This is a genomic window from Streptomyces pallidus (ex Mingjun et al. 2026) (assembly GCF_051550185.1).
In the GTDB taxonomy this organism is placed as follows: Bacteria; Actinomycetota; Actinomycetes; order Streptomycetales; family Streptomycetaceae; genus Streptomyces.
In genome coordinates this window covers 2,663,659-2,719,856 of record NZ_CP196181.1, presented here as the reverse complement: position 1 = coordinate 2,719,856, position 56,198 = coordinate 2,663,659, and the positions used below count along the sequence as shown (strand labels likewise).

Here is a 56,198-nt window from a genome sequence, read left to right as displayed (position 1 = left end):
TCGACCTCCCGGAGGCGGAGGTCGGCCTCGTCCTTCAGCCGCTTCTGGCGGGCCGCCCCGGCCTGCTGGGCGTCGAGGGCCTTGCGGGCGGCCGTGGCGAGGACGTCGGCCCGCCGCTCGCCGCGGGCGAGGCGGGCCAGGATCCCGGCCTGCCGGGCGCTCTCGCGGGCGGCCAGTCGGCGCTGGTCCTGGGCGGCCCGCAGATCGCCGGTGAGCAGCATCCGGGCGTACGGGGAGAGGCCGCGGGCCCCCTGGTACTGCTCGCGGGCGATCCGCCCGGCGGCGGCCCGCTCCACGCCGAGGGCGGCCCGCGCCCGGCCCAGGTCGGTGCCGAGCCGCCGCTCCTCCTCCTGCCGGACCTTGAGCGCGGCCTCGGCGGCGTTGTAAGCCTCGGCGGCCTCTTCGGCCTGCCGGTAGAGCCCCTGGAGCCGCGAGACCAGCCCCCCGACGGAATCAACACCCCCGCTCCGCGAAGCCGAGGCCCCACCGGCACTCCGCCCACCCCCGTCACCCCCGCCGGCGCCGGGGCCGACCCCGGCACCAGGGCTGGCCCCGGAACCCGCAACGGCCCCGGACCCGGTTTTGGACCCGGTCCCGGTGCCGGTCCCGGCCCTGGCCCCGGACCCGGTCCCGGGACCGACTTCGGCACCGGCTGCCGTGCCGGGACTCTCCCCGGCGCTGGCGGTTGGGGTGGCGCTCGGCGCGGCTTCCGCCGTGGGCGTGGGGTCATCGGTGACGACATCGGCGGTGGCTTCGTCCGCCCGCCCTGCGTCACCCGTGCGGGACCTCCGCCCCGTGCCGTCGCCCGCGGAGCCACCGCCGCGCCCGCGGGCGGCTCCGGTGGCGGCCGGGCCCGGTGCGGTGCGGGCGGCACCCGGGGAGGCCGTGGCCCCGGCCGGCGCGGTCGCCGTCGCGCCGGCTGTGCCGCTGGGAGTGGCTTCGCCCGCGGCGCCAGCGCCAGCGCCGGCGCCGCCCCCCGTCCCGGACGAGGCCGTGGGGGCGCTGGGGGTGACCCCGGCGGTGGCTTCGGCAGTGGGGCGCGGCAGCGGCTCTGCGTGGGGGGCGGACAGCGGCCCGGCCGTGAGGAACAGGGCGGCGACACCGGCGGCGTGGAGCAGTCGGCGTGACATGGGATCACCTCCGGCCGCCGATGCTGCCATGCAAGATATGACAAACACCCCATCCGACGCGGCCCTGCCGCACCGCTCACCCTCCCGGTGGCACCCGCGGCGCATCCAGCCCCTCCGGCGTTTGAGGAGCGGGGTCCGGGGCGGAGCCCCGGGAGCTCGGGCGCGCGGCGCCCGGGGGCGCAACCCCGGTTCGGGAAGGGGCGGGCTGGGGGACGTTCCCCGGCGGCCACCGCCGCGGCGGGACGCGAGCGCGGGCCCGCCGGATCCGGACGGGCCCGGCGCGGGGCCGCCGCCCGGGTCGGCCCGCCCCCCGCCGGGGGGCGTGAACCGGTCAGGGGTTCAGGAGGCGGGACTTGGCCGCGGTGAACTCCTCGGGGGTGAGGAGGCCCTCCCTGGCCAGGGCGGCCAGTTGGGTCAGGTGGGCCGTCAGCGCGCCCCCGGCGTTCGCAGCCGCCGGCTCGGGGGACACCCCTGCCCCCGGCCCCGCGCCGACCTCGGCCCCGGCGCGCGCCTCCTCCCCGGTGTCCACCGCCTCCGCGGTCGCCGGCGCCACCGGCGCCTCCGCGTCCCCCGCCGCCCCGGCGAAGGGCGGCGGCCCGGCCGCATCCGCATCGTGCTGCGCCGGCCGGACCGGAAGCTGGGCCGCGTCCCAGACGTAGGCGCCGCGCGCCAGGATGCCCCGGAGCAGCGGCCGCCCGGCGGGGCGTTGCGCCGGGTGGACGACGGGGCCGACGGGTCGGATGAACATCAGGCGACCCCCAGCCGCTCCGCCGGGATCCGGACGGATCCCGCGATCCGCCCGCCCGCCGCCCGTACCGCGATGGCGGCGTCCTCGGCCCAGACGTGCTCCACCACCAGCAGCAGTGCGCAGCTGCCCCGTTCCATCAGGTTCGCGGCCTCCTTCACGTCCTCGGGGCCGATCAGCCGGGCCGCTTCCCGGTGGGCGAGGAGGCCCTGCAGTTCCACGAACTCGTCGAACTCCGCGGCCAGCACCTCGCCCCCGGCGGTCTTGGTGGCGACCAGGCCGTCGATGAGCCGTACGTTCCCGGTCTTCCGCAAGCCCAGCACCGCCTCGACCGCCGGTACCCGCAGCTGTTCTTCCGGGAAGGCGAGGACGATGAACTCCACTGGTCCCATGTGCCGCGGCTCCCACTTCCGACCGTTTCTGATGATTCTTCGGCACCCTATGACATAGCCGGACATGTCACCCGTCCGCTTGCTACGTTTCCCGTATGACCGCTCTGACGGCTGAGGTGGCGGAGCCCTTCCCGCACCCGCCCCCCGGCGTCCGTCCGTCCCGGCGCGGGGGAGCCGAGCTGACGCTCCTCACCGGGGCCGTCCTCATCTGCGTGCTCGGCCACCTCTCCGTCGGTCTCGCCGCCACCGGCCGGCCGCCCGGGACGACCGCGCGCTACGCCGCCGGGCTGGGCTGCGCCGCCCTGCTCGCCCACCTCGCGGTCCGCCTCCGGGCCCCGTACGCCGACCCGGTGCTACTGCCGATCGCCTTCCTGCTCAACGGGCTCGGCCTGGTCCTCATCCAGCGCCTGGACCTGGCCACCCCGGCCGCAGACGCCGCCGCCGGGCACCAGCTGCGCTGGTCCGCCCTCGGCATCGTCCTGTTCGTGCTCGCCGTCGCGGCCGTGCGCGACCACCGGGCGCTCCAGCGCTACGCGTACCTGTCGGTGGCGGCGGCCCTGGTGCTGATGCTGGTCCCGGTCTTCTTCCCGGCGGTGAACGGGGCGCACATCTGGATCAGGTTCGCGGGGTTCTCGTTCCAGCCGGGGGAGTTCGCGAAGATCCTGCTCGCCGTGTTCTTCGCCGCCTACCTCGCCGCGAACCGCACCGCCCTCGCCCTGACCGGCCGCCGCCTGTTCTGGCGGCTGCGGCTGCTCCCGGGCCGGGTCCTCGGCCCCATCCTGGCGGTCTGGCTGCTCAGCGTCGGCGTGCTCGTCCTGGAGCGGGACCTCGGCACCTCCCTCCTCTTCTTCGGCCTCTTCGTGATCATGCTGTTCACGGCCACCGGGCGGATCGGCTGGATCGCCGTCGGGCTGGCCCTGTCCGCCGCGGGCGCGTACGCCGTCGGCAGCCTCGAACCGCACGTCCACGGGCGGGTGGACGACTGGCTGAATCCTTTCGCCTCCATCGACCGCGGCGAGGGCCCCGGACAGCTCGCCCAGTCCCTCTTCGCCTTCGGCGCCGGCGGGCTCCTCGGTGCCGGACTCGGCCACGGCCAGTCCTTCCTGATCGGCTTCGCCGCCAAGTCCGACTTCATCCTCGCCACCGCCGGCGAGGAGCTCGGCCTCGTCGGCCTCACCGCGGTCCTGCTGCTGTACGGGATCCTCGTGGACCGCGGCTTCCGCGCCGGGCTCGCACTGCGCGACCCGTTCGGGCGGCTGCTGGCCACCGGACTCGCCACCATCGTCGCGCTCCAGGTCTTCGGCATCGCCGGGGGAGTGACCGGCCTGATCCCGCTCACCGGGATGGCCATGCCCTTCCTCGCCCAGGGCGGCTCCTCCGTCGTCACCAACTGGATCATCGTCGCGCTCCTGGTCCGGCTCAGCGACAGCGCCCGCAGACCGCGCCCCGCCCCCGCCGGGACGGGTCCCGGAGCGGCCGGCGCGGCGGTGGCCGGCCGGTGATCCGCTACATCCGGTGGTGCGCGTACTTCTGCGCCCTGATGCTCGCCGCCCTGCTGGCCAACCTGGTCCGGGTGCAGGTCTGGGAGGCCGCCGCCTACGGGGCGAACCCGGCCAACAAACGCCCCGCCATCGAGCGGTACGCCCAGCGGCGCGGGGACATCCTGGTCGAGGGGAGGCCGGTCACCGGATCCCGGGACAGCGGCCAACTGCTGCGCTACGAGCGGACGTACGCCCACGGCCCCCTCTACGCGCCCGTCACCGGCTTCTCCTCCCAGACCTACGGCACCAGTCTGCTGGAGCGGGCCGAGGACCCCGTCCTCGCCGGCACCGACCCGGGGCTGTCGTTCTTCCCGCTCTGGTACGACCTGTCCCGCGGCCGCCCCGACGGCGGCGACGCCGAAACCACCGTCCGGGCGGCCGTGCAGCGGGCCGGGTACGGAGCGCTGGCGGGCAAGCGGGGCGCGGTGGCCGCCCTCGACCCCGCCACCGGCAGGATCCTCGCGCTGGTCAGCAGCCCCTCGTACGACCCGGGCGTGCTCTCCGGCACCGGCCCGGGCGTCACCGCGGCCTGGGCCCGGCTGAACGCGGACCCGGCCCGGCCGATGCTCAACCGGGCGCTGCGCGAGACGTACCCGCCCGGCTCCACCTTCAAGATCGTGACGGCGGCCGCGGCCCTGGACGCGGGCGTGGTCACGGACGTGGACGCGCCGACCCGCACCCCCGACCCCTACCCGCTGCCGGGCACCAGCACCCTGCTGCCGAACGCGGGCACCGGGTGCCGGGACGCCTCCATGGCCCAGGCCGTGCGGTACTCCTGCAACACGGTGATGGCGAAGATCGGCGTGCAGGTGGGGCTGCGGCGGATGGTGGAGGCGGCACGCCGGTTCGGCTTCAACGAGGAGGGCCTGCGGGTGCCGGCCTGGGTGTCCCGGTCGAACTTCGACACCGACATGAGCCCCGACCAGCTCGCCCTGTCCTCGATCGGGCAGTTCAACACGAAGGCGACCCCGCTGCAGATGGCGATGGTGGCCGCGGCCGTCGCGTCCGGCGGCGAGCTGAGGGCCCCGTACCTGGTCGAGCGGACCACCCAGGACGACGGGAGCCAGGTCCGGCGCACCGGCCGGCGCAGCCTCGGCCGTGCCATGAACCCGGCGACGGCCCGGCGGCTACAGCGGCTGATGGTGAACGCCGTCGAGGACGGCACCGGGCGCAACGCGGCCATCCCGGGGGCGGAGGTCGGCGGCAAGACGGGTACCGCCCAGCACGGCGTGGGCAACGCGGGCACCCCGTACGCCTGGTTCATCGGCTGGGCCAAGGCCGCGGACGCGCCGCTTCCGGAGGTGGCGGTCGCGGTCGTCGTCGAGGACGCGGCGGGCGACCGCGGGCACATCAGCGGCAACAGCGCGGCCGCGCCGATCGCCCGCGCGGTGATGGAGGCGGCCTTGCGCGACGGGCCGCGGACGCCCGCCCCTGCGGCCCGGCCCCGGCCTGCCACCACGCCGGGGCCCGCGGCCACGCCCCGGCCCCCGTCCCTGCCGCCGCGGGTGTCCGCTCGCCCGTTCCCGTTCCCGTTCCCGTCCCCGTCCCCGTCCGGGGAGTGAAATGCCCTGCACCGCGGACGGGTTGGCTGGTACCGCTACGGTCATGACCCCCGAACGCGAACCCGCATCCGTGGCCGAACCCGTGGCCGAACTCGCACAGGTGAACATAGCCCGACTCAAGTACCCCTTGGACTCGCCGCAGTTGAAGGGGTTCGTCGACGCCCTCGACCCGGTCAACGCCGATGCCGAAGCAGCCGACGGGTTCGTGTGGCGGCTCCAGACGGAGGAGGGCAACGCCACCGACGTGGCGGTCTTCGACGACGCATGGCTGATCCTGAACATGTCCGTGTGGCGGGACCCCGAGGCCCTCAAGACCTACATGTACCAGGGCCGCCACCGGGAGGTCCTGGCCCGCCGCCGGGAGTGGTTCGAGCACGTCACGGAGGCGATGACCGCCCTGTGGTGGGTTCCGGCCGGGCAGCGGCCCACCGTGGCGGACGCCGAGGAACGGCTCCTCCACCTGCGGGAGCACGGCCCGACCCGGTACGCGTTCAGCCTGCGCACGGACTTCCCGCCGGAGCCGGGGCGGGAGCCGGCGCCGACGACCGCCGTGTAGCGGCGGGACGTACGGTCGGGCCACGGGCCACGGGCCACGGGCTACCGGCTACGGGGCCCCGGGACCCGTGCGGCCGTCCCGCCCGGCCTCGACGTCCGTTTCGACGCCGTCCTCCTCCGCCCCTTCGGCGATGGCGGCCGCCACCTCCGCCACCCGCGCCGCCTCCTCGGCCGCGAACCGCTCGCGGTCGAGGGCCTCGGCGACCTCCTCGTCCCGGCTCATCAGCAGGTCCAGGTTGGAGTCGCCCATCTCGAAGACCCCCATGTCCAGGTAGGCCTGCTGCAGCCGCGGCCCCCACAGGCCGATGTCCTTCACGCACGGCACGATCCGGCTGAACAGCAGCCTGCGGAACAGGTGCAGGAACTCCGACTGCTCGGTGAACCGCACCGCCTCCTGCCGCGGGATGCCGAAGTTCTCCAGCACCTCCACACCGCGCAGCCGGTCGCGCATCAGGTGGCACCCCTCGATCACGAACTCCTCGCGCTCGCGCAGCTCGGCGTCGGTGAGCTGCCGGTAGTAGTCGCGCAGTGCCATCCGTCCGAACGCCACGTGCCGCGCCTCGTCCTGCATCACGTACGCCAGGATCTGCTTCGGCAGCGGCTTGTCGGTCGTGTCGCGGATCATCCCGAAGGCGGCCAGCGCCAGCCCCTCGATCAGCACCTGCATCCCCAGGTAGGGCATGTCCCAGCGGGCGTCGCGCAGGGTGTCCCCGAGCAGGCCCTGGAGGCTGTCGTTGATCGGGTAGAGCAGGCCGATCTTCTCGTGCAGGAAGCGTCCGAAGACCTCGGCGTGCCGGGCCTCGTCCATGGTCTGTGTGGCGGAGTAGAACTTGGCGTCCAGGTCCGGGACGGACTCCACGATGCGCGCCGCGCACACCATCGCGCCCTGCTCGCCGTGCAGGAACTGGCTGAAGTTCCAGGAGGCGTAGTGCCGGCGCAGCTCGCCCTTGTCCTGCTCGGTGAGTTTCGGCCAGTAGCGGGTGCCGTGCAGGGTCAGGGCCTCGTCCGGGGTGCCGAGCGGGTTGTGCGGGTCGACCGGCAGGTCCCAGTCGATGCGCTTGGCGCCGTCCCACTGCTTGTCCTTGCCCTTCTGGTAGAGCGCGAGGAGCCGTTCGCGGCCCTGCGCGTACTCCCAGTTGAAGCGGGCCGCGCCGGTGGCCGGGACCTGCCAGACGTCCTCGTCCGGGACTGCGGTGTAGAGCTCGTGCGTCGACACTGACGCCCCCTCGCCTCGCGTACTGCCGTGCAGGACAGGATCGTTGGCAATGTCACACGTTGGTAGACGCGCAGTCAACAAGTGGCGCGCAGGGGATTGACGCTCTTGCTGACAAGCAGTCTCATAACTGGTGACCGCACCGGGGGATCGCAGCCGTGACCCCAACCCCACCCCGGAACAGGGCGAGGTGCCCCGCCATGACGACCACCACCGACCGCACGGACGACCGCGGGACCGACCGAGGCAAGGACCGCGGGACCGACCGCGACCAGGTCCTCCGGGACGCCCTCGGCCTCCTCAAGGACCGCGAGGAGACCGCCGCGCGCCTCCTCGACTCCTCCGCCAAGCACTCCTTCGACCCCGACGAGGAGCTCGACTGGGACGCCCCGCTGGTCGACGGCGCGTACTACTGGCCCCCAGAGCTGCTCTCCCTCTACGACACCCCGATGTGGAAGCGGATGAGCGAGGAGCAGCGCATCGACCTGTCCCGCCACGAAGCCGCCTCGCTCGCCTCCCTCGGCATCTGGTTCGAGATCATCCTGATGCAGCTGCTGGTCCGGCACATCTACGACAAGTCCCTGACCAGCAACCACGTCCGCTACGCACTCACCGAGATAGCCGACGAGTGCCGGCACTCGATGATGTTCGCCCGCATGATCCAGAAGGCCGGCGCCCCCGCCTACCCGGTCTCCCGCCTCAATCACAACCTCGCCCGCGTCCTGAAGACCGTCTCCACCACCCCCGGCTCCTTCGCCTGCACCCTGCTCGGCGAGGAGATCCTCGACTGGATGCAGCGCCTCACCTTCCCCGACGAGCGCATCCAGCCGCTGGTCCGGGGCGTCACCCGGATCCACGTCATCGAGGAGGCCCGCCACGTCCGTTACGCCCGCGAGGAGCTGCGCCGCCAGATGCTCACCGCTCCGCGCTGGGAGCAGGAGCTGACCCGGATCAGCTGCGGCGAGGCCGCCCGCGTCTTCTCCCTCGCCTTCGTCAACCCGCAGGTGTACGAGAACGTGGGCCTCGACCGGCGCGAGGCCGTCGCCCAGGTCAAGGCCAGCGGCCACCGCCGCGAGGTCATGCAGACCGGAGCCGGACGGCTCACCGACTTCCTCGACGACATCGGGGTCCTGCGCGGCGTCGGCCGCCGGCTCTGGCGGAGCTCCGGTCTCCTCGCCTGAAGCGGGGGCCGGACGGGGCGCGGGCGCGGGCGCGGGGCGGCGGGCCCGGCTGCCGTGCGCAGACCGCCTCGCTGCGGCGGCCCTGCGGCCGCCCCGCGGCGGCTACCCTGCGGGCATGACCGCACCCGCGTACCGCAGGCTGAGCGTCGAGGAGCGGCGGGCGCAGCTCCTCGACGTGGCACTGTCGCTCTTCGCGCACCGGGCGCCGGAGGAGGTCTCCCTCGATGACGTCGCCGAGGCGGCCGGTGTCTCCCGGCCCCTGGTGTACCGCTACTTCCCCGGCGGCAAGCAGCAGCTCTACGAGGCCGCCCTGCGCTCGGCCGCGGACCGGCTCGACCAGTGCTTCGCCGTACCCCGGACGGGCCCGCTGACCCAGCGCCTCGCCCGGGCCCTGGACCACTACCTGGCCTTCGTCGACGAGCACGACACCGGCTTCACCGCCCTCCTCCAGGGCGGCAGCGTCGTGGAGACCTCCCGCACGACCGCCACCGTCGACGGCATCCGCCGCGCCGCAGCCCGCGAGATCCTGCTCCACCTGTCCGTCCCCGCGCCCGGCCCGGGACCCCGGCTGCGCATGATGGTCCGCACCTGGATCACCGCCGTCGAAGCCGCCTCCCTGATATGGATCGACGAGGGCAAACAGCCCGACGCCGGCACCCTGCGGGACTGGCTGGTGGACCAGTTCATCGCCCTGCTGACCGCCACCGCCGCCACCGACCCCGAGACGGCCGCCGCGGCCCGCGCGGCACTCGCCCTGGAAACCGCCGACGGGCCGGCCGGAGTCCTGGCGCGGCGCGTGATCCCGGTGGTCTCCGAGGCCGCCCACCTGCTGTGACACTGGAGGGGTGAGAAGCGAACCCACCCCCTTCGAGGGCGGCCCGATGGACGGCCGCACCCTGCCGATCCTCGTCGGTCCGACCGGCCACCCCCCGAAGTGGTACGAGATCCCGGTCCCGGCGCCGGACGGCGGCCCCCCGACGGTCCTGCTGTACGAGCGGGTCCCCGCGGGCTACAGCAAGCGGCTGGGCCTCCAGAAGGGCTGGAAGTACACGTACTCCCCGGACGCGGAGAAGCCGAGGCTCCGCTGGCCCTGGACCAAGCCCACCCCACGCACCCCTCCGCCGAACGGGTAACCCCCGTCGGCCCTCGCGCGCCCGTACCCGGGCCGCCCTGGGCCCGCGCACGGTCAGTCGCGGCCCGGATGGGCGGGGGGCGCCCGGATGCGGTGGGGGCGGGGTCTCGGGCAGGGTCAGGGTCGCCAGCGCTCCGCCGGATCCGGGGTCGCCGAACTCCAGCCGGGCCCCGATCACCGCCGCCTGGCCGAGCGCGATCGTCGGGCCCAGCCCGTGTCCCCCCGGGCCGCCGCTGCGGAGCCGCTCCGGTCCGTGCTCCGACAGGTAGGCGGGGAAGTCGTCCCCCGTGGTCCCGGACCGTCACCACCGGCCCGTCCACGGTCAGCACCACCGGGGTCCGGCCGTGCCGGTGCGCGTCGGCCACCAGGTTGCCCAGCACCCGCTCCAGCCGCCGCCGGTCCGTCTCCACGTGCGTGCACGGGCCCGCTCGCGGTCGGCGCGGTCCCCGTACTGACCGGCCCTCCGCCCCGCCGCAGCCGGCGACCAGCAGCAGTACGGCGCGCGGAGCCGTACGCAGGGCCGCGCGCCGGGTCGTGTGCAGGGCTGCGCGCCGGGCCGCTCGCCGAGCCGCGCGCAGGAGGGGAGTCCTCATCACCTGCGGGACCTCCTCTCCGCGGCACGACCGGATGCGTTCCGAGCACCCGCGGTCCGATCGTCCGTGGTCCGGCCGCAAGCAGAGATATGCCCCGGTTCCCCCGGAACCTCCCCGGAATCAGCCGTCGGTACGCCCGCGCCGCAGCATCGCGAAGCCGAGACCCGCGGCCCCCACCGCCGCGATGCCGCCGCCCGCGGCCAGCAGCAGCACCCCGTCGCCCGGCTCGTCGGCCAGCGTGTCCAGGCGCAGCGCCCCCGTGCTCGGCTCGGGCACGGCGAGGACGACCCCGTCGCGCGTCGCCGTCTTGTGGCCGTCCGGCACGTGTCCGCCGGGCGCGGGTCCGCCGGGCGCGCCGGCGTCGCCGACCCAGGACGTGATCCGCCCGTCGGCCCGCAGGGCGGCGTGCATCGCCCCGCCGCCGATCGCGACCGCACCGTCCCCGCCGTGCAGGGTGGCCGTCCTGACCCCGTCACCGCCGAGGACGTCCGCCCGGTAGACACCGTCCGCGACCTCGTAGACCTCGGCCCGGGACACCCCGTCCGCGAGCGCCACCCGCTTGACCGGCGTCCGCGCCGCCGACGCCGCGGGCATCCCCTCGGCGAGAGCCGCGGCCGCAGGCAGCGCGACCAGACCTCCCGCACACGTGCCCACGGCCGTGGCGCGGACCACAGTACGGACGATGCTCACGCGGAACCCTCCTTCGTCATGCCACCCACGTCATCGCCACCAACCTAGGAACCCGCCGTTGCGGTACCGCGATGAGCGTGTAACAGGAACCCGGCAGACACCCGTAGAAGCCGTTACACGACCGAGAACTCCCCACGGGGGATTGCCCCCGGCCCCCCGCCCTGGTCCCATTGACCCCGGGGGGTGACGTCCATGCGCGGACTCACAGTGCTGCCCAGCGGCCGCCCCGGCCGCGGCCGGCTCTACGTGAACCTGCCCGACGGCCGGGCGGTGGCCTGGTACGACCGGCAGACCAACCGGATCAGCGTGCTCGCCGACCAGCACCGCGAAGCCGTACTGGCGGCGCTGCGGCCGTACCTCGGCGGCGCCTGGACCATCGGCCCCCCGCCCGTCCCCACCCGGACGGAACTGCGCCGCCTCGCCCTGCCGCCGGACGAGGACCTCGCCCCGAACCGGCCGGGCGAAACCCTGCTCGGCGAACTCGCCCACGGCTCCGCCGGCGCCCGCACCCGTCACCGGCTCCGCCAGGAGCTCACCGCCCAGCAGCGCACCGGCGACCTCCTCGACGCCCTCGAAGCCGACGGCTGGCGGGTCGTGCACTGCATCCCGCTGCGCGCGCTGGGCCGCCTCGACCACCTGCTGATCGGCCCCGCCGGCGTCTTCTGCATCCGCAGCCTCCCGTGCCGCCGCCAACGCGCGGTCGTCGGCGACCTCCTGCTCGGCGTGGGCCGCGCCGACCCCCGCCCCGATCCCCGCTGGATCCGCCGGGCGGCCTCCGCCGCCACGCGGACGCTGGGTGCCACGGCCACGCCTTCGCTGGCCCTGGTCGACGCCTCCCGCGTCGACGTGGCCCCCACGGTCCGCGACATCCTCGTGCTCGAACCGGCCACGGCCGCCGCCGCCCTGGCGTCGTCGCCGCCCACGCTCAAACCGCCGGACGTCGAGGGCCTGTTCGCGCTGGCCCGGGACGCCCGGACGTGGCAGGGGCGGTGACACGGCCCGAGGAACCCGGGAGCCCGTGCCCGCCTTCCGTCCGCTTCCGTCCGCCGGGCCGCGCTCCCACGCTGTCCGCGGCTACGCAGAGGCCCGCTTCCGGGGGGTGGCCTTCTTCGCCGTCGTCTTCGCCGCCTTCTTCGCGGTCTGCTCGGCGCCACCGGCGGCCTTGGCCGACCTGGTGCTCCCTGCCGTCTTCGCGGTCTTCGCCGTGGTGGCCGTCTTCGCCGTCCTCGCGGTCTTCGCCGTCGACTTGGTCGCGGTGGACTTCCTCGCTCCCGCCGCCGTCTTCTTGGCCGAGGCGGTCGACTTCTTGCCGCCCACCGCCTTCGGCGCAGCCGGAGCCCGCTTGCGCGGCGCCGGCTGCCGGATCGGCGTCACCTCGGCTTCCGCCCCGGCCCCGGCCGCCTCCTCGTCCCCGCCCCGCGACGCCTTGGCCGCCCGTACGCTCTTCTCCAGGGCCGCCATCAGGTCGATCACCTTGCCGCCGGCCGGTTCCACCTCCGCCTCCGACGGAGGTTCGAAGGCGCCCCCCGCCTTCGACTCGATCATCGCCTCGACCGCCTCGCGGTACTCGTCGGTCAGCGATGTCATGTCGACCTCGCCCAGCGTCGCCATCAACGCGTCCGCCAGGTCCAGCTCCGCCTCGCGCACCGAGACCGACGCCTCGGGGGCGACCCCTTCCGGCTGCCGGATCTCGTCCGGCCAGAGCAGTCCGTGCATGGCGATGACGTCGTCGACGACCCGCAGCATGCCCAGCCGCTCCCGGCCCCGCAGCGCGTACTTGGCGATCGCCACCCGGCGGCTGCGCTTGAGCGCCTCGCGGAGCAGGGTGTACGGCTTGGCGGCCGTGGCTCCGTTCGCCGCGAGGTAGTACGCCGAGTCCAACTGGAGCGGATCGATCTCGTCCGCCGGTACGAACGACACGATCTCGATCGTCTTCGCCGTGGCGATCGGCAACCGGGCCAGGTCCTCGTCCGTGATCGGGATGATCGAGCCGTCCGCCTCCTCGTAGCCCTTGCCGATCTCGTCGCTCGACACCTCCTCGCCGTCCAGCTCGCACACCTTGCGGTAGCGGATGCGGCCGCCGTCGTCGAGGTGGATCTGGCGGAAGGAGATGGAGTGGCTCTCGGTGGCGTTCACCAGCTTGATCGGGATGCTGACCAGGCCGAAGGAGATGGCCCCGTTCCAGATGGATCGCACGGTACCTCCCGTTTCGTGGCAGTCTCATCGTATGACGCCGATCACGATGGTGGAGGGGCGTCGCATCCCGCTCAGCAACCTGGACAAGGTCCTGTACCCCGAGACCCGGTTCACCAAGGGCGAGGTGCTTCACTACTACGCCACCGTCGCCACTGCCCTGCTGGCCCACATCCACGACCGGCCGGTGTCGTTCCTGCGCTATCCCGACGGGCCGGAAGGACAGCTCTTCTTCACCAAGAACCCGCCGCCCGGTACACCCGCCTGGGTGAAGACCACCGCCGTGCCGCGGTCGGACGACCCCTCGGCCGAGCAGGTGGTCGTCTGCGACCTGCCGTCGCTGATGTGGGCGGCCAACCTGGTGGTGGAGTTCCACACGCCGCAGTGGACGGCGGGGAGTCCCGCCGTCGCCGACCGGCTGATCCTCGACCTCGATCCCGGGGCGCCCGCCACCGTCGTCGAGTGCTGCGCGGTGGCCGGGTGGCTGCGCGAGCGGCTCGCCGCCGACGGGCTCGAAGCCTGCGCCAAGACCTCCGGGGCCAAGGGGCTGCACCTGTCCGTGCCCCTGGAACCGACCCCGTCCGAGCGCGTGTCGGCGTACGCGAAGGCCCTCGCCCAGGAAGCCGAGCGCGAGCTCCCCGAACTCGTCGTGCACCGCATGGCCAAGGCCCTGCGGCCCGGCAAGGTCTTCGTCGACCACAGCCAGAACGCCGCCGCCAAGACCACCGCCGCCCCCTACACCCTGCGGGCGCGGGCCCGGCCCACCGTCTCCGCGCCGGTGTCGTGGGCCGAGGTCGAGGACTGCCGCACACCGGCCGACCTGGTGTTCCTCGCCGACGACGTCCCGCCCCGGCTGGAGCGGGACGGCGACCTCTGGGCGCCCCTGCTGGACCCGGACCGCACCCACCGGCTCCCCGGAAGGGCGGGGTCGAGGGCCTCGCGCAGACGGGGCCCGCCGTGATCCAGGTGGCGCTGGCGGCCCCCGTGCGCACCCTGCCGCGCGGGGCGGGCCTGGCGTACGAGCCCAAGTTCGACGGACACCGGCTGGTCGTGGTCCGCACGCCCGAGGACGTGCTGCTGCAGGCGCGCTCCGGCCGGATCGTGACCAGCGCCTTCCCCGACCTGGTGGTCGCGGCGCGCCAGTTGCCCCCCGACACCGTCCTCGACGGCGAGGTGGTGGTGTGGTCCGAGGGGCGCACCGACTTCGCCCTCGTCCAGCGGCGGGCCGCCGCCACCGCGGCCAGGGCCGCCGTCCTCGCGCAGAGCCTGCCGGCCTCGTACGCCGCGTTCGACGTCCTCCAACTGGCCGGGCAGGACGTGCGCGGGCGCCCGTACGAGCGGCGCCGGGCCCTCCTGGTGGACCTGCTGCTCCCGCTCGGCCCACCCCTGCAGCCGGTCCCGATGACCACCGACCCGGACGTGGCCGAGACCTGGTACGAGACCCTGCCCGCCAGCGGCATCGAGGGGCTGGTCGTGAAACGGCTGGACCAGGCCTACCCGGCAGGGCGCCGCGGCTGGCGGAAGCTGCGGCACACGGAGGTGCGGGACGCGGCGGTGATCGGCTACACCGGCACCCCGCGCCGCCCCCGGGCGCTGGTGCTGGTCCTGCCGGGCGAGGAGGAGGCGCCGCTGGTGTCGAGCCCGCTGACCGCGGTGCAGCGGGCGGAGCTGGTGGCGGAGCTGGGCCTGCGGGCGGACGCGGACGCCGACGGGCGGGCGGCGGACGGCGCGGCCGGCGGAGGGGCGGGCGGCGCGGCGGGCGGAGGGGCGGGCGGAGGGGCGGGCGGAGGGGACAGCGCCACCGCCACTGCCACGGTCACCGCCATCGGGATCGGGGAGGTCGCGTACCGGCCCCTGGACCCGCCCCTCGCCGCCGAGGTCCGGCACGCCTCGACCCGGCACCCGCCCCCCGAGGTGCTCAGGCTCCGCACGGACGCCTGACCTGCACCGCGGGCGGGCGGCGCAGGTCAGGCGCGGTGGGGGAGGGGCGGCGGGGCCGGGAGTCCGGGACGGTCACGCGTGGGCGCCGCGTCCCGAGTTCGGGGGAGAGCCGGGCTGCGGGTGCGGTCCGGGTCCCTCGGGGCGCTCGTAGCCGGACTCGCGCCGCTTGCGGACCTCGTCGGGGTGGCTGGAGGCGGTGTCGCCGAAGTTCCCGTAGCCCTGCATCTCGTGGGGGCGCAGGCCGCCCTCGGGGATCGGCACCTGGTCGCGCTCCTCGCGCACCTCGTACACTGCGCCGCCCTCGGGCAGGTGCGGCTGGCTCTCGGCGGTCGGCGGCGGGGGCTCCTTGGCCCGGACGCGCTGGCCCAGCTTGAAGCCGGCGAGCAGGAACCCGGTGATCAGGATGCCCACGAAGAAGAACCACGCGATGTCGGAGAGGGTCGCGTCGACCGCGAGGTAGCTCAGTGTCGTGTTCATACAGGTCATATTCCCGGCTTTGGTACTGATGTGCCTGATGAGCCCGAGAAATGGTGGAAACATGGGCAAGGGGCGACTGACTGCGCGGACGGCGGGTAGGCAGGCAGTAGCCGTCCTCGTGAGCGACGGCCACGTCGGAAGGAGGGGCCAGGCATGCCCCGCGGATCCTCCCCCAAGCGCGAACGCCAGTACGAACACATCAAGGAGAGCGCCGAGGAACGAGGCGTTCCCGAGGCCGAGGCCACGGAGATCGCCGCCCGGACGGTCAACAAGGAGCGGGCCCGCACCGGCGAGTCCGAGACCGCGAGCCTGCTCTCCCTGGAGGACATGTCCTCGTCGCGCCGCGGTGGGCTGCGCTCCCACTCGGGCGCCGAGGGCCCCACGCACGCGCAGCTCTACGAGGAGGCCCGGCAGCGCAACATCCGCGGCCGCTCGGAGATGACCAAGGCCCAGCTCAAGCGCGCCCTCGGAAAGTAGCGCGCGCACCCGCACCCGCAGCCGCCGGGCGCAGTGCCGCGGTGGCCGCCCCGTCGGGCGCGGCTACCGCAGCGGCCCGCCGGATTCAAGCAACCCCGGTGCGCCCGGTGCGCCGTCCGCCCCGTGTCCGCTCAGCACCGCCAGGATCTCGGCGCAGATCGCGAGGGCCGTCTCCGCCGGCGTACGGGCGCCCAGGTCGAGCCCGATCGGCCCGTGCACCCGCGCCACGTCGGCCCGCGCGACCCCGGCCGCCTCCAGCCCCTCGCGCCGCCGGGCCGTGGTCCGGCGCGAGCCCAGCGCCCCCACGTACGGGACGCCGAGCGCGAGCGCGGCCCGCAGCGTCGGCACGTCGAACTCCGGATCGTGGCTGAGCATCACCAGACAGGCCGCGTCCCGGCGCGCCGCCAGCAGCTCCTCGGCCTCCGCGACGGTGCCCACGCACTGCGCACCCCACCCCAGCAGCCGGGCCTGGGCCCCGACGAGCTGCGCGAGCTCCCCCGACGCGGGACCGCCGATCACGACGTGCGGCTCCGACGGGCAGGCCTCCACGAGCACCAGCCCGGTGTCCCCGTACACGGCGTCCCGCCCGGGCCGCCGCGTGGCCAGCAGCTCGCCGGCCCGCCGCCCCGCCTCGTCGACGGGGGTGTCGCCGGCCCGGACCACCTCGCTCACCGCCTGGTCGGCCCGCTCGTTCAGCCGGGTCACGAGCGCGACCCCGACCCCCCGCGCCAGCAGCTCCCACCACTGCGCCGGCACCGCGGCCAGCGGCTGCAGCAGGATCTCGGCCCGGCCCCCGCAGGTCAGCCGCGCCTCGGCCGCCTCCTCGGCCCCGACCGACACCTCGCACACCCGGGCCGTGGCCCCGGGCGACCACGCCCCGGCCTCCGCCACCAGCTCGGCGTCGAACACCCCCCGGTACAGCGACCCGACGCACTCCCCGCCCGCGTCCAGCAGCAGGGCCCCGGCCGGGTCCCGCGGCCCGAACCCCTGCTCGGCCACCGGCCGGGCCAGGAAACCCGCCCGCCCCTCGGCCGCCCACCGCCGCGCCGTCTCCACCAGTCCACGCATCGCGCTGCCCCGTTCTCGTCGTGGCCCCACCCCCGCCAACCTATGCACGCCGCCGGGACCCACCCACCCGTGAATCCCACAGACCTGCAACGGCTCCCTCGTACGGTCCACCGGGGCACTCGGACCACTTGCACAAAACCCTCCGATGGGTTCCTCTCGAAGAAGAGGCCGAATGGGACGAACGCCAGGACGAGGCGGCGAGAGCAGGTGCTGTTCACCGACCGCGACGACGCGGGACGACGACTCGCCGAGGCCCTCCGGAAGTACGAGCCGGAGAACCCCGTGGTGCTGGGCCTGCCCCGGGGCGGCGTCCCGGTCGCCTTCCACGTGGCCCGCGCCCTGCACGCACCCCTGGACGTGATCGTGGTGCGCAAGCTCGGGGTCCCGTACCAGCGCGAGCTCGCCTTCGGTGCCATCGGCGAAGGCGGCGTCCGCGTCATCAGCGACGACATCGTCCGGCACGGCCGCATCACCGCGCAGGACATCGCCGAGGTGGAGGCGGCGGAACAGGAGGAACTGGCCCGCCAGGCCCACCGCTTCCGCGCCGGCCGCTCCCGCGTCCCGCTGCGCGCCCGGACGGCGATCGTGGTCGACGACGGCATCGCCACCGGCGCCACGGCAGCCGCCGCCTGCCGGGTCGTACGGGCCCAGGGCGCGGCCAAGGTGGTCATGGCCGCCCCGGTGGCCCCGCCGGACGCCGCCGCCCGCATCGCGGACGCGGCCGACGACGTGTTCTTCCTGGCCACCCCGGCCGGATTCTCGGCCGTGGGCCAGTGGTACCGCGACTTCTCCCAGACCCCGGACGAGGAAGTGGTCGCCCTCCTGACCCGCGCGGCGGGAGAGGCGGCATCCCCCCACCCCCCGAAGGCGGCACCCCCATGAGCACGCCCGCGAAGACGACCGACGTGGTGATCGACGCGGCGGGCCTGCCCCTGCCCGGAGAACTGACCCTCCCGCCGGACGCCCGCGCGGTGGTGGTCTTCGCCCACGGCTCGGGCAGCAGCCGCCACAGCCCCCGCAACCGCCGGGTGGCCTCGGCCCTCAACCGCGCAGGCCTGGGCACCCTCCTCTTCGACCTCCTCACCCCGGCCGAGGAGGGGGACCGCGCCCACGTCTTCGACATCCCCGCCCTGGCGGCCCGCCTGACCGCCACCACCACCTGGCTCCACGCCCGCACCCCGAAGCTCCACCTCGCCTACTTCGGCGCCAGCACCGGAGCCGCGGCAGCCCTCACCTCGGCGTCGCTGCCGGACTCCCCGGTGTACGCGGTGGTCTCCCGCGGCGGCCGCCCCGACCTGGCGTCCGACCTCTCCGAGGTCCGCGCCCCGACCCTCCTGATCGTCGGCGGCGACGACACCCAGGTCCTGGCCCTGAACCGCGAGGCCCAGGCCCGACTCCGCTGCGAGACCCGCCTGGAGGTGGTGGAGGGCGCCACCCACCTCTTCGAGGAACCGGGCGCCCTGGAGGAGGTCTCCGCCCTGGCCACAACCTGGCTCACCACCCACCTCCCGTGAACGCCGTACGGCAACGGCGCTCGAGCACGCTCCCCGGGGGTGCCTTCGTGGCCGGACATACGCGAAGACCCCGTCGCCAGCGTTCTCGCTGGTGGCGGGGTCTTGTGACACTTCTTGCGAAGTGCCCCCGGCAGGATTCGAACCTGCGCACACGGCTCCGGAGGCCGTTGCTCTATCCCCTGAGCTACGGGGGCGTGTCGTTCGCTGTGCGGCGACGGGTTGAACACTACCAGCTTCCGCGGGGTGATCAGAAACCGTTTCCCGGGGAGCGGGGCCCGGGTCGCTCGGACGGGGTGGAAGTGGCGAAAAGCCGGACGCGGGGGCTTAGGCGGACCTACTCTCGAGTTGTGCCAGGCGCCTCGGGTCGGGTGCTTGTTGTCGACGACAACAAGGTCATCCGGCAGCTGATCAAGGTCAATCTCGAGCTGGAGGGCTTCGAGGTCGTGACCGCGAGCGATGGTGCCGAGTGCCTGGACGTGGTGCACGAGGTGGATCCCGATGTGATCACCCTCGACGTGGTCATGCCCCGGTTGGACGGGTTGCGCACTGCTGCGCAGCTCAGGGCCGATCCGCGGACGCGGCACCTTCCCGTCGCCATCGTCAGCGCCTGTACGCAGCACGAGGTGGAGGTCGGGATCGACGCCGGGGTCGACGCGTTCGTCGCCAAGCCCTTCGAGCCCGCCGAGCTGGTACGGGTCGTGCGCATGCTGGTCGAGCGGCGCGACCGGGAAGGGCGTGAAGGGGCTCCTGCCGGGAGGGGGAGGGGCTAGGGTCCGGCGGCAGCGCCCCTGTTCACATGGCGAAACCGTTCGCGTGAGCGTGGGGTGTCTCCCCTAGGCTGGTCCCGTGACCCCCGCCGACCTCACCCGTACCGTCGTGCGCGCAGTGCGCTGCGCCGTCGAGGACGGGGAGCTGCCCGCGCGTGCCGCGGTGCCCGCGCGGGTGGTCGTCGAGCGGACCCGCCCCGGCGGGGTGGGGGAGTACGCCACGCCCGTCGCCTTCCAGGTCGCCAAGGCCGCGGGCCGTCCGCCCGGCGAGGTGGCCCGGGTGCTGGCCGGCCGGCTGGGCGCCGAGGCCGGGATCGCCCGCGTCGAGGTCACCGGCGCCGGCTTCCTGAATTTCGTGTTGGAGGAGCGCTCCTCTGTTGACGTGGTGCGGGATGCGCTGCGCCTCGTGGGCGACTTCCCCGGTCCCGGTCCCGGTCCCGGTCCCGGCACCGGCCCCGTTCAGCTGGCCTCCGCCGGCGAGCTGCGGGCCCGGGTCGTCGGACGGGCCGTCGGGCTGATCCTGCTGACGCAGGGGATCCGCGACGCGGGGCCGCCGCCGAAGGTCGCCCCCGTCGCCCGGCGGGACGGTGACGTCGTCGCCCGCTTCGGCGGGGACGCCGCCGTCTGGGCCATGCTGTCCGTGCCCGCGCATGAGACGCCCTCGTTCAGCGGCTCGCTGCTCGTCCAGGACGAGTCCAGTGAGTTCTTCCGGGTGCGGTACGCGCATGCGTGTGCCGTCGGGCTCGTGCGCAACGCCCGGCTCCTCGGGTTCGGGCCCGAGCTGGTGCCCGTCCCGCCCGGCGACGGCGCCCCGCTGGTGCGCGCCCTCGCCGACCACCCCCTCGTCCTCGAAGCCGCCGCGCACCACCGTGCGCCCGAGCGGCTGGTCCGGCACCTCGTCGAGCTGGCCGACGCGCTGCTCGACTTCCAGTACCGCGTCCTGCCCAAGGGGGACGAGAAACCCTCGGCCGCCCACCGCGCCCGGCTCGCCCTTGCCGAAGCCGCCGGGACGGTGCTGGCCGGCGGCCTGGCCCTGCTCGGCATCCCCGCACCCGACTGCCTGTGATCCGCGAAGAGAGACACCGATGAGCCGTTCCGCGCACCCCGCCGGCCCCCGCCACGCCGACGTCCTGCCCGAGGGCCACTACACCCCTCCGCCCGCCGACCTCAACGCCCTCGACGAGAAGGTCTGGTCCCGGACCGTCCGGCGGAACGACGACGGGGTGGTGAGCGTGGGCGGCGTCGAGGTCACGCGCCTCGCCGAGGAGTTCGGGACCCCCGCCTACTTCCTCGACGAGGAGGACTTCCGGGCCCGCTGCCGGGCCTGGGCCACCGCCTTCGGCCCTGACGCGGACGTCTTCTACGCCGGCAAGGCGTTCCTCTCCAAGGCCGTCGTCCGCTGGCTCCGGGAGGAGGGGCTCAACCTCGACGTGTGCTCCGGCGGGGAGCTGGCCACCGCGCTGGCCGCCGGGATGCCCGCCGGGCGCATCGCCTTCCACGGCAACAACAAGTCCGCGGCCGAGATCACCCGCGCCGTCGAGGCGGGCGTCGGGCGGATCGTCCTCGACTCCTTCCAGGAGATCGCCCGCGTCGCCCACATCGCCCGCGAGCACGGCGTACGCCAGCCCGTGCAGATCCGCGTGACCGTCGGCGTCGAGGCGCACACCCACGAGTTCATCGCCACCGCCCACGAGGACCAGAAGTTCGGCATCGCCGTCGCCGACGGATCCGCCGCCGAGGCCGTGCGCCGCGCCCTCGGCCACGACAGCCTCGAACTGCTCGGCGTCCACTCCCACATCGGCTCGCAGATCTTCGACATGGCCGGCTTCGAGGTCTCCGCACGCCGCGTCGTCCGGCTGCTGGCCGCCGTACGCGACGAGCACGGCGTCGAGCTGCCCGAGATCGACCTCGGCGGCGGCCTCGGCATCGCCTACACCTCCTCCGACGACCCGCGCGAGCCCCACGAGATCGCCAAGGCGCTGAACGAGATCGTCGCCCGCGAGTGCGAGGCCGCCGGGCTGCGCGCGCCCCGCATCTCCGTGGAGCCGGGCCGCGCCATCGTCGGGCCGACCGCGTTCACGCTCTACGAGGTCGGGACGATCAAGCCGCTGGAGGGGCTGCGCACGTACGTGTCCGTCGACGGCGGCATGTCCGACAACATCCGCACCGCCCTCTACGACGCCGAGTACTCCGTCACCCTCGTCTCCCGCACCTCCGACGCCGAGCCGATGCTCGCCCGCGTCGTCGGCAAGCACTGCGAGAGCGGTGACATCGTGGTCAAGGACGCCTACCTGCCGGCCGACCTGGCCCCCGGTGACCTGATCGCCGTACCCGCCACCGGGGCGTACTGCCGCTCCATGGCCAGCAACTACAACCACTCGCTCCGCCCGCCCGTCGTCGCCGTGCGCGACGGGGCGGCGCGCGTGATCGTCCGGCGCGAGACCGAGGAGGACCTCCTCCGTCTCGACCTCGGATGATGAAATAGCTGTCTCATTCACTGGACCGAGGATGGAAACTCGTGTCCATTGGGTGAGACTGGTTCAAACCCGGCGTGCAACACCGCCCGCCGGGAGCCGATGGAAGATCGAAAGGCGTAGGTCGAATGATGCGTACGCGTCCGCTGAAGGTGGCGCTGCTGGGCTGTGGAGTGGTCGGCTCAGAGGTGGCGCGCATCATGACGACGCACGCCGACGATCTGACGGCCAGGATCGGCGCGCCCGTCGAGCTGGCGGGCGTCGCCGTGCGCCGTCCCTCCAAGGTGCGCGAGGGCATCGACCCCGCGCTGATCACCACCGACGCGACCGCCCTGCTCAAACGGGGTGACATCGACGTCGCCATCGAGGTCATCGGCGGCATCGAGCCGGCCCGCGGCCTCATCACCACCGCCTTCGGCCACGGCATCTCCGTCGTCTCGGCGAACAAGGCGCTCCTCGCCCAGGACGGCGCGGCCCTGCACGCGGCCGCCGAGCAGGCCGGGCTGGACCTCTACTACGAGGCCGCCGTCGCCGGCGCCATCCCGCTGATCCGCCCGCTGCGCGAGTCCCTCGCCGGCGACAAGATCAACCGGGTGATGGGCATCGTCAACGGAACGACGAACTTCATCCTCGACAAGATGGACTCCACCGGCGCCGGCTACCAGGAGGCCCTCGACGAGGCCACCGCCCTGGGCTACGCCGAGGCCGACCCGACCGCCGACGTCGAGGGCTACGACGCCGCCGCCAAGGCGGCCATCCTGGCCGGGATCGCCTTCCACACCCGGGTCCGGCTCGACGACGTCCACCGCGAGGGCATGACCGAGGTCAGCGCGGCCGACTTCGCCTCCGCCAAGCGCATGGGCTGCACCATCAAGCTGCTCGCGATCTGCGAGCGGGCCGCCGACGGCGGGTCCGTCACGGCGCGCGTGCACCCGGCGATGATCCCGCTCAGCCACCCGCTCGCCTCCGTCCGCGAGGCGTACAACGCCGTCTTCGTCGAGGCGGAGGCCGCCGGGCGGCTCATGTTCTACGGGCCCGGCGCGGGCGGTTCGCCGACCGCCTCGGCGGTCCTGGGCGACCTCGTCGCCGTCTGCCGGAACAAGCTCGCCGAGGCAACGGGGCCCGGCGAGTCGGCCTACAGCCAGCTGCCGGTCAGCCCCATGGGGGACGTCGTCACGCGGTACCACATCAGCCTCGATGTGGCCGACAAGCCGGGCGTCCTCGCCCAGGTGGCGACGGTCTTCGCGGAGCACGGCGTGTCCATCGACACCGTCCGGCAGCAAGGTCGTCCAGACGGGGGCGGCAGTGAGGCCTCCCTCGTCGTCGTCACCCACCGCGCACCCGACGCCGCCCTCTCCGGGACCGTCGAGGCGCTGCGGAAGCTGGACACCGTCCGCGGTGTCGCCAGCATCATGCGTGTTGAAGGGGAGTAAGGACCCATGAGCAGCAATCGCACCCACCAGTGGCGCGGCATCATCGAGGAGTACCGGGACCGGCTGCCGGTCACGGACACGACGCCGGTGGTCACGCTCCGCGAGGGCGGTACGCCCCTCGTGCCCGCGCAGGTCCTGTCCGAGCGCACGGGCTGCGAGGTGCACCTCAAGGTCGAGGGCGCGAACCCCACGGGGTCCTTCAAGGACCGCGGCATGACCATGGCGATCACCAAGGCCAAGGAGGACGGCGCCAAGGCCGTCATCTGCGCCTCCACCGGCAACACCTCGGCCTCCGCGGCCGCGTACGCGGTGCGCGCCGGGATGGTCTCCGCCGTCCTCGTGCCGCGCGGGAAGATCGCGCTCGGCAAGATGGGCCAGGCGCTGGTGCACGGCGCGAAGATCCTCCAGGTGGACGGCAACTTCGACGACTGCCTCGACCTGGCCCGCGCGCTGTCCGACAACTACCCGGTGGCGCTGGTCAATTCCGTCAACCCGGTGCGCATCGAGGGCCAGAAGACGGCCGCGTTCGAGATCGTCGACGCGCTCGGCGACGCCCCCGACATCCACGTGCTGCCCGTCGGCAACGCCGGCAACATCACGGCGTACTGGAAGGGCTTCAAGGAGTACAGGGCAGACGGCCTGGCCTCCCGTACGCCCCGCGTGTGGGGTTTCCAGGCCTCCGGCTCCGCGCCGATCGTGCGCGGCGAGGTCGTCAAGGAGCCGCAGACGATCGCCACCGCGATCCGCATCGGCAACCCGGCCTCCTGGGAGTACGCGCTCGCCGCGCGCGACGAGTCGGGCGGTTTCATCGACGAGGTGACGGACCGCCAGATCCTCGCCGCCTACCGGCTGTTGGCCGCGCAGGAGGGCGTCTTCGTCGAGCCCGCCTCGGCCGCTTCGGTGGCCGGTCTGCTCAAGGCGGCCGAGCAGGGCCTGGTCGACCCCGGCCAGACGATCGTGTGCACGGTCACGGGCAACGGCCTGAAGGACCCCGACTGGGCGGTCGCGGGCGCTCCGCAGCCCGTCACCGTGCCGGTGGACGCGGAAGCGGCGGCCGTCCGCCTCGGCCTGGTCTGACCGGCCGTCCGCCGGGCCCGGCCGTCCGCCGGGCCCGGCCGTCCGCCGGGCCCGGCGCGACAGGCGCTGAGGCTCCGTCACGCGCCGCCGAAGCCCGGGCCGTCCGCGCCGAGTTGCCGGATTCCGGCTCCTCCCGGGGTCTTCCCGGTCGTTCCGGACCCGCTCCGGACGGCCCGTGGAATCCGGCAACTCGGGTCGTACGTCGGCAAAACCCGAGGGGATCGGAGCCTGGGACGCGACACGCACCGTGCGCCTCCTGTGCGCCCTATGTCGCGGGAGAACCTTCCTTCGATACGCTGTACTGACATCCGCCACCGCGCATATGACCGCGGTGCCGCCCCGAGGGCCTCCGGGTGTCGTACCTTCTCCAGTACATTCGCAGCGAACTTCTCGCACAGTCACAAGGAGTGTCATCGGACGATGGCCGGTCCAGCGTTCCGCGCCGCCGCCGTACGGGTGCGCGTCCCCGCCAGCAGTGCCAACCTCGGCCCGGGCTTCGACGCCCTCGGGCTGGCCCTGGGGCTCTACGACGACGTGGTCGTCCGGGTGGCCGACTCCGGCCTCGACATCGACATCGCGGGCGAGGGCGCCGACACCCTCCCGCGGGACGAGAACCACCTGCTCGTACGCTCCATGCGCACCGCCTTCGACCTGCTGGGCGGACAGCCGCGCGGCCTGGAGGTCGTCTGCGCCAACCGCATCCCGCACGGCCGCGGCCTCGGCTCCTCCTCCGCCGCCATCTGCGCCGGAATCGTCGCCGCCCGCGCCGTCACCATAGGCGGGGAGGCCCGTCTCGACGACGCGGCCCTGCTGGAACTGGCCACCGAGATCGAGGGCCACCCCGACAACGTCGCCGCCTGCCTGCTCGGCGGTTTCACCCTGGCCTGGATGGACGGCGGCAGCGCCAAGGCCATCCGCATGGAGCCCTCCGGTTCCATCGTTCCGGTGGTCTTCGTCCCCTCCAAGCCCGTCCTCACCGAGACCGCGCGCGGCCTGCTGCCGCGCACCGTCCCGCACGTGGACGCGGCCGTCAACGCGGGCCGTGCGGCCCTGCTCGTCGAGGCCCTGACCAGGCGTCCCGAGCTGCTGCTGCCGGCCACCGAGGACCGGCTCCACCAGGAGTACCGGTCCCCGGCGATGCCCGAGAGCGTGGCACTCGTCAACCGACTGCGGGCGGACGGGATCCCCGCGGTCATCTCCGGCGCGGGCCCGACGGTCCTCGCGCTGGTCGAAGGCGGCGCGGCCGACAAGGTCGCGCAGCTCGCGGGCGAGGGATGGGCGGCCAACCGGCTGGCCCTCGACGCCGCGGGTGCGAGCGTACTTCCGCTGGGAACCCAGGGCGGCCGGCCCTGAAGGCTGGGCGGTCACGGGACGGGCGGCCGGGGCAGGCCGCCCGCGCGGACGGCGCGATTGCCGGTCATTGAGAGGGGGAATATCTGTTGGATCCGGTAGTGTTACTCTCAAGTGCGCAGCCGAGGCCGCCTTGGCTCGGCGCTCAGTGTCCCCATCCGGGACCACCTTTCTTCCGGGAGCCTCCCCGACTGCTTTGATCACTCCGGCAGTTTCGAGCACGCTCCGGAATCGGAATCGGCGTGAATTTCCCACGCTTCCAGCTCGGGGGCCTCTCGCCGGAACCACATATGCACGTCTCTCTCCGCCGTACCTCTACCGGCGGACCACCGCCCCGGCACAGTCCACACACCTAGGACTGCTGACGGACAGCACAACCGGTCGCCGAGCCAGACAGGCCGACGTCCGCTCCAGGGAAGGACCCTTCGTGAGCGACACCACCGATCTGATGGGCGCTGCCGACACCTCTGTCGACGCCAGCGCTCCCGCCGCGGCCTCCGCGCCCAAGCGCCGCCGCTCCGGCACCGGCCTCGAGGGCATGGTCCTGGCCGAGCTGCAGCAGGTCGCGTCGGGCCTCGGTATCAGGGGCACCGCGCGCATGCGCAAGAGCCAGCTGATCGAGGTCATCAAGGAGGCGCAGGCGGGCGGCAGCACCGCCAAGGCCGCGGCCCCCGCCGCCGACGCCGCCGAGGCCAAGCCGAAGCGCCGCGCCACCAGCAAGGCCCGTACGGGCGAGGCCGCCGCCGAGGCGCCCGCGGAGAAGCCCGCCGCCGCGCCGGCGCAGATCGAGATCCCCGGCCAGCCGGCCGGGGGCACCTCCCGCACGAGCGAGGTCGAGGAGGCCCCGGCCGGCGAGCGTCGCCGTCGCCGCGCCACCGCCCCCTCCGGCAGCCCGGAGAACGCCGCCGCCGCCACCGTGACCGTCGAGGCCAAGGCCGAGACCGCCACGGTCGCCGCGCCCGCCGAGACCAAGGCCGAGGCCGCCACCGCCGTCTCCGCGCCCGCCCAGGAGGGCGAGGGCCGCAGCCGCCGCGACCGCCGCGAGCGCGGCGACCGCCAGCGCGACCGCCGCGAGCGCGGCACCAAGGCCGACGAGCAGGGCCAGGGCGCCCCGGGCCAGGGCCAGGGCGGCGGCCGGGGCGACCGCCAGCAGGGCGGCGGCCGCGGTCAGGGCCAGCAGGGCGGTCAGCAGGGCCGCCAGGACGCCGGGCCGCAGGACGACTTCGACGACGAGGGCGGCCGTCGCGGCCGTCGCGGCCGCTACCGCGACCGCCGCGGCCGTCGCGGCCGCGACGAGTTCGCGCCGGGCGAGCCGCAGGTCGCCGACGACGACGTCCTGATCCCCGTCGCGGGCATCCTCGACATCCTCGACAACTACGCGTTCATCCGGACCTCGGGCTACCTGCCCGGCCCCAACGACGTGTACGTCTCGCTCGCCCAGGTCCGCAAGGCCGGCCTGCGCAAGGGCGACCACGTCACCGGTGCCGTGCGCCAGCCCAAGGACGGCGAGCGCCGCGAGAAGTTCAACGCGCTGGTGCGCCTGGACTCCGTCAACGGCATGGCTCCCGAATCCGGTCGCGGCCGCCCCGAGTTCCAGAAGCTGACCCCGCTCTACCCGCAGGACCGGCTCCGCCTGGAGACCGACCCGGGCGTGCTGACGACGCGCATCATCGACCTGGTGTCGCCGATCGGCAAGGGCCAGCGCGGTCTGATCGTGGCCCCGCCGAAGACCGGCAAGACCATGATCATGCAGGCGATCGCCAACGCGATCACCACCAACAACCCCGAGTGCCACCTGATGGTCGTCCTGGTCGACGAGCGTCCGGAAGAGGTCACCGACATGCAGCGGTCGGTCAAGGGCGAGGTCATCTCCTCGACCTTCGACCGCCCGGCCGAGGACCACACCACCGTCGCCGAGCTGGCCATCGAGCGCGCCAAGCGCCTCGTCGAGCTGGGCCACGACGTGGTCGTCCTGCTGGACTCCATCACCCGTCTGGGCCGCGCGTACAACCTCGCGGCGCCCGCCTCCGGCCGCATCCTGTCCGGTGGTGTCGACTCGACCGCGCTGTACCCGCCGAAGCGCTTCTTCGGCGCCGCGCGCAACATCGAGGACGGCGGCTCGCTGACCATCCTGGCCACCGCGCTCGTCGACACCGGCTCGCGCATGGACGAGGTGATCTTCGAGGAGTTCAAGGGCACCGGCAACATGGAGCTCAAGCTCGACCGGAAGCTCGCCGACAAGCGCATCTTCCCGGCCGTCGACGTCGACCCGTCGGGCACCCGCAAGGAGGAGATCCTCCTCAACAGCGAGGAGCTCTCCATCGTCTGGAAGCTGCGCCGGGTGCTGCACGCGCTCGACTCGCAGCAGGCCATCGAGCTGCTGCTCGACAAGATGAAGCAGACGAAGTCGAACGCCGAGTTCCTGATGCAGATCGCCAAGACGACCCCGTCGGGCAAGAACGACGACTGACCTCCGTCGAGGCAACTCCACCGGGACCGCCCCCACCGCAGCCGCGGCGGGGGCGGTCCCGCGTCGTCCGCCCCTACGGGGCTGCGGGGCCGGTACGGGCACACCCGGGTACGGCCGTGCGCGTACGGGCGTCCAGCGCGGCCCCTGTGGCCCCGGAAGCCCCTTCCGACGCTGCCGTCACGCCCGTCCCAGGGCGGCCGGTGCGAGCTTCGCCACACCGGCCGCCCGCGCGCGCCCGCTGCGGCCGGACCGTGGAACCCGCGGGGGCGTTCGCCCGTCTGTGTCAGGGGCAGGCGGGGGTAGCCCGGAGCCGGACGGACGGCGGGGCCCGCACCCAGGACTGAGGAGAGCATGAGCGAGGAGAGCAGGGGCGAGGGGCGGCGCGCCGCCGCGGACCGGCGCCGACAGAAACCGGCCAGGCGCAAGGCCCTGGCCGTGGTCGCCTGGAGCGCGGCCGGTGTGGTTCTCCTCGGCGGCGCGGGACTGGGCTGGTTCTACTTCAAGATCAGCGGCAATCTGAAGACCGTCGACATCGACCAGGCGCTCGGCGCGGACCGCCCCCAGAACGTGGACAACGGTTCGATGGACATCCTCGTCCTCGGCTCCGACTCCCGGGCCGGCGCCAACGGCGAGTACGGCCGCGACGACGGCGGCTCGGCCCGCTCCGACACCGCGATGATCGTCCACCTGTACGAGGGTCACAAGAAGGCCACCGTCGTGTCGATCCCGCGCGACACCATGGTCAACCGCCCCTCGTGCGCCACGAGCGACGGCAAGACCGACCGCGGCAGCTCGCGCTCGCAGTTCAACGAGTCGTTCACCATCGGCGGGGCGGCCTGCGCGGTGAAGACCGTCGAGAAGATGTCGGGGATCCGCATGGACCACTACATCGAGGTCGACTTCACGGGCTTCAAGAAGATCATCGACAACCTCGGCGGCGTCGAGGTGACCACCACCAAGCCGATCAAGGACGACGGCAGCCACCTCAACCTCCCGGCCGGCACCAACCGTCTGAACGGCGAGCAGGCCCTCGGCCTGGTCCGCACGCGCAAGAGCGTCGGCGACGGCAGCGACCTCGGCCGAATACAGCTCCAGCAGGCCTTCATCAAGGCCCTGATCAAGCAGGTCAAGGGCATCGGCATCTTCGACAACCCCAAGCGGCTGCTCGACCTCGCCGACACCGGCACCAAGGCGCTCACCACCGACAAGTCGCTCGGCGACGTGAAGTCCCTCATGGGCTTCGCCCAGAGCCTGCAGGGCATCGACTCCCACAACATGCAGATGATCACCCTGCCGGTGACCACGGACCGGTACGACCCGAACCGCGTCGCGCCGCTCACCAAGGAGTCCAAGATGGTCTGGGACGCCCTGCTGGCCGAGCAGCCGGTCCCGGCCGAGGCCACCGCGAACTCCGCCGGCGACAAGAGCCCGGCCGGGGACATCGTCCGCTAGTGCCGTGGCCGGCGGATCCGCCGGCGGAATAGATGCCGGGCCCTCCTGGTTGAGGAGGGCGTTCCCGAAATTTTGTCAGGCAGCCCGGTCCTGGCAGACTGGTCTGTCGGCCCCGGTTCACGCACGCGGCAATTCGGCCCCTGCGACCCGGTGCCCTCCCGAATCTAGGAGACACCTTGAAGCGCGATGTTCACCCCGAGTACGTCGAGACCCAGGTCAGCTGCACCTGCGGCGCGTCGTTCACCACCCGTAGCACCCTGACCGAGGGCACCATCCGTGCCGAGGTCTGCTCCGAGTGCCACCCGTTCTACACGGGCAAGCAGAAGATCCTCGACACCGGTGGCCGTGTCGCCCGCTTCGAGGCCCGCTTCGGCAAGGCTGCCGGCTCGAAGTAGCGAGCCCACGGCGCCGGACCCCGGCCGCACCCCGCTCACGCGGGCGCGGCCGGGCCGGCGCCTTTGTCGTCCCGCAGCCCTTTTTTCGTACTTTTCACCCCAGGAGCCCCCGATGTTCGAGGCGGTCGAGGAACTGGTCGGCGAGCACGCCGACCTCGAGAAGAAGCTCGCCGACCCTTCGGTCTTCTCCGATCAGGCCAACGCGCGCAAGCTGAACAAGCGCTACGCGGAGCTGACCCCGATCATCGCCACCTACCGGGCGTGGAAGCAGTCGGCGGACGACATCGAGACGGCGAAGGAGTTCGCCGCCGACGACCCCGACTTCGCGGCCGAGGTCAAGGAGCTGACCGTGCACCGGGAGGAGCTCACGGAGAAGCTCCGCCTGCTGCTCGTCCCGCGCGACCCCAGCGACGACAAGGACGTGCTCCTGGAGATCAAGGCGGGCGCGGGCGGCGACGAGTCCGCCCTGTTCGCCGGCGACCTGCTGCGCATGTACCTGCGCTACGCCGAGCGCGTGGGCTGGAAGACCGAGATCATCGACTCCACCGAGTCCGAACTCGGCGGCTACAAGGACGTCCAGGTCTCCGTCCGTACCAAGGGCGGCAACGGTGCCACCGAGCCCGGCCAGGGCGTCTGGGCCCGTCTGAAGTACGAGGGCGGCGTGCACCGCGTCCAGCGCGTGCCGGCCACCGAGTCCCAGGGCCGCATCCACACCTCCGCCGCCGGCGTGCTCGTCACCCCGGAGGCCGAGGAGGTCGAGGTCGAGATCAACGCGAACGACCTCCGCATCGACGTGTACCGTTCCTCCGGTCCCGGTGGCCAGTCCGTCAACACCACGGACTCCGCCGTCCGCATCACGCACCTGCCCACCGGCGTGGTCGCGTCCTGCCAGAACGAGAAGAGCCAGCTCCAGAACAAGGAGCAGGCCATGCGCATCCTGCGCTCCCGCCTGCTGGCCGCCGCCCAGGAAGCGGCCGAGCAGGAGGCGGCCGACGCCCGCCGCAGCCAGGTCCGCACCGTCGACCGGTCCGAGAAGATCCGCACGTACAACTTCCCGGAGAACCGGATCTCGGACCACCGGACCGGCTTCAAGGCGTACAACCTGGACCAGGTGCTCGACGGCGACCTCGACCCGGTCATCCAGTCCTGCGTCGACACCGACTCGGCCGCCAAGCTCGCGGCCGCGAACCCGAACTGACCCCCCTCCCCCCCGTACGACAGCAAGCCCGGAGGACCAGCGTGAACTTGCTGCTTGCCGAGGTGGCCCAGGCCACCCAGCGGCTGGCCGCCGCAGGCGTGCCCTCACCGCGCTTCGACGCCGAGGAGCTCGCGGCCTTCGTCCACGGCGTCAAACGGGGGGAACTGCACCACGTCAAGGACGCGGACTTCGACGCCCGCTACTGGGAGGCCGTCGCCCGCCGCGAGGCGCGCGAGCCGCTCCAGCACATCACCGGGCGCGCCTTCTTCCGTTACCTGGAGCTCCAGGTCGGACCCGGGGTGTTCGTGCCCCGGCCCGAGACCGAGTCGGTCGTGGACTGGGCCATACAGGCCGTCCGGGCGATGGACGTCGTCGAGCCGCTGATCGTGGACCTGTGCACCGGGTCCGGGGCCATCGCCCTCGCCATGGCCCAGGAGGTGCCGCGCTCGCGCGTGCACGCCGTGGAGCTGTCCGAGGACGCCCTGGGCTGGGCCCGCAAGAACGCCGAGGGCTCACGGGTCACCGTGCACCACGGCGACGCCCTGGAGGCCCTGCCCGAGCTGGACGGCCAGGTCGACCTGGTGATCTCCAACCCGCCGTACATCCCGCTCACCGAGTGGGAGTACGTCGCCCCCGAGGCCCGCGACCACGACCCGGAGATGGCGCTCTTCTCCGGCGAGGACGGCCTCGACACCATCCGCGGCATCGAGCGGACCGCCCACCGGCTGCTGCGGCCCGGCGGCATCGTCGTCATCGAGCACGCCGACACCCAGGGCGGCCAGGTCCCGTGGATCTTCGCCGAGGAGCGGGGCTGGGCCGACGCGGCCGACCACCCCGACCTCAACAACCGCCCGCGCTTCGCGACCGCCCGCAAGGCGCTGCCGTGAGCGCCCCCCTTCCCGCCACCCACCTGCTGCACGAGGAGGCCCGCTGATGGCCCGGCGATACGACTGCAACGACGCGACGGACCGTGCGACGGGCCTGCGGGAAGCCGCATCCGCCGTGCGCCGCGGCGAGCTGGTCGTGCTGCCCACCGACACCCTGTACGGGATCGGTGCGGACGCCTTCAGCGCGGAGGCCGTCGGCGACCTGCTCGCCGCCAAGGGCCGGGGCCGCAACATGCCCACCCCGGTGCTCATCGGCTCCCCGAACACCCTGCACGGCCTGGTCACGGACTTCTCCGAGCAGGCGTGGGAACTCGTCGACGCCTTCTGGCCGGGCGCGCTGACCCTCGTCGCCAAGCACCAGCCGTCACTGGCCTGGGACCTGGGCGAGACCCGGGGCACGGTGGCCGTGCGCATGCCGCTGCACCCCGTCGCGATCGAGCTGCTGACCGAGGTCGGCCCGATGGCCGTGTCCTCCGCCAACCTGACCGGCCACCCGGCGCCCGAGGACTGCGACGCGGCGCGCGCGATGCTCGGCGACTCCGTGTCGGTGTACCTGGACGGCGGGCCCACCCCCGGCATCCAGCCGTCCTCGATCGTCGACGTCACCGGGAAGGTCCCCGTCCTGCTGCGCGAGGGCGCGCTGACCGCCGAGCAGCTGCGGGAGGTCGTACCCGACCTCGAGGTGGCCCCGTGAGCCCTCGGGGGCGTGGCATAGCCGACGGCGGGGGCACCTTCCGCATCCTCCACGTCAGCACCGGCAACGTGTGCCGCTCGCCCATCACCGAGCGGCTGACCCGGCATGCGCTGGCGCACCGCCTGGGCGACGTCCCGGCGAGCAGCCTGATCGTGGAGAGCGCCGGCACGTGGGGCCACGAGGGCGCCCCCATGGAGGCGAACGCGGCGGCCGTGCTCGCCGACTTCGGTGCGGACGCCACCGGCTTCACCGGGCGCGAGCTCCTCGACGAGCACGTCATACGCGCCGACCTGGTACTGACCGCCACCCGGGACCACCGGGCGCAGGTCATCTCCATGGGGCACTCGGCCGGGCTGCGGACGTTCACGCTGAAGGAGTTCACCCGCCTGGTACGGGCGATAGACCCGGCGACGCTGCCGCCGCTGGACGACGGCGTCGTCGAGCGCGCGCGGGCGCTGGTCCGCGCCGCGGCGGCGCTCCGCGGCTGGCTGCTGGCCCCCTCGCAGGACGCGGACGAGGTGCACGACCCGTACGGGGCGCCCATCACGTTCTTCCGCTCGATCGGCGACGAGATCAACCAGGCCCTCGACCCCGTCGTCACGGCCCTGACGGGCGTCACGCCCTCGCGCTGATCCCGCCGGGGTCCCACGGCTCTGCGCCGATCACGGTCCTCGCGGGGCAGGCGGGGGGCCTCCGGGCCCCTTGACGGCTCCTGGGCCCCCCGGGCCGTCCCGCAGGGCGCGACGGCCCCCGCGGGCCTACAGTGGCGGTACCCGGTACCGCCACTGGAGTCGCGCCATGAGCGTCATCACCCCGCCCCCGGACCTGTTGCGGCAGCAGGACCCGCAGATGGCCGACGTGCTCGCAGGGGAGGCGCAGCGGCAGGCCACCACGCTGCAGCTGATCGCCGCCGAGAACTTCACCTCGCCCGCCGTCCTCGCGGCCCTCGCCTCGCCGCTGGCCAACAAGTACGCCGAGGGCTACCCGGGCAACCGCTACCACGGCGGCTGCGAGTACGCCGACCTCGCCGAGCGGACCGCCGCGGAGCGGGCCCGGGCCCTGTTCGGGGTCGAACACGCCAACGTCCAGCCGCACTCGGGATCCGCCGCCGTCCTGGCCGCGTACGCCGCACTGCTGCGGCCGGGGGACACCGTGCTGGCGATGGGCCTCGCGTACGGCGGGCACCTCACGCACGGCTCCCCGGCGAACTTCTCCGGCCGCTGGTTCGACTTCGTCGGCTACGGCGTCGACGCCGAGACCGGCCTGGTCGACTACCACCAGGTCCAGCAGTTGGCGCGCACGCACCGGCCGAAGGCCGTCGTGTGCGGTTCGATCTCCTACCCGCGCCACCTGGAGTACTCGGTCTTCCGGGAGATCGCCGACGAGGTGGGGGCCTACCTCATCGCGGACGCCGCCCACCCGATCGGGCTCGTCGCCGGCGGGGCGGCGCCCAGCCCCGTCCCGTACGCCGACATCGTGTGCGCCACCACCCACAAGGTGCTGCGCGGTCCCCGCGGCGGGATGCTCCTGTGCGGTGCGGAGTTCGCCGAGCGGATCGACCGGGCGGTGTTCCCGTTCACCCAGGGCGGCGCACAGATGCACACCATCGCCGCCAAGGCCGTCGCGTTCGGCGAGGCGGCCCGGCCCGCGTTCACCACGTACGCCCACCGGGTGGTGGCCAACGCCCGCGTGCTCGCCGAGGCGCTGACCGCGCACGGGTTCGCCGTGACGACCGGGGGCACGGACACGCACCTGATCACCGCCGACCCGGCGCCCCTCGGCATCGACGGCCCCACCGCCCGCGGCCGGCTCGCCGCGGCGGGGATCGTCCTGGACACCTGCGCCCTGCCGTACGGGGACCAGCGCGGGATCCGCCTGGGCACGGCGGCCGTGACCACCCAGGGCATGCGGGAGCCGGAGATGGCGCGGATCGCGGCGCTGTTCACCGCCGCACTGCAGGGGGAGGCGGCGACAACCCGCACGGAAGTGGCCGATCTGGCCCGGTCCTTTCCCCCTTACGGTGGGTAATCGGGGCAAGCGGGGCGTAGTGCAACCGCCGCCGGGGTTCCTCGCGTCCTCGCCGACGGGGACATCGCAGCTAATGTGTGGGGCTGAGATGGCCGGCGATACATCTGGGGCAGCCCGTGCGTGAATATCTGCTGACGCTTTGCGTCACGGTGGCGGTGACCTACCTGCTCACCGGGCCCGTACGGAGGTTCGCGATCGCGGCCGGCGCGATGCCGGAGATCCGCGCCCGCGACGTGCACCGCGAGCCCACTCCGCGGCTCGGCGGCATCGCCATGTTCGGCGGGCTGTGCGCGGGCCTGCTCGTCGCCGACCACCTGCGCAACCTCAACGGCGTCTTCGAGCTGTCGAACGAGCCGCGGGCCCTGCTCTCCGGAGCCGCCCTGATCTGGCTGATCGGCGTGCTCGACGACAAGTTCGAGATCGACGCCCTGATCAAGCTCGGCGCGCAGATGATCGCCGCCGGCGTGATGGTCATGCAGGGCCTGACCATGCTGTGGATCCCCGTCCCGTGGATCGGGACGGTCGCGCTCACCCAGTGGCAGGGCAACCTGCTCACGGTGGCCCTGGTGGTCATCACCATCAACGCGGTGAACTTCGTCGACGGCCTCGACGGCCTGGCAGCGGGCATGGTGTGCATCGCCTCCGCGGCGTTCTTCCTCTACGCCTACCGGATCTGGTTCGGGTACGGGATCGAGGCGGCGGCGCCCGCGACCCTCTTCTCCGCGATCCTGATGGGCATGTGCCTGGGCTTCCTGCCGCACAACATGCACCCCGCCCGGATCTTCATGGGCGACTCCGGATCGATGCTCATCGGCCTGGTCCTCGCCGCCGGCGCGATCTCGATCACCGGGCAGGTCGACCCGGACACGATGGCCCTGTTCGCCGGCGGTGAGCGCAACGCGACGCACGCGATGCTCCCGGTCTTCATCCCGCTGCTGCTGCCGCTGACGATCATCGCGATCCCGATGGCCGACCTGATCCTGGCCATCGTGCGGCGCACCTGGAAGGGCCAGTCGCCGTTCGCGGCGGACCGCGGGCACCTGCACCACCGGCTGCTGGAGCTCGGCCACTCGCACAGCCGCGCCGTGCTGATCATGTACTTCTGGTCCGGCCTGATCGCGTTCGGTGCGGTGGCCTATTCGGTGCACTCGGCCTCGATGTGGATCGTGCTCGTCATCGTGGCCCTGAGCGCCGTCGGCCTGGTCCTGCTGCTCCTGCCGCGCTTCAGGCCGCGTGCCCCGCGCTGGGCCGAGTTCCTGGTCCCGCCGCGCTACCGGCACGCGGAGCGGGCCGCCGAGGCCGCAGCGCTGGACGCCTCGGGCCGCGAGCCCGAACCCGCCCGGCGGATCGCCGTCGGTGTCTCGGGCGTCAACGGAGCGACTGCCGTGGGCCCCCGTTCGCGCTTCCCCGACCGGCGTAAGGCCGAAACGACGCGCTGACGCCGGCGGGGCATGTCGGACATGGGGTGCCATTAGCACACAAGCCGAGGGGTTGTCGCGCACACACGGGCGGGTTCACACTCATGTGTGACAGTCGGCACACCCCCCAGGTAAAGCTCTCATCAAATAGTTTGTGATACCGTTCACTAAACCCGGCGACACAGCCGAAGGACCGTAGTGCGACGGCCCTTTGGCTCGAGGTTCTCTCTCGGACCGGGCCTACGCTCTTCCCGTACGAGTCCCGTACGAGTCCGTGCCCCACCACCACCGCGGAGCCAAAGCGCCATGCTGTCTGATGACGCCCGATCTCTCCTGCACGCCGCAGTACCCACTGCTGTCGCCGGCGCTGTCGCCGTGACCGTCAGTGCCGTGCTCGCAGGCGGCAAGGGTGCCCTCGGCGCAGCCATCGCCACGGTGGTCGTGATGCTCTTCATGGGCATCGGCTTCGTCGTCCTGCAACGCACGGCGAAATCGCTGCCGCAGCTGTTCCAGGCGATGGGGCTCATGCTCTACACGACACAGATCCTTCTGCTGTTCGTCTTTGTCGCCGTGTTCAAGAACACCACGTTGTTCAACCCGAAGGCCTTCGCCATCACGCTGGTCGCGACCACCCTGGTGTGGATCGCGGCGCAGACGCGTGCTCACATGAAGGCCAAGATCCTCTACGTCGAACCGGACTCGGTGAAGGGCGACAAGCCCGAAAACTCGGGGCCGAAGTCGTGAGGGGTAGGGCCGGGATAAAGGCGCGTTCGAGATCCTGCTATCGTCCGGTGCCAACTGCGGCACTGCGGGCGCGGGCATCCGAGCTGACGCCTGTTCCATCGCGAGGCTCGATGCCTGAACGCCGCCCCATCATCTGTAACACCAGTCCAGTGCCGAACCGCGGCCGTCTGCCGCGCCGACACAACGAGGTTGCCGTACCTATGCGCCACGCTGAAGGAGTCCGCGGTGAGTGACCCGACGCAGGTGCTCGCTTTCGAGACCGACTGTCACATCTTCGACGGATGTGGCTTCCCGGGTCCGGGCCTGCACTCGTTCCTCTTCGAGCCGCTGTGGGGCGACGCCGAGAGCAACCTGTACTTCAACAAGCCGATGCTCCTGGCGCTGCTGGGCTCGATCATCGTCGTCGGCTTCTTCTGGGCTGCGTTCCGCAAGCCGCAGGTCGTTCCGGGCAAGCTCCAGATGGTCGCCGAGGCCGGGTACGACTTCGTCCGCCGCGGCATCGTCTACGAGACGCTCGGTAAGAAGGAGGGCGAGAAGTACGTCCCCTTCATGGTCGCGACGTTCTTCTTCGTCTGGATGATGAACCTCTGGTCGATCATTCCGATCGCCCAGTTCCCGGTGACCTCGATCATCGCCTACCCGGCCGTCCTGGCCCTGGTCATCTACGTCATGTGGATGTCCGTGACCTTCAAGCGCCACGGCTTCGTCGGCGGCCTGAAGAACGTCACCGGCTACGACAAGTCCCTCGGTGGCATCCTGCCGCTGGTCATGGTCATCGAGTTCTTCTCGAACGTCCTGGTCCGCCCCTTCACCCACGCGGTCCGACTGTTCGCGAACATGTTCGCCGGCCACACCCTGCTGCTGCTCTTCACGATCGCCAGCTGGTACCTGCTGAACGGCATCGGCATCGCCTACGCGGGCGTGTCCTTCGTGATGGTCATCGTGATGACCGCCTTCGAGCTCTTCATCCAGGCTGTCCAGGCGTACGTCTTCGTCCTCCTGGCCTGCAGCTTCATCCAGGGCGCGCTCGCCGAGCACCACTGAGCACGGTCCGCCCGCTCACACTCCCCCTGTCGTCCGATGGCCAACCCCCATCGGATCCGTGAAAGAGAAGGAATAACGGCATGTCCAACGTGCTCGCTGCCACCGAGATCACCGGCTCCCTCAGCTCCATCGGTTACGGTCTCGCGGCCATCGGCCCGGGCGTCGGCGTCGGCATCATCTTCGGTAACGGCACCCAGGCGCTTGCCCGTCAGCCCGAGGCTGCCGGTCTGATCCGTGCCAACCAGATCCTCGGCTTCGCCTTCTGTGAGGCGCTCGCCCTCATCGGTCTGGTCATGCCGTTCGTCTACTAAGACGAACTCCACGACGTAGACCGATCCGACGAAAGGCACTGATGTGAACCTCCTGGTTCTCGCAGCCGAGCGGGAAAACCCGCTCATCCCGCCGATCCCTGAGCTGGTCATCGGCCTGATCGCCTTCGTCATCGTCTTCGGCTTCCTCGCGAAGAAGCTCCTCCCGAACATCAACAAGGTTCTGGACGAGCGCCGCGAGGCCATCGAGGGCGGTATGGAGAAGGCCGAGGCGGCTCAGACCGAGGCTCAGAGCGTGCTGGAGCAGTACAAGGCCCAGCTCGCCGAGGCCCGGCACGAGGCCGCTCGCCTGCGCCAGGACGCGCTGGAGCAGGGCACTGCGCTCAAGGAAGAACTGCGCGCAGAGGGCCAGCGGCAGCGTGAGGAGATCATCGCTGCCGGCCACGCCCAGATCGAGGCCGACCGCAAGGCCGCCTCGCAGGCGCTGCGCCAGGACGTGGGCAAGCTCGCCACCGACCTGGCCGGCAAGCTCGTCGGTGAGTCCCTCGAGGACCACGCCCGGCAGAGCCGCACCATCGACCGGTTCCTCGACGAGCTCGAGGCGAAGGCCGAGGCCGCCCGATGAACGGAGCGAGCCGCGAGGCGCTGCACGCCTCCCGCGAGCGTCTCGACGCGCTGACGGACACGACGTCCGTCGACGCGGCGAAGCTCGCCGGTGAGCTGGCCGCCGTCACCGCGCTGCTCGACCGCGAGGTCTCGCTGCGTCGGGTCCTCACGGACCCGGCGCAGCCGGGTGAGGCCAAGGCCGAGCTGGCCGCGCGGCTGCTGCGCGGGCAGGTGGGCGGGGAGACCCTCGACCTGCTGTCCGGCATGGTGCGCTCCCGCTGGTCGCAGTCCCGCGACCTGGTGGACGCGCTGGAGGAGCTGGCGGCCACCGCCGACCTCACCGCTGCGCAGAAGGCCGGCGCGCTCGACGACGTCGAGGACGAGGTGTTCCGCTTCGGCCGGATCCTCGCCTCGAGCACCGAGCTGCGCGCGGCCCTGACCGACCGCAAGGCGACCGCCTCCGCCAAGAGCGAGCTGCTGCGCAGCCTGCTCGGCGGCAAGGCGAACGCCGCCACCGAGCGCCTGGTGACGCGACTGGTCACCCACCCGCGTGGACGTAGCCTGGAAGCGGGACTCGAGTCCCTTTCCAAGCTCGCCGCCGAGCGCCGCAACCGCATGGTCGCCACCGTGACCACCGCGGTTCCGCTCAGCGACGTGCAGAAGCAGCGTCTCGGCGCGGTGCTGGCCAAGCTGTACGGCCGCGAGATGCACCTGAACCTCGACGTGGACCCCGCGGTCCTCGGCGGGATCGTGGTGCAGGTCGGCGACGAGGTCATCGACGGCTCGACCATGAGCCGGCTGACCGAGGCCGCCCGCCGCATGGCCGGCTGACAGCCGCAGCAGTCACCAAAAGAAACACAGCATTCCTAGCGGCCCGGTTGGGCCGTGCAGAACTTGCAGAAGATTCCTGGGGGTCGCCCCCAGACCCCTAAGAAACTTCGGGCCCAACAAGGAGAGCAGGGAACCCAGATGGCGGAGCTCACGATCCGGCCGGAGGAGATCCGGGACGCACTGGAGACCTTCGTCCAGTCGTACCAGCCGGACGCGGCCTCGCGCGAGGAGGTCGGCACGGTCAGCGTTGCCGGTGACGGCATCGCGAAGGTGGAGGGTCTGCCCTCCACCATGGCGAACGAGCTGCTGAAGTTCGAGGACGGCACCCTCGGCCTCGCCCTCAACCTCGAGGAGCGCGAGATCGGTGCCATCGTCCTCGGCGAGTTCAGCGGTATCGAGGAGGGCCAGCCGGTGCAGCGCACCGGTGAGGTGCTCTCCGTCGGCGTCGGCGAGGGCTACCTCGGCCGCGTTGTCGACCCGCTCGGCAACCCGATCGACGGCCTCGGCGAGATCGCGACCGAGGGCCGCCGCGCCCTCGAGCTGCAGGCCCCGGGCGTCATGGCGCGCAAGTCCGTGCACGAGCCCATGGAGACGGGCTACAAGGCCGTCGACGCCATGACGCCGGTCGGCCGCGGCCAGCGTCAGCTGATCATCGGCGACCGCCAGACGGGCAAGACCGCCCTGGCCGTCGACACGATCATCAACCAGCGCGACAACTGGCGCTCGGGCGACGTCAACAAGCAGGTCCGCTGCATCTACGTCGCCATCGGCCAGAAGGGCTCCACCATCGCTTCCGTGCGCGCCGCGCTGGAAGAGGCGGGTGCCCTGGAGTACACGACCATCGTCGCCGCCCCGGCGTCGGACCCGGCCGGCTTCAAGTACCTGGCGCCGTACACCGGTTCCGCCATCGGTCAGCACTGGATGTACCAGGGCAAGCACGTCCTGATCGTCTTCGACGACCTGTCGAAGCAGGCCGACGCCTACCGCGCCGTGTCCCTGCTGCTGCGCCGCCCGCCGGGCCGTGAGGCCTACCCGGGTGACGTCTTCTACCTGCACTCCCGCCTGCTGGAGCGCTGCGCCAAGCTCTCCGACGAGATGGGTGCCGGTTCGATGACCGGTCTGCCGATCGTCGAGACCAAGGCCAACGACGTCTCGGCGTTCATCCCGACCAACGTCATCTCCATCACCGACGGCCAGTGCTTCCTGGAGTCCGACCTGTTCAACGCCGGCCAGCGTCCGGCCCTGAACGTCGGTATCTCGGTCTCCCGTGTCGGTGGCTCCGCCCAGCACAAGGCCATGAAGCAGATCTCCGGCCGCCTGCGCGTGGACCTCGCCCAGTACCGCGAGCTGGAGGCGTTCGCCGCCTTCGGTTCCGACCTGGACGCCGCGTCGAAGTCCGCGCTGGAGCGCGGCAAGCGCATGGTCGAGCTGCTGAAGCAGGGCCAGTACCAGCCGATGCCGGTGCAGGAGCAGGTCGTCTCCATCTGGGCCGGCACCACCGGCAAGATGGACGACGTCCCGGTCGAGGACATCCGTCGCTTCGAGTCCGAGCTGCTGGAGCACCTGCGCCACAACCGCAAGGAGCTCCTCACCTCGATCCGCGAGGGCGGCAAGATGTCGGACGACACCCTGCAGTCCGTCGCCGACGCGATCGCCGACTTCAAGAAGCAGTTCGAGACCTCGGACGGCAAGCTTCTGGGCGAAGACGCGCCGGTGGCCAAGTAACGACGGAAGGGACCTGACTCATGGGAGCCCAGCTCCGGGTCTACAAGCGTCGCATCCGATCCGTTACCGCGACCAAGAAGATCACCAAGGCGATGGAGATGATCGCCGCCTCGCGCATCGTCAAGGCGCAGCGCCAGGTGGCGGCCTCCATGCCGTACGCGACCGAGCTCACCCGTGCGGTGACCGCGGTGGCGACGGGGTCCAACACCAAGCACCCGCTCACCACCGGGGCCGAGGCCCCGGTGCGTGCGGCCGTGCTGCTGCTCACGAGCGACCGTGGTCTGGCCGGCGGCTACTCGTCCAACGCCATCAAGGCGGCGGACCGGCTGACGGAGCGGCTGCGCAGCGAGGGCAAGGAGGTCGACCACTACATCGTCGGCCGCAAGGGTCTCGCCTACTTCAGCTTCCGTGAGCGCAAGGTCACGGACAGCTGGACCGGCTTCACCGACAGCCCGAGCTACGCGAACGCGAAGGCCGTGGCCGCACCGCTCATCGAGGCCATCTCCCAGGAGACGGCCGAGGGCGGCGTGGACGAGCTGCACATCGTCTACACGGAGTTCGTGTCGATGATGACGCAGAACCCGGTGGACGACCGGATGCTGCCGCTCAGCCTTGAGAAGGCGCAGGAGGAGACGGCGGGCAAGGGCGAGGTCCTGCCCCTGTTCGACTTCGAGCCGTCGGCGGAGGACGTCCTCGACGCCCTGCTGCCGCGCTACGTCGAGAGCCGCGTGTACAACGCGCTGCTGCAGGCCGCTGCTTCCGAGCACGCCGCCCGCCGCCGTGCGATGAAGTCGGCGACCGACAACGCCGGTGAGCTCATCAAGAGCCTCTCCCGGCTTGCCAACGCGGCCCGCCAGGCCGAAATCACCCAGGAAATCAGCGAGATCGTCGGTGGCTCCGCAGCCCTGGCCGACGCGAACGCGGGGAGTGACAAGTAAGTGACGACGTCTACCGATAACGCAGTGGCCGCTGCCACCGGCCGCATCGCGCGGGTCATCGGCCCGGTCGTCGACGTGGAGTTCCCCGTCGACGCCATGCCGGAGATCTACAACGCGCTGACCGTCCAGGTTGCCGACCCGGCCGAGGAGGGCGCGCTCAAGACGCTGACCCTCGAGGTCGCGCAGCACCTCGGTGACGGCGTGGTCCGCGCCATCTCCATGCAGCCCACCGACGGTCTGGTCCGCCAGGCCGTGGTGACCGACACGGGCAGGGGCATCACCGTCCCGGTCGGTGACTTCACCAAGGGCAAGGTGTTCAACACCCTCGGCGAGGTGCTGAACGAGCCCGAGGCCAACGGCACCGAGTCCGAGCGTTGGGCGATCCACCGCACGGCCCCGAAGTTCGAGGACCTCGAGTCGAAGACCGAGATGTTCGAGACGGGCCTCAAGGTCGTCGACCTCCTCACCCCGTACGTCAAGGGTGGAAAGATCGGTCTGTTCGGTGGTGCCGGTGTCGGCAAGACCGTTCTGATCCAGGAAATGATCATGCGTGTGGCGAAGCTGCACGAGGGTGTTTCCGTCTTCGCCGGCGTGGGTGAGCGCACCCGTGAGGGCAACGACCTCATCGCCGAGATGGAGGAGTCCGGCGTTCTGGACAAGACCGCGCTGGTCTTCGGCCAGATGGACGAGCCCCCGGGCACCCGTCTGCGCGTCGCCCTGGCCGGTCTGACCATGGCGGAGTACTTCCGCGATGTGCAGAAGCAGGACGTGCTGTTCTTCATCGACAACATCTTCCGCTTCACGCAGGCCGGTTCCGAGGTCTCGACCCTGCTCGGCCGCATGCCCTCCGCGGTGGGTTACCAGCCGAACCTGGCCGACGAGATGGGTCTCCTCCAGGAGCGCATCACCTCGACCCGTGGTCACTCGATCACCTCGATGCAGGCGATCTACGTCCCCGCCGACGACCTCACCGACCCGGCGCCGGCGACCACCTTCGCCCACCTCGACGCGACGACGGTTCTGTCCCGTCCGATCTCCGAGAAGGGCATCTACCCGGCCGTGGACCCGCTGGACTCCTCGTCCCGCATCCTCGACCCGCGGTACATCGCGAAGGACCACTACGAGGCCGCGACCCGCGTCAAGGGGATCCTGCAGAAGTACAAGGACCTCCAGGACATCATCGCGATCCTCGGTATCGACGAGCTGGGCGAGGAGGACAAGCTCGTTGTCCACCGTGCCCGTCGTGTCGAGCGCTTCCTGTCCCAGAACACCCACGCGGCGAAGCAGTTCACCGGTGTGGACGGTTCGGACGTTCCGCTCGACGAGTCGATCGCCGCGTTCAACGCGATCTGCGACGGTGAGTTCGACCACTTCCCGGAGCAGGCGTTCTTCATGTGCGGTGGCCTCGAGGACCTGAAGGCCAACGCCAAGGAGCTGGGCGTCTCCTGATCCGGCGCGCTCTGCGGAGCGCCCGTCGGTTCGCAGTTCCCTCCCGGCCACCGCCGGGAGGGAGCCAGGAGAGGGGCGGGTGTGTCCCGTCCCTCTCCCCACGCCCATTAGAATTTGACCCAACACCCGGCTGACCCGCCGGGTGGTGACCCGAGGAGCCACCTTGGCTGCTGAGCTGCACGTCGAGCTGGTCGCGGCGGACCGTAGTGTCTGGTCCGGTGAGGCCACCCTGGTCGTCGCCCGCACCACGTCCGGCGACATCGGCGTCATGCCCGGTCACCAGCCGCTTCTCGGTGTGCTGGAATCGGGCCCGGTGACCATCCGTACCAGCGAGGGCGGCACTGTCGTCGCCGCGGTGCACGGCGGATTCATCTCGTTCGCGGACAACAAGCTGTCCATGCTGGCCGAGATCGCCGAGCTCGCGGACGAGATCGACGTCCAGCGTGCGGAGCGGGCACTGGAGCGCGCGAAGTCGGAGGCCGATGCGGCCGCCGAGCGTCGCGCGGATGTCCGGCTGCGCGCGGTCGCGGGGCGCTGAGCCCCGTACCGAACAGGTTTGAGACCTCAGCCGCGGTCCGTTCCGGAATTTTCCGGCACGGGTCGCGGCTGAGGCGATGTACGTCCCTTTTTCACGTGCTGCATGTCGATGAGCGAGGAGGTCGGTGAAGATGCTCCTCGCTCTGCTTGTGAGCGGCCTGGTCGTAGCCCTGGTGGTGATCGGCCTGTTCGTGTTCGGGCTGCGCCGCAGACTGATCCAGCGCTCCGGCGGCACCTTCGACTGTTCCCTGCGTTGGGGAGTGGCCGACAAGCCGGACCTGTCCGGCAAGGGCTGGGTGTACGGGGTCGCCCGGTACAGCGGTGACCGCATCGACTGGTTCCGTGTCTTCTCGTACTCGCCGCGGCCGCGCCGGCTGCTGGAGCGGGATTCCATCGAGGTGGTCTCGCGCCGCGCCCCCGAGGGCGAGGAGGAGCTGGCCCTGCTGTCCGACGCCGTCGTGCTCGGCTGTACCCATCGGGGTACCCGCCTGGAGCTGGCGATGAGCGAGGACGCGCTGACCGGTTTCCTCGCCTGGCTGGAGGCGGCGCCTCCGGGACAACGGGTGAATGTCGCGTAGGAATTCCTTGCCCGTTGGCTGGGGGTCCCCCCGGACGGAGTCTGGGGGAGGGTGAATGTCGCGTAGGAATTCCTTGCCCGTTGGCTGGGGGTCCCCCCGGACGGAGTCTGGGGGAGGGTGAATGTCGCGTAGGAATTCCTTGCCCGTCGCATGGCGGAAGCCGGGGAGACGGGGGGCGGACCCTGTCTCCCCGGCTTCGTCGTGTGCCGGGTCAGTGCGTGGGGGTCACTGAAGACCGGCGTGGACGGCGGCGGCGAGTTCACCGTTCGCGGTGTCGCCGCTGAACTCCCAGTAGAAGGCGCCCCTGAGCCCCTGCTGCCTGGCCCAGGCCGTCTTTCCGGCGATGGTGGCGGGGGTGTCGTAGCTCCACCAGTTGCTGCCGCACTTGGCGTAGGCCGTGCCGGCGATCGTGCCGGTGGTGGGGCAGCTGCTCTTCAGTACCTTGTAGTCCTCGATGCCCTGCTCGTACGTGCCCTGCGCCGGGCCGGTGGCGGTGCCGCCGGGGGTCGCCTGGGTGACGCCGGTCCAGCCGCGGCCGTAGAAGCCGATGCCGAGGTTGAGCTTGCTGCCGGGGACGCCCTTGGCCTTGAGCTTGGCGATGGCGTCGGCGGAGTTGAAGCCGGCCTGCGGGATGCCGGCGTAGGAGGTGAGCGGGGAGTGCGGGGCGGTCGGGCCCTGGGCGGCCCAGGCGCCGAAGAAGTCGTACGTCATCACGTTGTAGAAGTCGGCGTACTGTGCGGCGCCCGCGTAGTCCGCCTTGTCGATCTTGCCGCCGTCCGAGGCGTCGGCGGTGATGGCCGCGGTGACGAGGTTGTTCGCGCCGAACTTCGCCTTCATGGCCTGCATCATGTTCCTGAAGGCGGCCGCGCCCGAGGTGTCGCAGCTCAGGCCGCAGGCGTTCGGGTACTCCCAGTCGAGGTCGATGCCGTCGAAGACGTCGGCCCAGCGCGGGTCCTCGACGAGGTCGTAGCAGGACTGGGCGAAGGCTGCCGGGTTGGCCGCGGCCTGGCCGAAGCCGCCGGACCAGGTCCAGCCGCCGAAGGACCACACGACCTTGATGTGCGGGTACTGGGCCTTGAGCTTGCGCAGCTGGTTGAAGTTGCCGCGCAGCGGCTGGTCCCAGGTGTCGGCCTTGCCGTCGACGCTCTGGTCGGCGGTGTAGGCCTTGTCGTAGTCCGCGTAGGCGTCGCCGATGGTGCACTTGCCGCCCTGGACGTTGCCGAAGGCGTAGTTGATGTGCGTGATCTTCGCGGCGGTGCCGGAGGTGACCAGGTTCTTCACGTGGTAGTTGCGCCCGTAGACGCCCCAGTTGGTGAAGTAGCCGAGCTTGACCTTGTCGCCCGGGTCGGGCGGTTCGGTGCCGCCGGGGGTGGTGACGGTCAGGGTGGCGGAGGAGGGCCCGGTCTGGCCGGCGGTGTCGCGGGCGGTCACGGAGTACGCGTACGTCGTGCCCTTGGTCAGGCCGGTGTCGGTGTACGAGGTCCCGGTGACCGTCGCGATCTTCGTGGCACCGCGGAAGAGGTCGTAGTCCTTGACGCCCTTGTCGTCGGTGGCCGCGGTCCAGGTCAGGCCCACCGAGGTCTCGGTCACCGTGCCGGCGGTGGGGGTGCCGGGGGCGGAGGGCGGGTTGTCGCCGGGCTCCGAGGACCCGCCGTCGCAGGATCCGCCGTTGACCCTGCAGCCGGCGGGGGCGCCTGAGCCGGTGCCGTTGAAGCCGAAGCTGATGCTGGCGCCCGGGGCGAGGGTGCCGTTCCAGCCGACGTTCTTGCCGGTCCAGTGGTTGCCGGAGTTGGTGACGGTGGCGTCCCAGGCTGAGGTCACCCGGGTACCGGCGGGGAAGTCCCACTCGACGGCCCAGGAGCTGATGGCCGTGGTCCCGGTGTTCTTGACCGTCCACTTGCCCTCGAAGCCGGATCCCCAGTCGGAGACCTTCGTGTACGTTGCCGTCGCGGATCCGGCGGCCTGGGCCGGGCCGGCCAGTGCCACCAGTCCGGCGACGGGCAGGGCGAGCGCGGCCACGGCCGCGGCGAGCCTTCTGAACAGACGGGTGCGGGGTGGGGGTGCTGTGCTCAAGGGTGCTCCTCCGTAGGTCCGTCGGGGCCGTGGGGTCGACCGCGACATGGGGGTGGGACCTGCGCCGCCCGTGAGCACGCCGCCGGGGCACGCTCACCACAGTAGCCGCGAGCGTAGAAAGGTCTGGACCAAGCGTCAAGAGGTCCAGACCTCACGGGACTCGGGGTCGGAGCGGCGTCTCACGGGCCCAACTCCTGCGCCAGTACGGCCGCCTGCACCCGGCTGCGCAGCCCCAACTTCCCCAGCAGCCTGCTCACGTGCGTCTTGACCGTCGCCTCCGCCATCTCCAGCCGCGCCGCGATCTCCGCGTTCGACAGCCCCTCGCCCAGGCAGTCGAGCACCTCCCGCTCCCGCCGCGTCAGCGACTCCACCGCCTCGGCCGTCTGCGGCGCCAGAGCGGGCCGCACCGCCCGCGGGGCCGCGAACTCGGCGATCAGCCGCCGGGTCACCGCCGGGGCGATCAGCCCCTCGCCACGCGCCACCGTGCGCACCCCCGCGATCAGCTCGGCGGCGTCCACGTTCTTCAGCAGGAAGCCCGCCGCACCCGCGCGCAGCGCCCCGAACACGTACTCGTCGAGGTCGAACGTGGTCAGCACCAGCACGTCCGCCAGGCCCTCGGCCACCACCCGGCCCGTCGCCGTCACCCCGTCGAGACGCGGCATCTGCACGTCCATGAGCACGAGGTCCGGCCGCAGCTCCCGGGCCAGGCGCACCGCCGCCTCGCCGTCCGCCGCCTCGCCCACGACCTCGATGTCCCCCGCGCTGCGCAGGATCAGCACCAGCCCGGCCCGCACCGCGCTCTGGTCCTCCGCCACCACGACCCGGATGGTCACGCCGTCACCGCCTTCTCCTCGGCGGGCAGCACCGCCCGCACCTGCCAGACCGGGCCCTGCCGGCCCGCCGTGAACTCCCCGCCCAGCAGTTCCGTCCGCTCCCGCATGCCGACCAGCCCCGCACCCGAGCCGGGGGCGCGGGGGCCCGGCTGCTCACCGTACGGGGACTCGACCTCCACGGTCAGGGCCGCGTCGGAACGGGCCACGCGCACCCGGACCGTGCCCGGCGCGGCGTGCTTGAGGGCGTTGGTCAGCGATTCCTGGACGATCCGGTACGCGGCCAGTTCCACCGGGGCCGGCAGCGGTTCGCCGTCCGGCTGCCGGGCGTCGTCCAGGGCGAACGCCAGGCCGCTCGCCCCGCCGTTGGCACGGGCCTGCTCCAGGAGGGCGTCGAGCCCGTCCAGCGAGGGGGTGGCGACCGCCTCCTGCTCGGCGCCCGCGGTCCGCAGCAGGCCGATCAGCCTGCGCATCTCGGCCAGCCCCTGCACGCTGTTCTCCCGGATCACCCCGAGGGCCTCGCGGCTGGTGGCCGGGGCGTCGATCGACAGCGCCGCGGTGGAGTGGATGGCGATCGCCGACAGGTGGTTGGCCACCATGTCGTGCAGCTCCCGGGCCATCCGGGCGCGCTCCGCGGCCACGGCCTGCGTGCGGTCCATTTCGGCCAGCAGCGCGGTCTGCTCGGCCCGCAGCCGGGCGGCGATCGCGGCCTCCCGGTGGTTGCGCAGCGTAACGCCCGTGAGGGCCGGGCCGAAGCCGACGATGCCCGTGAGCACCCCGATCAGCAGGGCCTGCGGGGCGGGCAGGAAGGCCAGGGAGACGAGCGTGACGACGACGGTGACCAGGCCGGTGCTGATCGGGAGCCGCCGGGCCGTGGACGGTTTCCCGTACACGACGGCCGCGTACATCAGGTCCGTGAAGAGGACGACGGTGGCCAGGTTGCCGACCGTGAACTGGTCGGCGACGGTCGCCGCGACGCCGACGGGCAGGGTGACGGCGTGGACGCTGCGCCGCAGCAGCACCGTCGGCCCGATGACGAGCAGGGGCACGAGGGCCGCCCAGTCCGGGAAGAACTGCCGGCTGCCCGTGTTGCGGACGCCGAGCGACCACAGCAGCAGGCCGCCCAGTACGCCGACCACCGCGATGATCACGTCGTCGCGGTGGGGAGGCGGGATCCGGCGGCGTGCACCGGGGGGCGCGGCGGCGGTCGCGGGCGCGGTGTCGTTCACGGTCCCATCCAACACGGTGGGGCCGGGCCGGGCCTCGACGTCAGGGCGGACATCGGTGCCGGTCCCACTACACCGAAGGATGCAGTCACGTTTCGTCACCGGCGACGACGTATCGGCGCGGAACGGACGAGAGGCTGGATCCAGCCGTCAAGCAGTCGGCGCCGACGTCGCCGGACCACCGGCCGGAAGGGGAGAACCGTGCTCGTCACCCTGATCATCGCCTGCGAGGTGGGCTTCTGGCTGCTGCTGGCCGGCGGACTCGCGCTGCGCTACCTCGCGCGGATGCCCCGGCTGGGGGCGGCGGTGCTGCTCTGTGAGCCGCTGCTGGAACTGGTGCTGCTGGTCGCCACCACGCTGGACCTGAGGAACGGCGGCGAGCCGAGCTGGCGGCACGGCCTGGCCGCCGTCTACATCGGGTACACCGTCGGCTACGGCCACTACACCGTGAAGTGGCTCGACCGGCACGCGGCGTACCGCTTCGCCGGCGGGCCGAAGCCCGCCGGCGCCGGGTACGGCAAGGAGCGCGCCGTGCACGAGTGGAAGCTGTGGCTGCGGACGCTGGCCGGCGCCGCCGTCGCCGCGGCCCTGCTGCAGGGCGCGATCTGGTACGCGGGCGGCGCGGCGGACACGTCCGCGCTGGTGGCCTGTCAGTTCGCCGTGCTGCGGGCCGTCGGCATCCACGGGGTCGTGGCGGCCATGTACACGATCTGGCCCCGCAGGGCCCCGGCGCGGGCCGGGGCGCCGGACGCCCCGCTGGTGAAGGACGGGCGCTAGCCGCGCTCGCCGCCCGGCACCCACAGCACGTCCCCGACCTCCTTGTTGGCCGTACGGGCCAGGATGAACAGGAGGTCGGAGAGGCGGTTGAGGTAGGTGGCGGTCAGCGGGTTCATGATCTCGCCGTGCACCTCCAGCGCCGCCCAGGTGGAGCGCTCGGCGCGGCGTACCACGGTGCACGCCTGGTGCAGCAGCGCCGCCCCGGGGGTGCCGCCGGGCAGGATGAAGCTGCGCAGCTTCTCCAGCTCGGCGTTGAAGCGGTCGCAGTCCGCCTCCAGCTTGTCCACGTACGCCTGCTCGATGCGCAGCGGCGGGTACTCCGGGTCTGCCACGACCGGGGTGCACAGGTCCGCGCCGACGTCGAACAGGTCGTTCTGCACCCGGACGAGGACCTTCACGACGTCCTCGGGGAGGTCGCCGAGGGCGATCGCCGTGCCGAGGGCCGCGTTGGCCTCGTTCGCGTCGGCGTACGCGGAGATCCGCAGGTCCGTCTTGGCGGTCCTGCTCATGTCACCGAGGGCCGTCGTGCCCTTGTCGCCGGTGCGGGTGTAGATGCGCGTGAGGTTCACCATGCGGCCAGCGTAATGAGCGCCGCGGGCGGGCGGAAAGCGAACTCGGTGGAGGACGCGGAGCGGTGGGCCGTCCCGGTGTGATGTCCGTCATCTGAGACGTGACGCGTGTTACTTCGCGGTCACTCCGCCCCTGACTCCCGCTAGTCTCCGGCCGAGAGGCTACGAGACTGGCCGTTTGAAGAACGAGGGGTGTGCAGTGGCTGGGAAGCTCGCCGTCATCGGTGCGGGGCTGATGGGTTCCGGAATCGCTCAGGTCTCCGCTCAGGCGGGGTGGGACGTGGTCCTGCGTGACGTCACCGACGCGGCGCTGGCCCGCGGCACCGACGGCATAAAGGCCTCGTACGACAAGTTCGTCTCCAAGGGCAGGATGACGGCGGAGGACGCCGAGGCCGCGCTCGCCCGCATCACCACGACCACGGACCTCGAAGCGGTCGCCGACGTCGACATCGTCGTCGAGGCCGTCTTCGAGAAGCTGGACGTCAAGCACGACATCTTCCGGACGCTGGACAAGCTCGTCCGCGAGGACACGATCCTCGCCTCCAACACCTCCGCCATCCCGATCACCAAGATCGCTGCGGTGACGGAGCGTCCGGAGCGGGTCGTCGGCGCGCACTTCTTCTCGCCCGTCCCGATGATGCAGCTGTGCGAGCTGGTCCGCGGCTACAAGACCAGTGACGAGACCCTCGCCACCACCCGCGCGTTCGCCGAGTCCGTGGGCAAGACCTGCATCGTCGTCAACCGCGACGTGGCCGGCTTCGTGACGACCCGTCTGATCTCGGCCCTGGTCGTCGAGGCCGCGAAGCTGTACGAATCGGGCGTCGCGTCCGCCGAGGACATCGACATCGCCTGCAAGCTCGGCTTCGGTCACGCGATGGGCCCGCTGGCCACCGCCGACCTGACCGGCGTCGACATCCTGCTGCACGCCACCAGCAACATCTACACCGAGTCCCAGGACGAGAAGTTCGCGCCGCCGGAGCTGATGCGCCGCATGGTGGACGCCGGGGACTTCGGCCGCAAGACCGGACAGGGCTTCTACAAGCACTGATCCCGGAGGCGGGGACGCCTCCGGGACCGGGCGCCACTGAGCACCAGTTCGAACACTCCGCCTCGCGAGTGATTTAGGTATCGGTTCGCTCACGGTCGGCAACTTCACCGCCCATGCGGCAGTCAGTTCCAGTGAGAGTTGCCGACCACGGACCAGCCGGACCATACGTACGCAAGGACTGCCGGGAGCGCATATGCACATCAGGGGCGACCACGCCGAACTCGCTGTCGGGGGCCGCCTCGACGTGCGCAGCGCGGCGGACGCCCGTGCGGCCCTGCACACCGCCCTCGACGACGGCCGCGGCGACCTCGTCCTCGACCTCACCGGACTCGACTCCTGGGACGCGACCGGCCTCGGCGTGATCATGGGGGCCCACCGGCGGGCCGGCCGCACGGGCCGTCGGCTCGTGCTGCGCGGCGTGCCTCCGCAGATGCAGCGGCTGCTCGTCGCCACCCGCCTGCACCGGATCCTCGCCATCGAGGGCGGCCTGGAAGCGGAATCCCTGCCGAGGGTCTGACGGTCCCCGCCGGCCGTTTCCTCCTGCGGAAACGTAACGGTCCGGCGGATAAGGCACCCCTGCGGTTCCGTGTACCGCCGAGCACCGTCTAGGGTCGATCGGACACCGGCCCCGTAGCAACAGCGGAATGTGCGAAGGCCGGCGGCAGTACGGCAAGAGCACAGGGCGCGATCGGGGGACTTGGTCATGGACCGCACGCAGGGGCAGGCCGAACCGGTGGAGTGCGCCGCGGCGGGCTCCGGACCGCAGACGGCGTCCACCCCCGTGGCCCGGATCACCACCCTCACCGCGGGCGAGTACACCCTCACCGTCAACCCCGTCGACGGCAGCGAGATCCAGCCCCGTCGGCCCGGCACCGCAGCCGGCCGCCCCGCCCGCCGCGACGCGGCCGACCGCCGCGAGCAGGACGCCGCCGGGCGCCCGCCGGTGCTGCCCGGCCGTGCCGCCGACCCCGCGCCGCTCCTCGCGCGCGGGGAGGAACGGGAGCGCCTCGTACGGCTGCTGGGCCGCGGCCGCTCCGTACGGCTCACCGGACCGGCCGGCTCCGGACGCACCGCCCTGCTCGACGCCGTCGCCGACGACTGCGCCGGGCTGGCCCCCGACGGCGTCGTCCGGCTCTCCGGGTACGGGCACCAGCAGCCGGGCGAACTGCTCCACGCCCTCCACGCGACCGTGTACCGGGCCTCCGAGGAGCGGCCCGAGCGGGACGAACTCCTCGCCCGCGTACGGGACATCGGGGCCATCGTGCTCCTCGACGACCTGGAGATGGGCGGCAGCGCCCTGGACGAGCTGCTGCGGGCCACCCCCGAGTGCGCCTACCTGCTCGCCGCCGCCCCCGACACCGCCCCCGCCGACGAACTGCACCTGGAAGAGGTCTTCCTCGGCGGCCTGAACCGCGCCGACTGCCTCGGGCTGCTCGAAGCGGGCGTCGGCCGGCCGCTCACCGAGGCCGAGGCCGCCTGGGCGGAGGACCTGCGCTTCGTCTCCGAGGGCCTGCCGCTGCGCTTCGTCCAGGCCGCCGCCCTGCTGCGCCGCCGCGACGAGCTCAACAGGGGCCGGGCCGGGGACGAGGACGAGGAGCCCGGCGTCTTCGAGGAGCGGCCCCGCGACGCCGGCCCCGTGCCGCTGCCGACGCTCGCCGAGGGCGTGGCCCCGGCCGCGCTGCTCGCCTCCCGGGCCAGCGAGTCCGCCCGGGCCGCCCTGCGCATCGCCTGCGCGCTCGGCGGGGAACTCCCGCACCACGCCCACCTGCCGGCGCTGGTGGGGGACACCCACGCCGACGCGGCCGTCGCCGAACTGCTGGCCAGCGGCCTGATCACCCCGGTCGGGCCGCGGTACCGGCTGGCCGCCGGGGTCGCCCGGCAGCTGGAGGAGGCCGGGTACGGGGACACCGCCGCGGAGGAGGCCCGTACGGCGGCCCGGCACTACGCCTGGTGGACCGGGCACTCCACGGTGACCCCGGCGCGGGTCGCGGCCGAGGCGGACGCGGTGCTGGCGGCCCTGGGCGGCGCCGACGTGGTGGCCGCCGTCCTGCTGGCCCGCAGCGCGGCGCCCGCGTTCGCCGCGTCGCGGCACTGGGAGGCCTGGGAGCGGGTGCTGCGCGCGGGCGCCGAGGCCGCACGGAAGGCGGGGGAGGTTGCCGAGCAGGCGTACTTCCACCACGAGCTGGGCGTGCTCGCCCTGTGCGAGGGGCGGCTGGACCGGGCGCGGGCCGAGCTGGAGGCCTCGATCGGACTGAAGGGCGCCCTCGCGGACAAGCGCGGCACCGTCGCGGGCCGGCGGGCGCTGGCCCTGGTCACCGACCGCGAGGCGGCGGACGTGGCCGTGTCGCCGCCGCTGCGGCTGGCGGCCCCGGCCGACGCGCCCACCGCCGGTCTGCCGGCGCCCGGAGCACGGCCGGCGCCCGCGCCGGCGGGTCCCGAACGGCCGACGCCCGCGCCCACGCGGCCGGCCGCGCCGGCGGCGTCGCCGTCCCCGTTCCCGTCCCTGTCGGCATCCGCGGCTGCCTCCGCGGTCCCGGCCAGGCCTTCGGGTCCGGCCGCCGCAGCCCGGTCGGGGTCCCCGGCCGGTTCCCCGTCCGCCCCCCGGCCCGGTGCGGTGCCGCCGGCGTCGGAGGCGGAGACCGCGGTGCTGCCCGCGCCGGAGGCCGCCACCGCCGCCCTGCCCGCGACCGGGGCCGCGACCACCGCGGTGCCGGTGATCCGCAGGTCCGTGGCGCCGAACAGCCTGTCGGAGGTGTACGCGGAGGCCTTCCCCCTCGACCCGAAGCCGACCGCGCCGACGCGCCCGGTCCCGCCGCCGCTCATACCGCCGCGCCCCGTGGCGCGCCCGGCCCGGCAGCGCCGCAAGCCGGTGCTGCTCGCGGCGGCCGGAGTCCTGGCCGCCGTGGTGCTGGGCACGGTGGTGGGTCTGGCCATGACCCCGTCCGATGAGCAGGAGCCGGGCAGCGACCCGGTGACCCAGTCGACCCCCGCGCCCGCGGAGCCGGGCACGACGGGTACGACGGGCACGGGAGGGAACGATTCTGCGCCGGAGCCGGGCTCCTCGGCCCCGGACGCGGCAGCGTCCGGGCCCGCCCGGCCGGGCCAGAGCGCGGCCCCGACCGCATCGGGTTCCGTCACTCCCTCGCGCCGACCCTCCTCGGCGGTGCCCTCGCAGCAGGCGCCCTCGTCGCCGAAGCCCACGGGCACGTCCCAGGCGCCGAGCCCGAGCGTCACGCCGTCCCCCTCGCAGTCGGCGGCCCCGACCCCGACGGTCAGCCCGACCGCCGCGACGGGGCCGGCCACGGCCGGACCCGGCCCGGCCGGAACGGGGCCGGCCACGCGCTGACGGCCACCGGGCCGCCCGGCGGGAGCCGACTAGAACAGCCGGAGCTTGTCGTCCTCGATGCCGCGCAGGGCGTCGTAGTCCAGCACCACGCACTCCATGCCGCGGTCCGTGGCCAGCACGCGCGCCTGCGGCTTGATCTCCTGGGCCGCGAACACACCCCGGACCGGGGCCAGGTGCGGATCGCGGTTGAGCAGCTCCAGGTAGCGGGTCAGCTGCTCGACGCCGTCGATCTCACCGCGGCGCTTGATCTCGACCGCCACCGTCGCCCCGTCGGCGTCGCGGCACAGGATGTCGACCGGGCCGATCGCCGTCATGTACTCGCGGCGGATCAGGCTGTAGCCCTCGCCCAGCGTTTCGATGCGGTCGGCCAGCAGCTCCTGGAGGTGCGCCTCGACGCCGTCCTTGATGAGGCCGGGGTCGACGCCCAGCTCGTGGGAGGAGTCGTGGAGGACTTCCTCCATGGTGATGATGAGCTTCTCGCCCGCCTTGTTGACCACGGTCCAGACGCCGGCCTCGTCCCCGCTCCCCTCCTTGAGGGTGCATGGGGGCGACATCCAGTTGAGCGGTTTGTACGCCCGGTCGTCCGCGTGGATGGAGACACTGCCGTCAGCCTTCACGAGGATCAGACGGGGTGCCGAGGGCAGATGGGCGGTGAGCCGGCCCGCGTAGTCGACGGAGCAGCGGGCAATGACGAGACGCATGGTCGGCAACGCTACTCGACCGACCCGCCTCCACGCGATTCGCCCCCGAAAGCCCCGTTCGCCGATGGCGCGTTGTATGCGCATTCTCCTGGTGCGGCACCCAGCGGGCGCCTACCGTGGAAGCGGGAGGTCGTCGAGCGTGCACGCTGCGTCGCCGATCTCCTTCCCTGCCCGTAAGACTCCGGCTACCCAGAGGGTCGGGGTCGCGAGAGGAGAACCCATGTCGCTCGACGTCTCACCGGCCCTACTCGAACAGGCCGAGCGAGGCGAGGTCGACGAAGCCGCCTTCGTCGACTGCGTCCGGACCTCCCTGCCCTTCGCTTGGGAGATGATCAGCTCACTCGTGGCTCAGCTGGAGGTGGACGGCGGGGACTTCGCCGACAACCAGACGCCGCCGCCCGACGAGCACGCGCGCGGGCAGCTGCTGCGCGCGCTCGCGAGTGACGCGATACGGGGTGCGCTGCAGCGGCACTTCGGGGTGCGCCTGGCCTTCCAGAACTGCCACCGGGTCGCGGTGTTCCCCCTGGACGCGTCCGCGGACGACCGGCTCGCCCGGTTCACGTCGGTCCGTGCGCAGCTGCTCAACCAGTCGCCGGAGCTCCGGGACTGCTAGCCCGCGGACGGCACCACAGGCCCCGGCCCGACCCGCACGACCGTACTCTCGCTGCCGCTCCGTATCGGGGGAGGTGCCACGGATACCGGAGCGGCAGCCCAGGCAAGGGGGCGGGGCAGGGGCAGGCCGGAGCCAGGACCCGCGCCGGGCGGGCCCTGGCCGGGAGGCCTCAGACGAGGCGGGGCAGCACCTCGGCACCCAGGCGCCGGACGTTCTCCTCGGTCGCGGCGAGGTCGCCGGAGCCCTC

The 56,198-nt window shown here is 72.6% G+C and carries 54 protein-coding genes, 1 tRNA gene and 2 pseudogenes (2 of these 57 only partly in view); 41 read left to right on the top strand and 16 right to left on the bottom strand.

Translation table 11 applies throughout. The features are described from left to right. The 3 genes from ACSHWO_RS11575 to ACSHWO_RS11565 form a co-directional block, all read right to left on the bottom strand. Positions 1 to 1,130 carry the 5' portion of an NlpC/P60 family protein gene (locus ACSHWO_RS11575; RefSeq protein ID WP_438311625.1) on the bottom strand. It extends 667 nt beyond the left edge of the window, so the window shows 1,130 of its 1,797 coding nt (coding positions 1–1,130); its start codon is at positions 1,128 to 1,130; the stop codon falls past the left edge of the window. Between the two features lie 331 nt (positions 1,131 to 1,461). Further along, entirely contained in the window at positions 1,462 to 1,878 is a 417-nt protein-coding gene (locus ACSHWO_RS11570; RefSeq protein WP_438311623.1) for an SHOCT domain-containing protein, read from the bottom strand. Continuing rightward, positions 1,878 to 2,267 (bottom strand): DUF6325 family protein, encoded by a 390-nt coding sequence (locus ACSHWO_RS11565; protein ID WP_438311621.1) that lies wholly within the window; start codon positions 2,265 to 2,267, stop codon positions 1,878 to 1,880. The genes ACSHWO_RS11570 and ACSHWO_RS11565 overlap by 1 nt, the downstream gene beginning before the upstream one ends. A gap of 95 nt (positions 2,268 to 2,362) precedes the next feature. On the opposite strand from ACSHWO_RS11565, the gene ACSHWO_RS11560 reads away from it, so the two are divergent. The 3 genes from ACSHWO_RS11560 to ACSHWO_RS11550 are packed head-to-tail and all read left to right on the top strand — an operon-like array spanning position 2,363 to position 5,926. Then, positions 2,363 to 3,769: an FtsW/RodA/SpoVE family cell cycle protein gene (locus ACSHWO_RS11560; protein ID WP_438311619.1), complete on the top strand. Its 1,407-nt coding sequence runs from the start codon at positions 2,363 to 2,365 to the stop codon at positions 3,767 to 3,769. Further along, positions 3,766 to 5,370 carry a penicillin-binding transpeptidase domain-containing protein gene (locus tag ACSHWO_RS11555; RefSeq protein WP_438311617.1) on the top strand — a complete coding sequence of 535 codons (1,605 nt, stop codon included), beginning with the start codon at positions 3,766 to 3,768 and terminating at the stop codon, positions 5,368 to 5,370. The genes ACSHWO_RS11560 and ACSHWO_RS11555 overlap by 4 nt, the downstream gene beginning before the upstream one ends. 43 nt (positions 5,371 to 5,413) lie before the next feature. Then, a complete protein-coding gene (locus ACSHWO_RS11550) occupies positions 5,414 to 5,926 on the top strand; it encodes a DUF3291 domain-containing protein (RefSeq protein WP_438311614.1) in 513 nt (170 codons plus the stop codon). Positions 5,927 to 5,974: 48 nt separating this feature from the next. Here ACSHWO_RS11550 and ACSHWO_RS11545 read toward each other — a convergent pair whose 3' ends face one another. Further along, complete coding sequence (locus tag ACSHWO_RS11545) at positions 5,975 to 7,141, bottom strand: ferritin-like domain-containing protein (protein ID WP_438311612.1); 1,167 nt, start codon at positions 7,139 to 7,141, stop codon at positions 5,975 to 5,977. A gap of 197 nt (positions 7,142 to 7,338) precedes the next feature. Here ACSHWO_RS11545 and ACSHWO_RS11540 point away from each other — a divergent pair, with 197 nt between their 5' ends. The 3 genes from ACSHWO_RS11540 to ACSHWO_RS11530 all read left to right on the top strand — a co-directional run bounded on the left by ACSHWO_RS11540 (position 7,339) and on the right by ACSHWO_RS11530 (position 9,452). Beyond that, positions 7,339 to 8,319 (top strand): AurF N-oxygenase family protein, encoded by a 981-nt coding sequence (locus tag ACSHWO_RS11540; RefSeq protein WP_385830913.1) that lies wholly within the window; start codon positions 7,339 to 7,341, stop codon positions 8,317 to 8,319. 115 nt (positions 8,320 to 8,434) lie between these two features. Further along, positions 8,435 to 9,154, top strand: a complete 720-nt coding sequence (locus tag ACSHWO_RS11535) for a TetR/AcrR family transcriptional regulator (protein WP_385830901.1) — start codon at positions 8,435 to 8,437, stop codon at positions 9,152 to 9,154. Positions 9,155 to 9,164: 10 nt separating this feature from the next. Beyond that, positions 9,165 to 9,452: a hypothetical protein gene (locus ACSHWO_RS11530; protein ID WP_385830888.1), complete on the top strand. Its 288-nt coding sequence runs from the start codon at positions 9,165 to 9,167 to the stop codon at positions 9,450 to 9,452. A gap of 105 nt (positions 9,453 to 9,557) precedes the next feature. Here ACSHWO_RS11530 and ACSHWO_RS11525 read toward each other — a convergent pair. Together ACSHWO_RS11525 and ACSHWO_RS11520 are read right to left on the bottom strand one after the other, a co-directional pair. Then, positions 9,558 to 9,861: pseudogene (locus ACSHWO_RS11525) on the bottom strand (ATP-binding protein); the annotation flags it as partial. Positions 9,862 to 10,164: 303 nt separating this feature from the next. Beyond that, positions 10,165 to 10,734 (bottom strand): hypothetical protein, encoded by a 570-nt coding sequence (locus ACSHWO_RS11520; RefSeq protein WP_438311608.1) that lies wholly within the window; start codon positions 10,732 to 10,734, stop codon positions 10,165 to 10,167. A gap of 192 nt (positions 10,735 to 10,926) precedes the next feature. On the opposite strand from ACSHWO_RS11520, the gene ACSHWO_RS11515 reads away from it, so the two are divergent. After that, a complete protein-coding gene (locus ACSHWO_RS11515) occupies positions 10,927 to 11,727 on the top strand; it encodes a nuclease-related domain-containing protein (protein ID WP_438311605.1) in 801 nt (266 codons plus the stop codon). A gap of 81 nt (positions 11,728 to 11,808) precedes the next feature. On the opposite strand, the gene ACSHWO_RS11510 is transcribed toward ACSHWO_RS11515, so the two are convergent. Next, positions 11,809 to 12,930, bottom strand: coding sequence for a Ku protein (locus tag ACSHWO_RS11510; RefSeq protein ID WP_438311603.1), 1,122 nt, complete (start codon positions 12,928 to 12,930; stop codon positions 11,809 to 11,811). Between the two features lie 31 nt (positions 12,931 to 12,961). Here ACSHWO_RS11510 and ligD point away from each other — a divergent pair, with 31 nt between their 5' ends. Beyond that, positions 12,962 to 13,888, top strand: coding sequence for a non-homologous end-joining DNA ligase (gene ligD, locus ACSHWO_RS11505; RefSeq protein WP_438311600.1), 927 nt, complete (start codon positions 12,962 to 12,964; stop codon positions 13,886 to 13,888). Then, complete coding sequence (locus ACSHWO_RS11500) at positions 13,888 to 14,868, top strand: ATP-dependent DNA ligase (protein ID WP_438319052.1); 981 nt, start codon at positions 13,888 to 13,890, stop codon at positions 14,866 to 14,868. The genes ligD and ACSHWO_RS11500 overlap by 1 nt, the downstream gene beginning before the upstream one ends. A gap of 72 nt (positions 14,869 to 14,940) precedes the next feature. Here the strand turns inward: ACSHWO_RS11500 and ACSHWO_RS11495 are convergent, their stop codons facing one another. Continuing rightward, a complete protein-coding gene (locus ACSHWO_RS11495; RefSeq protein WP_438311598.1) occupies positions 14,941 to 15,345 on the bottom strand; it encodes a DUF6479 family protein in 405 nt (134 codons plus the stop codon). Positions 15,346 to 15,498: 153 nt separating this feature from the next. Here ACSHWO_RS11495 and ACSHWO_RS11490 point away from each other — a divergent pair, with 153 nt between their 5' ends. Then, positions 15,499 to 15,822, top strand: a complete 324-nt coding sequence (locus ACSHWO_RS11490) for a plasmid stabilization protein (RefSeq protein ID WP_438311595.1) — start codon at positions 15,499 to 15,501, stop codon at positions 15,820 to 15,822. Between the two features lie 63 nt (positions 15,823 to 15,885). Here the strand turns inward: ACSHWO_RS11490 and ACSHWO_RS11485 are convergent, their stop codons facing one another. Beyond that, positions 15,886 to 16,890: an XdhC family protein gene (locus ACSHWO_RS11485; protein ID WP_438311592.1), complete on the bottom strand. Its 1,005-nt coding sequence runs from the start codon at positions 16,888 to 16,890 to the stop codon at positions 15,886 to 15,888. Positions 16,891 to 17,097: 207 nt separating this feature from the next. On the opposite strand from ACSHWO_RS11485, the pseudogene ACSHWO_RS11480 reads away from it, so the two are divergent. Further along, a pseudogene (locus ACSHWO_RS11480) lies at positions 17,098 to 18,404 on the top strand (phosphoribosyltransferase family protein). 122 nt (positions 18,405 to 18,526) lie between these two features. On the opposite strand, the gene ACSHWO_RS11475 reads toward ACSHWO_RS11480, so the two are convergent. After that, positions 18,527 to 18,598 (bottom strand) — tRNA-Arg (locus ACSHWO_RS11475). Positions 18,599 to 18,703: 105 nt separating this feature from the next. On the opposite strand from ACSHWO_RS11475, the gene ACSHWO_RS11470 reads away from it, so the two are divergent. The 25 genes from ACSHWO_RS11470 to ACSHWO_RS11350 all read left to right on the top strand — a co-directional run bounded on the left by ACSHWO_RS11470 (position 18,704) and on the right by ACSHWO_RS11350 (position 44,768). Beyond that, complete coding sequence (locus ACSHWO_RS11470) at positions 18,704 to 19,174, top strand: response regulator (RefSeq protein ID WP_385831828.1); 471 nt, start codon at positions 18,704 to 18,706, stop codon at positions 19,172 to 19,174. Positions 19,175 to 19,250: 76 nt separating this feature from the next. Continuing rightward, positions 19,251 to 20,237: an ArgS-related anticodon-binding protein NrtL gene (gene nrtL, locus ACSHWO_RS11465; RefSeq protein ID WP_438311590.1), complete on the top strand. Its 987-nt coding sequence runs from the start codon at positions 19,251 to 19,253 to the stop codon at positions 20,235 to 20,237. A gap of 19 nt (positions 20,238 to 20,256) precedes the next feature. Continuing rightward, a complete protein-coding gene (gene lysA / locus ACSHWO_RS11460) occupies positions 20,257 to 21,648 on the top strand; it encodes a diaminopimelate decarboxylase (RefSeq protein ID WP_385830721.1) in 1,392 nt (463 codons plus the stop codon). A gap of 125 nt (positions 21,649 to 21,773) precedes the next feature. Continuing rightward, entirely contained in the window at positions 21,774 to 23,078 is a 1,305-nt protein-coding gene (locus tag ACSHWO_RS11455; protein ID WP_385830714.1) for a homoserine dehydrogenase, read from the top strand. 6 nt (positions 23,079 to 23,084) lie between these two features. Further along, positions 23,085 to 24,155: a threonine synthase gene (thrC, locus tag ACSHWO_RS11450; RefSeq protein WP_361088914.1), complete on the top strand. Its 1,071-nt coding sequence runs from the start codon at positions 23,085 to 23,087 to the stop codon at positions 24,153 to 24,155. 420 nt (positions 24,156 to 24,575) lie between these two features. Further along, the gene (thrB, locus tag ACSHWO_RS11445) at positions 24,576 to 25,508 is read left to right on the top strand and encodes a homoserine kinase (RefSeq protein WP_385830696.1); all 933 of its coding nucleotides are present in this window, start codon (positions 24,576 to 24,578) and stop codon (positions 25,506 to 25,508) included. Between the two features lie 424 nt (positions 25,509 to 25,932). Further along, positions 25,933 to 27,975 carry a transcription termination factor Rho gene (gene rho / locus ACSHWO_RS11440; RefSeq protein ID WP_438311586.1) on the top strand — a complete coding sequence of 681 codons (2,043 nt, stop codon included), beginning with the start codon at positions 25,933 to 25,935 and terminating at the stop codon, positions 27,973 to 27,975. A 351-nt stretch (positions 27,976 to 28,326) separates the two neighbouring features. Beyond that, complete coding sequence (locus ACSHWO_RS11435) at positions 28,327 to 29,427, top strand: LCP family protein (RefSeq protein WP_361088908.1); 1,101 nt, start codon at positions 28,327 to 28,329, stop codon at positions 29,425 to 29,427. A 176-nt stretch (positions 29,428 to 29,603) separates the two neighbouring features. Beyond that, positions 29,604 to 29,822, top strand: a complete 219-nt coding sequence (gene rpmE, locus ACSHWO_RS11430) for a 50S ribosomal protein L31 (protein ID WP_030153765.1) — start codon at positions 29,604 to 29,606, stop codon at positions 29,820 to 29,822. Between the two features lie 112 nt (positions 29,823 to 29,934). Continuing rightward, on the top strand, positions 29,935 to 31,020 hold the full coding sequence (gene prfA / locus ACSHWO_RS11425; RefSeq protein ID WP_361088905.1) for a peptide chain release factor 1: 1,086 nt from the start codon (positions 29,935 to 29,937) through the stop codon (positions 31,018 to 31,020). 41 nt (positions 31,021 to 31,061) lie between these two features. Continuing rightward, positions 31,062 to 31,907, top strand: a complete 846-nt coding sequence (prmC, locus tag ACSHWO_RS11420) for a peptide chain release factor N(5)-glutamine methyltransferase (RefSeq protein WP_361088903.1) — start codon at positions 31,062 to 31,064, stop codon at positions 31,905 to 31,907. A 46-nt stretch (positions 31,908 to 31,953) separates the two neighbouring features. Next, positions 31,954 to 32,601, top strand: a complete 648-nt coding sequence (locus ACSHWO_RS11415; protein ID WP_360637101.1) for an L-threonylcarbamoyladenylate synthase — start codon at positions 31,954 to 31,956, stop codon at positions 32,599 to 32,601. Next, positions 32,598 to 33,233: a protein-tyrosine-phosphatase gene (locus tag ACSHWO_RS11410; protein ID WP_361088901.1), complete on the top strand. Its 636-nt coding sequence runs from the start codon at positions 32,598 to 32,600 to the stop codon at positions 33,231 to 33,233. Before ACSHWO_RS11415 ends, ACSHWO_RS11410 begins: the two co-directional genes overlap by 4 nt. 166 nt (positions 33,234 to 33,399) lie before the next feature. Then, complete coding sequence (gene glyA, locus ACSHWO_RS11405) at positions 33,400 to 34,629, top strand: serine hydroxymethyltransferase (protein WP_438311580.1); 1,230 nt, start codon at positions 33,400 to 33,402, stop codon at positions 34,627 to 34,629. A 104-nt stretch (positions 34,630 to 34,733) separates the two neighbouring features. Further along, positions 34,734 to 36,068: an MraY family glycosyltransferase gene (locus tag ACSHWO_RS11400; protein WP_361089310.1), complete on the top strand. Its 1,335-nt coding sequence runs from the start codon at positions 34,734 to 34,736 to the stop codon at positions 36,066 to 36,068. 285 nt (positions 36,069 to 36,353) lie between these two features. Further along, positions 36,354 to 36,791, top strand: coding sequence for a hypothetical protein (locus tag ACSHWO_RS11395; protein WP_361088897.1), 438 nt, complete (start codon positions 36,354 to 36,356; stop codon positions 36,789 to 36,791). A 210-nt stretch (positions 36,792 to 37,001) separates the two neighbouring features. After that, the gene (gene atpB, locus ACSHWO_RS11390; RefSeq protein ID WP_361089308.1) at positions 37,002 to 37,835 is read left to right on the top strand and encodes a F0F1 ATP synthase subunit A; all 834 of its coding nucleotides are present in this window, start codon (positions 37,002 to 37,004) and stop codon (positions 37,833 to 37,835) included. 80 nt (positions 37,836 to 37,915) lie between these two features. Then, positions 37,916 to 38,146: an ATP synthase F0 subunit C gene (gene atpE, locus ACSHWO_RS11385; RefSeq protein ID WP_125645699.1), complete on the top strand. Its 231-nt coding sequence runs from the start codon at positions 37,916 to 37,918 to the stop codon at positions 38,144 to 38,146. Positions 38,147 to 38,189: 43 nt separating this feature from the next. Next, positions 38,190 to 38,729: a F0F1 ATP synthase subunit B gene (locus ACSHWO_RS11380; RefSeq protein ID WP_361088895.1), complete on the top strand. Its 540-nt coding sequence runs from the start codon at positions 38,190 to 38,192 to the stop codon at positions 38,727 to 38,729. Continuing rightward, entirely contained in the window at positions 38,726 to 39,541 is an 816-nt protein-coding gene (locus tag ACSHWO_RS11375; RefSeq protein WP_438311577.1) for a F0F1 ATP synthase subunit delta, read from the top strand. Before ACSHWO_RS11380 ends, ACSHWO_RS11375 begins: the two co-directional genes overlap by 4 nt. 138 nt (positions 39,542 to 39,679) lie before the next feature. After that, positions 39,680 to 41,266: a F0F1 ATP synthase subunit alpha gene (gene atpA, locus ACSHWO_RS11370; RefSeq protein WP_361088891.1), complete on the top strand. Its 1,587-nt coding sequence runs from the start codon at positions 39,680 to 39,682 to the stop codon at positions 41,264 to 41,266. A 20-nt stretch (positions 41,267 to 41,286) separates the two neighbouring features. Next, a complete protein-coding gene (locus ACSHWO_RS11365; protein ID WP_361088889.1) occupies positions 41,287 to 42,204 on the top strand; it encodes a F0F1 ATP synthase subunit gamma in 918 nt (305 codons plus the stop codon). Further along, positions 42,205 to 43,653, top strand: a complete 1,449-nt coding sequence (gene atpD, locus ACSHWO_RS11360; RefSeq protein WP_385830588.1) for a F0F1 ATP synthase subunit beta — start codon at positions 42,205 to 42,207, stop codon at positions 43,651 to 43,653. 163 nt (positions 43,654 to 43,816) lie between these two features. Beyond that, a complete protein-coding gene (locus ACSHWO_RS11355; protein ID WP_361088885.1) occupies positions 43,817 to 44,191 on the top strand; it encodes a F0F1 ATP synthase subunit epsilon in 375 nt (124 codons plus the stop codon). 130 nt (positions 44,192 to 44,321) lie between these two features. Further along, the gene (locus tag ACSHWO_RS11350; RefSeq protein ID WP_361088883.1) at positions 44,322 to 44,768 is read left to right on the top strand and encodes a DUF2550 domain-containing protein; all 447 of its coding nucleotides are present in this window, start codon (positions 44,322 to 44,324) and stop codon (positions 44,766 to 44,768) included. 225 nt (positions 44,769 to 44,993) lie between these two features. Here the strand turns inward: ACSHWO_RS11350 and ACSHWO_RS11345 are convergent, their stop codons facing one another. The 3 genes from ACSHWO_RS11345 to ACSHWO_RS11335 all read right to left on the bottom strand — a co-directional run bounded on the left by ACSHWO_RS11345 (position 44,994) and on the right by ACSHWO_RS11335 (position 48,846). Further along, positions 44,994 to 46,841, bottom strand: coding sequence for a glycosyl hydrolase family 18 protein (locus ACSHWO_RS11345; RefSeq protein WP_438311572.1), 1,848 nt, complete (start codon positions 46,839 to 46,841; stop codon positions 44,994 to 44,996). Positions 46,842 to 47,020: 179 nt separating this feature from the next. Further along, positions 47,021 to 47,674 (bottom strand): response regulator, encoded by a 654-nt coding sequence (locus ACSHWO_RS11340; protein ID WP_385830576.1) that lies wholly within the window; start codon positions 47,672 to 47,674, stop codon positions 47,021 to 47,023. Then, a complete protein-coding gene (locus tag ACSHWO_RS11335) occupies positions 47,671 to 48,846 on the bottom strand; it encodes a sensor histidine kinase (protein WP_438319049.1) in 1,176 nt (391 codons plus the stop codon). Before ACSHWO_RS11335 ends, ACSHWO_RS11340 begins: the two co-directional genes overlap by 4 nt. Before the next feature lie 252 nt (positions 48,847 to 49,098). On the opposite strand from ACSHWO_RS11335, the gene ACSHWO_RS11330 reads away from it, so the two are divergent. Beyond that, entirely contained in the window at positions 49,099 to 49,674 is a 576-nt protein-coding gene (locus tag ACSHWO_RS11330; RefSeq protein WP_438311570.1) for a hypothetical protein, read from the top strand. Here ACSHWO_RS11330 and ACSHWO_RS11325 read toward each other — a convergent pair. Continuing rightward, positions 49,671 to 50,246: a cob(I)yrinic acid a,c-diamide adenosyltransferase gene (locus ACSHWO_RS11325; protein WP_361088875.1), complete on the bottom strand. Its 576-nt coding sequence runs from the start codon at positions 50,244 to 50,246 to the stop codon at positions 49,671 to 49,673. The two genes, ACSHWO_RS11330 and ACSHWO_RS11325, sit on opposite strands and share 4 nt — an antisense overlap. Before the next feature lie 196 nt (positions 50,247 to 50,442). On the opposite strand from ACSHWO_RS11325, the gene ACSHWO_RS11320 reads away from it, so the two are divergent. The 3 genes from ACSHWO_RS11320 to ACSHWO_RS11310 all read left to right on the top strand — a co-directional run bounded on the left by ACSHWO_RS11320 (position 50,443) and on the right by ACSHWO_RS11310 (position 54,637). Then, complete coding sequence (locus ACSHWO_RS11320; RefSeq protein WP_438311568.1) at positions 50,443 to 51,291, top strand: 3-hydroxyacyl-CoA dehydrogenase family protein; 849 nt, start codon at positions 50,443 to 50,445, stop codon at positions 51,289 to 51,291. Between the two features lie 193 nt (positions 51,292 to 51,484). After that, positions 51,485 to 51,808 carry an STAS domain-containing protein gene (locus tag ACSHWO_RS11315; RefSeq protein ID WP_361088871.1) on the top strand — a complete coding sequence of 108 codons (324 nt, stop codon included), beginning with the start codon at positions 51,485 to 51,487 and terminating at the stop codon, positions 51,806 to 51,808. A 186-nt stretch (positions 51,809 to 51,994) separates the two neighbouring features. Then, positions 51,995 to 54,637 carry an ATP-binding protein gene (locus ACSHWO_RS11310; protein WP_438311566.1) on the top strand — a complete coding sequence of 881 codons (2,643 nt, stop codon included), beginning with the start codon at positions 51,995 to 51,997 and terminating at the stop codon, positions 54,635 to 54,637. 29 nt (positions 54,638 to 54,666) lie between these two features. Here ACSHWO_RS11310 and nucS read toward each other — a convergent pair whose 3' ends face one another. Further along, positions 54,667 to 55,338, bottom strand: coding sequence for an endonuclease NucS (gene nucS, locus ACSHWO_RS11305; protein WP_438311564.1), 672 nt, complete (start codon positions 55,336 to 55,338; stop codon positions 54,667 to 54,669). A 220-nt stretch (positions 55,339 to 55,558) separates the two neighbouring features. Between nucS and ACSHWO_RS11300 the strand changes: the two genes are divergently transcribed. After that, positions 55,559 to 55,951, top strand: coding sequence for an SCO5389 family protein (locus ACSHWO_RS11300; RefSeq protein WP_179173238.1), 393 nt, complete (start codon positions 55,559 to 55,561; stop codon positions 55,949 to 55,951). Positions 55,952 to 56,120: 169 nt separating this feature from the next. On the opposite strand, the gene ACSHWO_RS11295 is transcribed toward ACSHWO_RS11300, so the two are convergent. Continuing rightward, on the bottom strand, positions 56,121 to 56,198 hold the 3' portion of the coding sequence (locus ACSHWO_RS11295) for an LLM class flavin-dependent oxidoreductase (protein WP_438311561.1). 942 nt of this gene lie beyond the right edge of the window; the window shows 78 of its 1,020 coding nt (coding positions 943–1,020); its start codon lies off the right edge, out of view — the gene reads right to left on this strand; the stop codon is at positions 56,121 to 56,123.

Coding starts and splice junctions, on each gene's coding strand:
- ACSHWO_RS11570 (WP_438311623.1), bottom strand. CDS start 1,878: ATGTTCATCCGACCCGTCGGCCCCGTCGTCCACCCGGCGCAACGCCCC.
- ACSHWO_RS11565 (WP_438311621.1), bottom strand. CDS start 2,267: ATGGGACCAGTGGAGTTCATCGTCCTCGCCTTCCCGGAAGAACAGCTG.
- ACSHWO_RS11560 (WP_438311619.1), top strand. CDS start 2,363: ATGACCGCTCTGACGGCTGAGGTGGCGGAGCCCTTCCCGCACCCGCCC.
- ACSHWO_RS11550 (WP_438311614.1), top strand. CDS start 5,414: ATGACCCCCGAACGCGAACCCGCATCCGTGGCCGAACCCGTGGCCGAA.
- ACSHWO_RS11540 (WP_385830913.1), top strand. CDS start 7,339: ATGACGACCACCACCGACCGCACGGACGACCGCGGGACCGACCGAGGC.
- ACSHWO_RS11535 (WP_385830901.1), top strand. CDS start 8,435: ATGACCGCACCCGCGTACCGCAGGCTGAGCGTCGAGGAGCGGCGGGCG.
- ACSHWO_RS11515 (WP_438311605.1), top strand. CDS start 10,927: ATGCGCGGACTCACAGTGCTGCCCAGCGGCCGCCCCGGCCGCGGCCGG.
- ligD (WP_438311600.1), top strand. CDS start 12,962: ATGACGCCGATCACGATGGTGGAGGGGCGTCGCATCCCGCTCAGCAAC.
- ACSHWO_RS11495 (WP_438311598.1), bottom strand. CDS start 15,345: ATGAACACGACACTGAGCTACCTCGCGGTCGACGCGACCCTCTCCGAC.
- ACSHWO_RS11490 (WP_438311595.1), top strand. CDS start 15,499: ATGCCCCGCGGATCCTCCCCCAAGCGCGAACGCCAGTACGAACACATC.
- ACSHWO_RS11485 (WP_438311592.1), bottom strand. CDS start 16,890: ATGCGTGGACTGGTGGAGACGGCGCGGCGGTGGGCGGCCGAGGGGCGG.
- lysA (WP_385830721.1), top strand. CDS start 20,257: ATGAGCCGTTCCGCGCACCCCGCCGGCCCCCGCCACGCCGACGTCCTG.
- ACSHWO_RS11455 (WP_385830714.1), top strand. CDS start 21,774: ATGATGCGTACGCGTCCGCTGAAGGTGGCGCTGCTGGGCTGTGGAGTG.
- thrC (WP_361088914.1), top strand. CDS start 23,085: ATGAGCAGCAATCGCACCCACCAGTGGCGCGGCATCATCGAGGAGTAC.
- thrB (WP_385830696.1), top strand. CDS start 24,576: ATGGCCGGTCCAGCGTTCCGCGCCGCCGCCGTACGGGTGCGCGTCCCC.
- ACSHWO_RS11435 (WP_361088908.1), top strand. CDS start 28,327: ATGAGCGAGGAGAGCAGGGGCGAGGGGCGGCGCGCCGCCGCGGACCGG.
- prfA (WP_361088905.1), top strand. CDS start 29,935: ATGTTCGAGGCGGTCGAGGAACTGGTCGGCGAGCACGCCGACCTCGAG.
- ACSHWO_RS11415 (WP_360637101.1), top strand. CDS start 31,954: ATGGCCCGGCGATACGACTGCAACGACGCGACGGACCGTGCGACGGGC.
- glyA (WP_438311580.1), top strand. CDS start 33,400: ATGAGCGTCATCACCCCGCCCCCGGACCTGTTGCGGCAGCAGGACCCG.
- ACSHWO_RS11395 (WP_361088897.1), top strand. CDS start 36,354: ATGCTGTCTGATGACGCCCGATCTCTCCTGCACGCCGCAGTACCCACT.
- atpE (WP_125645699.1), top strand. CDS start 37,916: ATGTCCAACGTGCTCGCTGCCACCGAGATCACCGGCTCCCTCAGCTCC.
- ACSHWO_RS11375 (WP_438311577.1), top strand. CDS start 38,726: ATGAACGGAGCGAGCCGCGAGGCGCTGCACGCCTCCCGCGAGCGTCTC.
- atpA (WP_361088891.1), top strand. CDS start 39,680: ATGGCGGAGCTCACGATCCGGCCGGAGGAGATCCGGGACGCACTGGAG.
- ACSHWO_RS11365 (WP_361088889.1), top strand. CDS start 41,287: ATGGGAGCCCAGCTCCGGGTCTACAAGCGTCGCATCCGATCCGTTACC.
- ACSHWO_RS11350 (WP_361088883.1), top strand. CDS start 44,322: ATGCTCCTCGCTCTGCTTGTGAGCGGCCTGGTCGTAGCCCTGGTGGTG.
- ACSHWO_RS11325 (WP_361088875.1), bottom strand. CDS start 50,246: ATGGTGAACCTCACGCGCATCTACACCCGCACCGGCGACAAGGGCACG.
- ACSHWO_RS11315 (WP_361088871.1), top strand. CDS start 51,485: ATGCACATCAGGGGCGACCACGCCGAACTCGCTGTCGGGGGCCGCCTC.
- ACSHWO_RS11310 (WP_438311566.1), top strand. CDS start 51,995: ATGGACCGCACGCAGGGGCAGGCCGAACCGGTGGAGTGCGCCGCGGCG.
- nucS (WP_438311564.1), bottom strand. CDS start 55,338: ATGCGTCTCGTCATTGCCCGCTGCTCCGTCGACTACGCGGGCCGGCTC.
- ACSHWO_RS11300 (WP_179173238.1), top strand. CDS start 55,559: ATGTCGCTCGACGTCTCACCGGCCCTACTCGAACAGGCCGAGCGAGGC.